Annotated in this window: 54 protein-coding genes (1 of these 54 cut by a window edge); 36 read left to right on the forward strand and 18 right to left on the reverse strand. The window is 64.1% G+C overall.

Annotated features, from left to right (window positions below):
• A protein-coding gene (locus tag AIOL_RS04815; RefSeq protein ID WP_082152412.1) for a phage tail-collar fiber domain-containing protein crosses the window boundary here: on the forward strand, positions 1-806 show its end. The gene continues 1,249 nt to the left of window position 1, outside the view; only the last 806 of its 2,055 coding nucleotides appear in the window; its start codon lies beyond the left edge, outside the window; its stop codon occupies positions 804-806.
• Between the two features lie 108 nt (positions 807-914).
• On the forward strand, positions 915-1,958 hold the full coding sequence (locus AIOL_RS04820) for an IS110 family transposase (RefSeq protein WP_049641827.1): 1,044 nt from the start codon (positions 915-917) through the stop codon (positions 1,956-1,958).
• A gap of 333 nt (positions 1,959-2,291) precedes the next feature.
• Here the strand turns inward: AIOL_RS04820 and AIOL_RS04825 are convergent, their stop codons facing one another.
• Complete coding sequence (locus AIOL_RS04825; protein ID WP_049641828.1) at positions 2,292-2,480, reverse strand: hypothetical protein; 189 nt, start codon at positions 2,478-2,480, stop codon at positions 2,292-2,294.
• A 22-nt stretch (positions 2,481-2,502) separates the two neighbouring features.
• On the opposite strand from AIOL_RS04825, the gene AIOL_RS04830 reads away from it, so the two are divergent.
• The 14 genes from AIOL_RS04830 (at position 2,503) to AIOL_RS04895 (ending at position 16,937) form a co-directional block, all read left to right on the forward strand.
• Complete coding sequence (locus AIOL_RS04830) at positions 2,503-3,294, forward strand: hypothetical protein (RefSeq protein WP_152912356.1); 792 nt, start codon at positions 2,503-2,505, stop codon at positions 3,292-3,294.
• Complete coding sequence (locus AIOL_RS04835) at positions 3,294-3,761, forward strand: hypothetical protein (protein ID WP_049641830.1); 468 nt, start codon at positions 3,294-3,296, stop codon at positions 3,759-3,761. The genes AIOL_RS04830 and AIOL_RS04835 overlap by 1 nt, the downstream gene beginning before the upstream one ends.
• Before the next feature lie 2 nt (positions 3,762-3,763).
• Positions 3,764-4,933 carry a phage tail sheath subtilisin-like domain-containing protein gene (locus tag AIOL_RS04840; protein WP_049641831.1) on the forward strand — a complete coding sequence of 390 codons (1,170 nt, stop codon included), beginning with the start codon at positions 3,764-3,766 and terminating at the stop codon, positions 4,931-4,933.
• A 15-nt stretch (positions 4,934-4,948) separates the two neighbouring features.
• Complete coding sequence (locus AIOL_RS04845) at positions 4,949-5,455, forward strand: phage major tail tube protein (protein ID WP_049641832.1); 507 nt, start codon at positions 4,949-4,951, stop codon at positions 5,453-5,455.
• A 13-nt stretch (positions 5,456-5,468) separates the two neighbouring features.
• Positions 5,469-5,762, forward strand: coding sequence for a phage tail assembly protein (locus AIOL_RS04850; RefSeq protein WP_049641833.1), 294 nt, complete (start codon positions 5,469-5,471; stop codon positions 5,760-5,762).
• A 220-nt stretch (positions 5,763-5,982) separates the two neighbouring features.
• Positions 5,983-9,081 (forward strand): phage tail tape measure protein, encoded by a 3,099-nt coding sequence (locus AIOL_RS04855; protein WP_160314407.1) that lies wholly within the window; start codon positions 5,983-5,985, stop codon positions 9,079-9,081.
• Positions 9,074-9,529, forward strand: a complete 456-nt coding sequence (locus AIOL_RS04860; RefSeq protein WP_049641835.1) for a phage tail protein — start codon at positions 9,074-9,076, stop codon at positions 9,527-9,529. Before AIOL_RS04855 ends, AIOL_RS04860 begins: the two co-directional genes overlap by 8 nt.
• Positions 9,526-9,732, forward strand: a complete 207-nt coding sequence (locus AIOL_RS04865; protein ID WP_049641836.1) for a tail protein X — start codon at positions 9,526-9,528, stop codon at positions 9,730-9,732. Before AIOL_RS04860 ends, AIOL_RS04865 begins: the two co-directional genes overlap by 4 nt.
• Positions 9,733-9,736: 4 nt before the next feature.
• Positions 9,737-10,708, forward strand: coding sequence for a contractile injection system protein, VgrG/Pvc8 family (locus tag AIOL_RS04870; RefSeq protein WP_049641837.1), 972 nt, complete (start codon positions 9,737-9,739; stop codon positions 10,706-10,708).
• 165 nt (positions 10,709-10,873) lie between these two features.
• Entirely contained in the window at positions 10,874-11,563 is a 690-nt protein-coding gene (locus AIOL_RS04875) for a type 1 glutamine amidotransferase (RefSeq protein ID WP_049641838.1), read from the forward strand.
• Entirely contained in the window at positions 11,560-12,915 is a 1,356-nt protein-coding gene (locus AIOL_RS04880; protein ID WP_049641839.1) for a glutamine synthetase family protein, read from the forward strand. The genes AIOL_RS04875 and AIOL_RS04880 overlap by 4 nt, the downstream gene beginning before the upstream one ends.
• 73 nt (positions 12,916-12,988) lie before the next feature.
• Positions 12,989-14,281 carry an NAD(P)/FAD-dependent oxidoreductase gene (locus AIOL_RS04885; protein WP_049641840.1) on the forward strand — a complete coding sequence of 431 codons (1,293 nt, stop codon included), beginning with the start codon at positions 12,989-12,991 and terminating at the stop codon, positions 14,279-14,281.
• A gap of 186 nt (positions 14,282-14,467) precedes the next feature.
• Positions 14,468-15,664 (forward strand): DegT/DnrJ/EryC1/StrS family aminotransferase, encoded by a 1,197-nt coding sequence (locus AIOL_RS04890; protein WP_049641841.1) that lies wholly within the window; start codon positions 14,468-14,470, stop codon positions 15,662-15,664.
• Between the two features lie 298 nt (positions 15,665-15,962).
• Complete coding sequence (locus AIOL_RS04895; protein ID WP_049641842.1) at positions 15,963-16,937, forward strand: alkaline phosphatase family protein; 975 nt, start codon at positions 15,963-15,965, stop codon at positions 16,935-16,937.
• Here the strand turns inward: AIOL_RS04895 and AIOL_RS04900 are convergent.
• Positions 16,927-17,895: a LysR family transcriptional regulator gene (locus AIOL_RS04900; RefSeq protein WP_049641843.1), complete on the reverse strand. Its 969-nt coding sequence runs from the start codon at positions 17,893-17,895 to the stop codon at positions 16,927-16,929. The genes AIOL_RS04895 and AIOL_RS04900 overlap by 11 nt on opposite strands.
• 85 nt (positions 17,896-17,980) lie before the next feature.
• Here AIOL_RS04900 and AIOL_RS24235 point away from each other — a divergent pair, with 85 nt between their 5' ends.
• Entirely contained in the window at positions 17,981-18,415 is a 435-nt protein-coding gene (locus AIOL_RS24235) for a GFA family protein (protein ID WP_160314408.1), read from the forward strand.
• Here the strand turns inward: AIOL_RS24235 and AIOL_RS04910 are convergent.
• From AIOL_RS04910 to AIOL_RS04925, 4 genes are all read right to left on the reverse strand, one after another.
• Positions 18,412-21,249, reverse strand: a complete 2,838-nt coding sequence (locus AIOL_RS04910) for an nSTAND1 domain-containing NTPase (protein ID WP_049641845.1) — start codon at positions 21,247-21,249, stop codon at positions 18,412-18,414. The two genes, AIOL_RS24235 and AIOL_RS04910, sit on opposite strands and share 4 nt — an antisense overlap.
• On the reverse strand, positions 21,246-22,715 hold the full coding sequence (locus AIOL_RS04915) for a toll/interleukin-1 receptor domain-containing protein (RefSeq protein ID WP_082152415.1): 1,470 nt from the start codon (positions 22,713-22,715) through the stop codon (positions 21,246-21,248). The genes AIOL_RS04910 and AIOL_RS04915 overlap by 4 nt, the downstream gene beginning before the upstream one ends.
• A 140-nt stretch (positions 22,716-22,855) precedes the next feature.
• Positions 22,856-23,245: a hypothetical protein gene (locus tag AIOL_RS04920; protein ID WP_049641984.1), complete on the reverse strand. Its 390-nt coding sequence runs from the start codon at positions 23,243-23,245 to the stop codon at positions 22,856-22,858.
• Positions 23,246-23,268: 23 nt separating this feature from the next.
• Positions 23,269-24,444, reverse strand: coding sequence for a patatin-like phospholipase family protein (locus AIOL_RS04925; protein ID WP_049641985.1), 1,176 nt, complete (start codon positions 24,442-24,444; stop codon positions 23,269-23,271).
• 118 nt (positions 24,445-24,562) lie between these two features.
• Here AIOL_RS04925 and AIOL_RS04930 point away from each other — a divergent pair, with 118 nt between their 5' ends.
• The 5 genes from AIOL_RS04930 to AIOL_RS04950 all read left to right on the forward strand — a co-directional run bounded on the left by AIOL_RS04930 (position 24,563) and on the right by AIOL_RS04950 (position 30,141).
• A complete protein-coding gene (locus AIOL_RS04930) occupies positions 24,563-25,267 on the forward strand; it encodes a GntR family transcriptional regulator (RefSeq protein ID WP_049641847.1) in 705 nt (234 codons plus the stop codon).
• A complete protein-coding gene (locus AIOL_RS04935) occupies positions 25,257-26,165 on the forward strand; it encodes a dihydrodipicolinate synthase family protein (protein ID WP_049641848.1) in 909 nt (302 codons plus the stop codon). The genes AIOL_RS04930 and AIOL_RS04935 overlap by 11 nt, the downstream gene beginning before the upstream one ends.
• Complete coding sequence (locus tag AIOL_RS04940) at positions 26,162-27,640, forward strand: aldehyde dehydrogenase (RefSeq protein ID WP_049641849.1); 1,479 nt, start codon at positions 26,162-26,164, stop codon at positions 27,638-27,640. The genes AIOL_RS04935 and AIOL_RS04940 overlap by 4 nt, the downstream gene beginning before the upstream one ends.
• A 99-nt stretch (positions 27,641-27,739) precedes the next feature.
• Positions 27,740-29,086, forward strand: a complete 1,347-nt coding sequence (locus AIOL_RS04945; RefSeq protein ID WP_049641850.1) for an NAD(P)/FAD-dependent oxidoreductase — start codon at positions 27,740-27,742, stop codon at positions 29,084-29,086.
• 56 nt (positions 29,087-29,142) lie between these two features.
• On the forward strand, positions 29,143-30,141 hold the full coding sequence (locus AIOL_RS04950) for a formylglycine-generating enzyme family protein (protein WP_235438878.1): 999 nt from the start codon (positions 29,143-29,145) through the stop codon (positions 30,139-30,141).
• A 259-nt stretch (positions 30,142-30,400) separates the two neighbouring features.
• Here AIOL_RS04950 and AIOL_RS04955 read toward each other — a convergent pair whose 3' ends face one another.
• The 4 genes from AIOL_RS04955 to AIOL_RS04970 are packed head-to-tail and all read right to left on the reverse strand — an operon-like array spanning position 30,401 to position 34,429.
• Complete coding sequence (locus AIOL_RS04955; RefSeq protein ID WP_049641987.1) at positions 30,401-31,372, reverse strand: Ldh family oxidoreductase; 972 nt, start codon at positions 31,370-31,372, stop codon at positions 30,401-30,403.
• Between the two features lie 14 nt (positions 31,373-31,386).
• On the reverse strand, positions 31,387-31,794 hold the full coding sequence (locus tag AIOL_RS04960; RefSeq protein WP_152912358.1) for a DUF3726 domain-containing protein: 408 nt from the start codon (positions 31,792-31,794) through the stop codon (positions 31,387-31,389).
• On the reverse strand, positions 31,788-33,455 hold the full coding sequence (locus AIOL_RS04965) for a hypothetical protein (RefSeq protein ID WP_049641852.1): 1,668 nt from the start codon (positions 33,453-33,455) through the stop codon (positions 31,788-31,790). Before AIOL_RS04965 ends, AIOL_RS04960 begins: the two co-directional genes overlap by 7 nt.
• Positions 33,452-34,429: a membrane dipeptidase gene (locus tag AIOL_RS04970; RefSeq protein WP_049641853.1), complete on the reverse strand. Its 978-nt coding sequence runs from the start codon at positions 34,427-34,429 to the stop codon at positions 33,452-33,454. Before AIOL_RS04970 ends, AIOL_RS04965 begins: the two co-directional genes overlap by 4 nt.
• 95 nt (positions 34,430-34,524) lie before the next feature.
• Between AIOL_RS04970 and AIOL_RS04975 the strand changes: the two genes are divergently transcribed.
• Positions 34,525-35,499, forward strand: coding sequence for a pyridoxal-phosphate dependent enzyme (locus tag AIOL_RS04975; protein WP_049641854.1), 975 nt, complete (start codon positions 34,525-34,527; stop codon positions 35,497-35,499).
• Positions 35,496-36,626 (forward strand): M24 family metallopeptidase, encoded by a 1,131-nt coding sequence (locus AIOL_RS04980; RefSeq protein ID WP_049641855.1) that lies wholly within the window; start codon positions 35,496-35,498, stop codon positions 36,624-36,626. The genes AIOL_RS04975 and AIOL_RS04980 overlap by 4 nt, the downstream gene beginning before the upstream one ends.
• 339 nt (positions 36,627-36,965) lie before the next feature.
• Here AIOL_RS04980 and AIOL_RS04985 read toward each other — a convergent pair whose 3' ends face one another.
• From AIOL_RS04985 to AIOL_RS05000, 4 genes are all read right to left on the reverse strand, one after another.
• A complete protein-coding gene (locus AIOL_RS04985; RefSeq protein ID WP_049641856.1) occupies positions 36,966-37,727 on the reverse strand; it encodes an ABC transporter permease in 762 nt (253 codons plus the stop codon).
• Entirely contained in the window at positions 37,724-38,644 is a 921-nt protein-coding gene (locus tag AIOL_RS04990; RefSeq protein WP_049641857.1) for an ABC transporter ATP-binding protein, read from the reverse strand. The genes AIOL_RS04985 and AIOL_RS04990 overlap by 4 nt, the downstream gene beginning before the upstream one ends.
• A gap of 240 nt (positions 38,645-38,884) precedes the next feature.
• Complete coding sequence (locus AIOL_RS04995) at positions 38,885-39,505, reverse strand: Hint domain-containing protein (RefSeq protein WP_049641858.1); 621 nt, start codon at positions 39,503-39,505, stop codon at positions 38,885-38,887.
• 225 nt (positions 39,506-39,730) lie between these two features.
• On the reverse strand, positions 39,731-40,354 hold the full coding sequence (locus AIOL_RS05000) for a hypothetical protein (protein ID WP_049641859.1): 624 nt from the start codon (positions 40,352-40,354) through the stop codon (positions 39,731-39,733).
• A 188-nt stretch (positions 40,355-40,542) separates the two neighbouring features.
• Between AIOL_RS05000 and AIOL_RS05005 the strand changes: the two genes are divergently transcribed.
• The 6 genes from AIOL_RS05005 to AIOL_RS05030 all read left to right on the forward strand — a co-directional run bounded on the left by AIOL_RS05005 (position 40,543) and on the right by AIOL_RS05030 (position 46,337).
• Positions 40,543-41,538, forward strand: a complete 996-nt coding sequence (locus AIOL_RS05005) for a BMP family lipoprotein (protein ID WP_049641860.1) — start codon at positions 40,543-40,545, stop codon at positions 41,536-41,538.
• Between the two features lie 67 nt (positions 41,539-41,605).
• Entirely contained in the window at positions 41,606-41,965 is a 360-nt protein-coding gene (locus AIOL_RS05010) for a hypothetical protein (protein WP_049641861.1), read from the forward strand.
• The gene (locus AIOL_RS05015; RefSeq protein WP_049641862.1) at positions 41,962-43,497 is read left to right on the forward strand and encodes an ABC transporter ATP-binding protein; all 1,536 of its coding nucleotides are present in this window, start codon (positions 41,962-41,964) and stop codon (positions 43,495-43,497) included. Before AIOL_RS05010 ends, AIOL_RS05015 begins: the two co-directional genes overlap by 4 nt.
• On the forward strand, positions 43,497-44,594 hold the full coding sequence (locus AIOL_RS05020; RefSeq protein ID WP_049641863.1) for an ABC transporter permease: 1,098 nt from the start codon (positions 43,497-43,499) through the stop codon (positions 44,592-44,594). The genes AIOL_RS05015 and AIOL_RS05020 overlap by 1 nt, the downstream gene beginning before the upstream one ends.
• On the forward strand, positions 44,594-45,550 hold the full coding sequence (locus AIOL_RS05025; RefSeq protein WP_049641864.1) for an ABC transporter permease: 957 nt from the start codon (positions 44,594-44,596) through the stop codon (positions 45,548-45,550). The genes AIOL_RS05020 and AIOL_RS05025 overlap by 1 nt, the downstream gene beginning before the upstream one ends.
• Positions 45,534-46,337 (forward strand): purine-nucleoside phosphorylase, encoded by an 804-nt coding sequence (locus AIOL_RS05030; protein WP_049641865.1) that lies wholly within the window; start codon positions 45,534-45,536, stop codon positions 46,335-46,337. Before AIOL_RS05025 ends, AIOL_RS05030 begins: the two co-directional genes overlap by 17 nt.
• Before the next feature lie 282 nt (positions 46,338-46,619).
• On the opposite strand, the gene AIOL_RS05035 is transcribed toward AIOL_RS05030, so the two are convergent.
• A complete protein-coding gene (locus tag AIOL_RS05035) occupies positions 46,620-47,924 on the reverse strand; it encodes a M16 family metallopeptidase (protein WP_082152417.1) in 1,305 nt (434 codons plus the stop codon).
• A 155-nt stretch (positions 47,925-48,079) separates the two neighbouring features.
• On the opposite strand from AIOL_RS05035, the gene AIOL_RS05040 reads away from it, so the two are divergent.
• Entirely contained in the window at positions 48,080-48,445 is a 366-nt protein-coding gene (locus AIOL_RS05040) for a hypothetical protein (protein ID WP_152912359.1), read from the forward strand.
• 229 nt (positions 48,446-48,674) lie between these two features.
• On the opposite strand, the gene AIOL_RS05045 is transcribed toward AIOL_RS05040, so the two are convergent.
• Both AIOL_RS05045 and AIOL_RS05050 read right to left on the reverse strand, forming a co-directional pair.
• Positions 48,675-49,502 carry a GNAT family N-acetyltransferase gene (locus tag AIOL_RS05045; RefSeq protein ID WP_049641868.1) on the reverse strand — a complete coding sequence of 276 codons (828 nt, stop codon included), beginning with the start codon at positions 49,500-49,502 and terminating at the stop codon, positions 48,675-48,677.
• Complete coding sequence (locus tag AIOL_RS05050; RefSeq protein ID WP_049641869.1) at positions 49,496-50,182, reverse strand: GntR family transcriptional regulator; 687 nt, start codon at positions 50,180-50,182, stop codon at positions 49,496-49,498. Before AIOL_RS05050 ends, AIOL_RS05045 begins: the two co-directional genes overlap by 7 nt.
• 236 nt (positions 50,183-50,418) lie before the next feature.
• Here AIOL_RS05050 and AIOL_RS05055 point away from each other — a divergent pair, with 236 nt between their 5' ends.
• From AIOL_RS05055 to AIOL_RS05075, 5 genes are all read left to right on the forward strand, one after another.
• Entirely contained in the window at positions 50,419-51,402 is a 984-nt protein-coding gene (locus AIOL_RS05055; RefSeq protein ID WP_049641870.1) for an ABC transporter ATP-binding protein, read from the forward strand.
• A gap of 31 nt (positions 51,403-51,433) precedes the next feature.
• On the forward strand, positions 51,434-52,720 hold the full coding sequence (locus AIOL_RS05060; RefSeq protein WP_049641871.1) for an ABC transporter substrate-binding protein: 1,287 nt from the start codon (positions 51,434-51,436) through the stop codon (positions 52,718-52,720).
• A gap of 141 nt (positions 52,721-52,861) precedes the next feature.
• Positions 52,862-53,683 (forward strand): ABC transporter permease, encoded by an 822-nt coding sequence (locus AIOL_RS05065; protein WP_152912373.1) that lies wholly within the window; start codon positions 52,862-52,864, stop codon positions 53,681-53,683.
• A gap of 2 nt (positions 53,684-53,685) precedes the next feature.
• Entirely contained in the window at positions 53,686-54,525 is an 840-nt protein-coding gene (locus tag AIOL_RS05070) for an ABC transporter permease (protein ID WP_049641873.1), read from the forward strand.
• Positions 54,526-55,170 carry an aspartate/glutamate racemase family protein gene (locus AIOL_RS05075; protein ID WP_053101190.1) on the forward strand — a complete coding sequence of 215 codons (645 nt, stop codon included), beginning with the start codon at positions 54,526-54,528 and terminating at the stop codon, positions 55,168-55,170. It abuts the gene before it with no gap.
• 73 nt (positions 55,171-55,243) lie between these two features.
• Here AIOL_RS05075 and AIOL_RS05080 read toward each other — a convergent pair.
• Positions 55,244-56,358: aldehyde dehydrogenase family protein (locus AIOL_RS05080; RefSeq protein ID WP_152912374.1), on the reverse strand; the 1,115-nt coding region annotated here is incomplete at its 5' end.
• Positions 56,359-56,942: the final 584 nt, after the last annotated feature.

Here is a 56,942-nt window from a genome sequence, read left to right on the forward strand (position 1 = left end):
ATCCGGCCACGCGGGTGCGTAAGAACACAACCGATGAGGCTATGGCTGCTAACCGGCTAGGCCGGTTCCGTGTAAACCACGCGATTGGCGATGCGGGGCTGGCCGAGCGTTGGGGACCTGGGCTTCTCGATGAAATTATGGGCAAGGTGCCCGGCCTTGATGGCTTGGGCGCAACCATCCACGAAGACTACATCGACACAGACACGAGCTATAACGAGTTCACTCAGCGGCTCATGGAGTTCAAGACCTCGGATCGGATGAATTCGGCCTTCTACCGCCGTTTCTATTCCTATGAGACATCGGGTGCGGCGGGGCGACGGGATTACCGCTTTGGCTACAACGATCCCTATCTATTCCGGGCCGCGACCACTCGGTCTGAGGTCACGGCGTTGCCCGGCATGGGCGGCAACCACCGTATCTCCTGGGCGATCCCGATGGAGCTGGTGGTGGCCACACCGCTCGGCTCATGGAACCCCTACAACGTGGCCGAGGGCGCGTGGCCGAGCGGCGATGGCAACACCGCAGGCACGGCCTATTCCAATGCCCACCGCAATGGCCGGTGGTACATGACGCCCTCGGCGCTCTTTGATGGCGATGGCGGGGCGCTCGATCCAGCGGATACCGACAATGCCGCCTGGATGATGTGTGGCGATGGACAGGCGCGGCTCATGCGCGGCTCTGGCGTCTATGTCCACATGCCAGAGATGCAGGGCATCCAGACCGCCCGCATCCGCTACCCCATCGCGCCGGTTCACCATGAAGATACCGTAATGGGCCTCGGCGCGAATCTCGGTCGTTACGCTTGAAGCGGTGTCGCAGAGAGGGTGTCGTTGCCCTTTGATACGCATGATGCGTGTCTACGAGGTCTTGCCAGATGGCGCGCCTCAATTCCAAAGAATAGAAAGGACAACGACATGGATATCTTTATCGGACTGGACGTCTCTCTGGCAAGCACGGCTGTTTGCGTGCTCGGTGATCGCGGCAAGATCCTGAAGGAAACTGACGTCGCCAGCGAGCCGGAAGTGTTGGTCAGCTTCCTCAAGGCCTTGCCCTGCGAGATTACCGGGATTGGCCTGGAAGCGGGTCCACTGTCCCAATGGCTTCACAAGGGGCTGACCGAGGCCGGGCTACCCGCGATCCTGATGGAAACGCGGCAAGTGAAGGCGGCGCTGAAAGCAAGCCCGATCAAGACGGATCGGCGGGATGCACAGGGGATCGCGCATCTCCTGCAGATGGGTTGGTTCAGCGCCGTGCACTGCAAGTCGGTTCCTGCTCAGGAAACACGCGTGTTGCTGACGGCGCGCAAGGCGATCCAGAAGGTACTGATCCAGTTGGAACTGTCGGTGCGGGGCGTGTTGCGCAACTTTGGCCTGAAGATGGGACCCGTCTCGAAAGGTCGCTATGACCAGCGGGTCAGGGACCTGGCGGCGGGCAATACTGTGCTGAAAGCGGCTATTGAGCCGATCCTGCGTGCCCGCGCAGAGCTGCGAAGGGAACTTGCGGGGTTCGAGAAGATGGTGCGCGATCAGGCGAAGATCGATCCGATCTGTCGCCTGCTGATGACCATGCCCGGTGTGGGTGCCGTCGTTGCGCTGACGGTGAAGGCCGCGATCGATGATCCCACACGCTTCAAACGATCTCGTGATGTTGGCCCCTGGGTCGGGCTGACGCCGGGGCGGGATGAATCCGGCGAGCGGTCCATTGTGGGCGCGATCACCAAGGTCGGAGACGCAGGTCTCCGGGCGGCGCTCTACCAGGCGGCCAACGTGATGCTGCATCATGGCGGCCCGAACTGGCTCAAGTCCTGGGCGCTGCGCCTTGCCGAGCGTCGTGGGAAGAGACGTGCCACCGTGGCGCTGGCCCGTCGCATCGGCGTGGTGCTGCACCGGATGTGGGTGGATGGAACCGGGTTCCGCTTCACCCGTGACGAGGCGATGGCGCTCCGGCAGAACGCCTGAGCGCCCCGCATCCATGATTGAAATGTTTTCAGCACAAGGAGCGTTCGGCCGCACCTGACGGTGCCGGCCCACCAGTGTCCCAGCCGGGACGCGGTCCCCGATGATGTACGCAAGCTGCCATCTGCCGACCCGTTCCAGGGTTGAGCGCGCCCTGAAGATCGACACTCGGGAGCCGAACCGGACAAGGTATGAAGTTGGCAGCCATTGCGCTGACCACGGACGGAAGCACGAGCCCGGCGCAGACACATCACGGTGAGCAGGCATGCCGACAGGCGAGGCCAACAACACTGGCATATTCCCCATCGCCACAGCACAATCACTCCGCTGTGAACCTCACTGCGCCTGGCAGGCACCCCGGAAACCTTCGTCGGTTCCCGGGTTTTTGAGGGTGAAAACGCTGTCCTTGACATCAACTGGCCCATTACGGAAGGCAGCTTTGAGTTCGGCCATATGGAGGCCGTCCGGCTGGAAACGCAACGGGCCATCGCGGCCATCGCAAACGAGGTTCACGAAATGAAGCATACCGCTCGCTATGGAGGCAACAATGGGGCTTGAGAACAGCATTTCCGAAATGATCGAGCGGCAGGATAGCCTCTCGGATAAGGCAGATGCCGCTGAAAACCGGCACGAAACCTACATGGGCCAAACCTCGCCGGGTTTGCAGCCGCTTTTGGGGCTGGCTCCCAATCAATGCGGCGTGGACACCAGCGGCGATGGCCTGCCCGATGGCTGGTATTTGCCCGCCAATGATGGCTTCACATCGTGGGCGCATGCGGGGCAGACAACCACTGGCGCGGCAGCTACGGAAATCCCATCCGGTGGCATTGAGGAGGAGTTCTACAACGGTATTCCCAACTCGCCCAATCCAAGTTTCCGCAACCATTCCATCCACTTTTGGCGCTTCTCTTGGGATTTAACCGCCGGAGGCGCACCCGCAACCATCGCGGTCCTATCCTATAGCAACGTGCCTTTCACGGGCATGATGGGCATGTGGGTAAAGGAGGAGGTGCCCGGCGTTTTGGATCACCGAGTGTGGGGGCTTTATGACAGCAACGTGGTTCGAGGGCAGAACGACTGGGCGGTTTGGGCATCCCGCCAAACGCCGCGCAGCGACCTGTCTTATCCCGGCAACTACCACCACGCGCGTCTCGATCTCGATACCGCGCAAATCCCGAATGCCGGGTCCATCATCGTGGCCGCGCCGCAAATCCTCTCGACCGTGTTCCCCGTGGATGTGGCGGGCTGGGGTGTGTTCCCAGGCCTCAACCGCATCAACGACAACGGCGATTTCCGGCACGGGCTGAGCTACGTCACCAACCAATGGGAGTTCAAATAATGAAGATCATTCACAAGGGTTCTCATGTCCTAACAGTGAGCGGCTACACCTCTGTAGCCGATGCGCAAGCCGGTGTTTTGGGTATGATCGGAGATGGCTTTGATGCCGACACGGTCGAGCGTATCCCCGAAACCGATGAGGAGGCCCGCGCGCTCATCCGCGAGGGCATCGGCGCGGCGGCGGGTGACACGCTTTCGCTATTGGGCACCGCCAGCGATGGCGCGCAGCTCCTCCTTTTTCACCTGGCCACTTTGGTCAAAGGGCTCTCGACCGCCAACTCTCTGGCCGAGGTGCGTGATGCCACCGACGCCTTCATGCCGCTGGCCGATGCTTTCCTTGGCAAGGTTGAAGCGGGCGAGGTCAAACTGCCCTTCCAGCTCAAGGGCGAAGAGGCCGTCATGCTTGAGATCGAAACCCGCGCCACCGCCGTGGCGGACGCGCTTATCCACGCTCAGAAAGGAGGCTGATCATGCCTGAGCAATTTCTCCACGGCGTCGAGGTTGTCGAGATCGACACCGGCACACGCCCAATCCGCACCGTGCGCTCCTCGGTCATTGGCTTGGTGGGCACCGCCCCCGATGCCGATGCTGACAAGTGGCCGCTGAACACCCCGGTTCTGGTGGCTGGTAAGCGCTCTGATGCTGCTGGCCTTGGTGCCACTGGCACCTTGGCTCCTGCCATCGATGACATCTTTGACCAGGCGGGCGCTGTCGTTGTCGTGATCCGCGTCGAGGAAGGCGCTGACGATGCCGCCACGCTGAGCAATATCATCGGCGGCACCGATGATCTCACGGGTGCGCCTGAGGGCCTTCAAGTGCTCCTCGCGGCAGAGAGCGTGGTCAAGGTTGCCCCGCGTCTCATTGTGGTGCCTGAGTTCTCCCAGGAGCAAGCGGTGGTCTCTGAGCTGGTCTCGATTGCGACCAAGCTGCGCGCCATCATCATCGCCGATGGCCCTAACTCCACCGATGCGGACGCCATCACATACCGTGAAAACTTTGGCTCTGATCGCATCTATCTGGTCGATCCTTGGGTTAAGGTCTGGGATACCGAGACTAGCACCGAAATCGTGCGCCCCGCATCCGCCCGCGTGGCCGGTGTGATCGCCAAATCGGATGCCGAGCGCGGTTTCTGGCACTCGCCATCCAACCGTCTCATCGATGGGATCACTGGCACCGCGCGCGCCATCGATTTCACCCTGGGCGATGCGACATCGCGGGCCAATATTCTCAATGAGAATGAGGTCACCACCATCATCCAGCGGGATGGCTACCGCCTTTGGGGCAACCGTGGTCTGGCCGCTGATCCCAAGTGGGCCTTTATCAAGCGCCGCCGCGTGGCTGACATGATCAATGAGAGCATCATGCAAGCCCATTTCTGGGCGGTGGATCGCAACGCGGATCGCACCTATTTCGAGGACGTGATCGAGGGCGTGAACGCTTACGGGCGGCGCATGATCACCGTGGGTGCTCTGGTGGGGTTCAAGTGCTGGGCCGATCCCGATCTCAACACACCTGAGGCGCTTGAGGCGGGCAAGGTCTACTTTGACTATGATTGGGTCGAGACGCCCACCGCCGAGCACATCACTTTCCGTTCCATGATCAACAATGGCTACCTGTCTGAGGTCCTGCCAACGGCCTAAGGAGGGCTTGTTCCAATGCGTGATCTTCTGAAATTTATGAATTGCTTTGTCGATGGCTACGGCTTCGCCGGTGTCGCCTCGGCGGTCGAGGTGCCCAAGATCGAGGTCGCAACGCGCGATTTCTCGGCGGCTGGCATGGCCGGGCCAATCGAGGTGCGCATGGCGCGCCTGGCCAATGCGCTGATGTGCAAAATGACCTTCGAGGGTTTCGATCCTCATCTCTATGAGGCGCTCGACATCACCGAGGGCTCGACAATCCCTTTCACCGTCAAGGGCTCGACCGAGGACGGTGATGGTGTGACCCATGCGCACTCAATCAAGATGCGCGGTTTCATCAAGGTGCTGGATGAGGGCGAGTGGAAGGATGGCGAGAATGTGCCCCTCAAGCTCGATATGAGCTTGCGCTATTACAAGCGCGAGCGTGATGGCGTCGAGCTCTTTGAAATCGACCAGGAAAACATGATCTTTGCCCGCAATGGCACTGACCTCTTGGCCGAACATCGCGCCAATATCGGCCGCTGAGGGGAGGTAGCACATGGCACATACTGAAACCTATGAGCTCCAGTACCCTTTCACCCACAAAGGTGAGGAGGTGACTGAGTTGACCATCCGCCGCCCCAAGATGCGCGATCTCAAGAAATTCGAGGGGATCAAGGACAAGATGAAAAAGAGCTTCACCATGCTCTCTGATCTTGCCGAGATCGGCCCCGATACCGTGGAGGAGCTGGACCCCGTTGATTTCAACGCGGCCTCGGTGATGATCGCGGGTTTTTTGGGCGTATCGGAGGAGGAAATCCAAAAGATTTCAGGGCAATTTCCCTCTTCATGAGCCGACACTTTCACTGGCAACCATCCGAGATTGATGCGTTGCCAGTGGATGAGCTTCTCGATGCCTTCGAGGATGCCAAAGACTATCTGAGAATTGAGGCGGAGGCGCGAAACTCATGATCCCTACAAGTGTTGGCGTCGATGTCCTTGTGAGCCTGGCAGACAGGCTCACAGCCCCCCTCAGAAATGCAGAGGATACTGTGGCCAAGGCGAGCGAGCGCATGCAAAAGCGCCTAGCCTTGTCCATGAAGCTGGCGGGCGGTGGTGCCGCCGCCGCTGGTATCGCCTACGGTGCGCAACGCTTGGTCACGGGCTTCACCGATAGCATCCGCGATGTGGAGCGCGCCAAGGGCGAGCTGGCCACCTTGGGTGTGCGCGATCTCGACGCCGTGGTGCGCCGTGGTCAGGAGATGCAAATGCAGCTCGCAGGTGTCACGGCTGATGCCTTTGTGCGCGCCTCCTATGACATCAAGTCTGGGATCAGCTCTCTCACCGATCAGGGCGTGGCCGATATGACCGCCTCGGCCATGCTGGTGGCCAAGGCTACCAAAGGTCAGGCCGAGCAAATGACCTCCCTTTTTGCGACCTCATACGGGATTTTCAAAAAGCAGATGGAGGACCTCACTGACGCGGAATTTGGCGAGCAATTTGGCGCGGCTCTTTCCGCCTCGGTGCAGCAATTCAAAACCGATGGCGCGGCGATGCAACAGGCCATCGAGAGCGCGGGCGCGGGCGCGGTCAATCTCGGCATGGATATGACCGAGCAACTCACCCTCCTGGGCATGATGCAACAACAGATGCAGGCCGGTGAGGCGGGCACTGCCCTGCGCGCCTTTGCGACCAATGCGGCCAAGGCGCATGAGGCCTTTGGCAAGATGCAAGTGAGCGCGGATCGCCCCGTGCGGGTGCGCATCCTCGATGAGGATGGCGGATTGCGGGACATGCCTGACATCCTGGCTGATCTCCAGGCGCGCTATGGTGAGACGCTTGATGCCTTTGAGGCGGCTGAGATCAAAGAGGCCTTTGGTACCGATGAGGCGATGAAAATGATCAACGCCCTCTATGGCCAGGAGGCAGCGGTGCGCGCCAACGCTGATGCGCTTGATCACGCCGCCGAGCAAGGCTCTGAGTTCACATCCGTGATGGCCGCTGCTGCTGACAACAACTGGGATGCCACGATGGTGCTGATGTCCCAAAAGATGGACGTGATCACCCAAAAGATCGGCGAGCGTCTCTTGCCCGTTGTGCAGCGCCTGGTGCCCTATATCGACGCTTTCATCGCCACTGCCTTTGACTGGATCGATGCCAACCCAGAGCTGATCACTGGGATCGGCGGGGTGGTCGTGGGCTTGGGTGCTCTGGCGGCGGTGATCGCGCCCATCCTGATCGGTGCGGGTGCGCTGGTGAGCGGCTGGGCCATGATGAGCTTTGGGGCCACCAAGCTGGTGCTGAGCCTGGCGGGGATGGCCAAGTGGGTGCTGGGCGCGGGCAAAGGCCTCTTGTGGCTCGGTCGCACTGTGCTCCCCTTGGTGGGCAAGGCCGTGCTCTTTCTCGGCCGTGCGCTGATCGCTAACCCCATCGGTCTCATCATCGCGGCCATCGCGGGCGCTGCCTACCTGATCTATCAGAATTGGGAGCCGATTGCCGGTTTCTTCTCTGATGTGTGGGGGCGTGTCACCGATGCCGTGAGTTCGGCCTGGAGTTACATGCAAGGGCTCTTTGATCGCTACAATCCACGCGACATGATCACCAACGCCTGGCAAGGTGTGGCGGGCTTCTTTGGGCGGCTCTGGGATCGCATCAAAGGCGGTGTGAGCGCGGGCTGGGACATGATCAAATCCACGTTTCTCAACTATCATCCCGTGGGTTTGATCATGTCGAATTGGGATAGCATCGCAGAGACCTTTGCGGGCTATTGGGATAACATAAAGACGGGCGTTTCGACGGGATGGGAGGCCATCAAGTCGCGCCTGGCTGGGTTCTCGCCCGCCACCACAATCACCAACGCCTGGTCTGGGATCAGCTCAACATTTTCGGGATACTGGGACGCCATCAAAACGGGCGTTTCCACTGGTTGGAATGCGATCAAGACGCTCTTTCTGGACTATCACCCGCTCGGCCTGATCATTTCCAACTGGAGCTCCATTGCTGACACCTTTGCGGGCTACTGGACCTCGATCAAAGACGGGATCGCAACGGGCTGGGAGGCCATCAAAACCAAGCTCGGCGAGTTCGGCCCCGCTGCTCTAATCGAGGCAACATGGGAGGGCGTAGTCGATTGGTTTGGATCGCTCTGGGATCGTGTCAAAGCCAACTTCACTGACATCACCTGGGCCGATGTGCTCCCCGATTGGGATTGGGGCTTTATTAGCGAGTTTGACCTCACAGACGTGATTAAGTGGCCTGAGCCGCCCGATTGGTGGAAGCGCTTGATGGGTCAGGAGGTCGTTGATGTGGCCGTGCCGAGTGTTTCAGAGGGGGCAGGCTTTGAGGCTTTGCCATACCACCAACAGGATGCGGCGCGCGTTGTTGAGAGTGTGGTGGCGGCTGGGCCACTGCCTACCCCGGCTCATATCGAGGAGTTGGAGCTGGGCATCGCCGACATCAATGCGCAGATCGCCGAGGCTGAGGCCGGGATCGCCAATCTGGGCGATGGGCCAATGACGGGCATTATGTCGGTGCCATACCATGATGAAATCCGCGCCCTCACCGCTGACCTGGAGGGGGCAGAGGCCGAGCTAAAGGATGCGCGGGCCAGGTCCGATGAGCTGGGCGTGGCGCTCCAAGTGCTCTCGGAAACCGAGGCTAAACCAGAGATCAACACCAGCTCGGTGGATGAGGCCTTGGCCAAAGTGGCGCGCCTATCTGCATCTTTGAGTAATCTGCCAGGCGGGGCGTCCGTTTCCAGCGTCAACGGCGCACCCGTCCAAGCTCGCGCGAAGGGCGGCAAATTCAACCCCGGATGGGTGCTCAAGGGTGAGGAAGGTCCAGAGCTCGAATACCACTCAGAAGGCGGATACATCGCCCACAACCGTGCTTTGCGCAACATGCTGGACATGGCCACGCGCACCCGAGACATGGTGAGCGGCATTGGCTTTGATGGGCTTATGGGTGCGCCAATGCCTGCCCTGGCGTCTGTTGCGGCGTCTGGCGGCACGGCCATGCAACGTGGCCCGATCACCTTCTCGCCTCAGTATAACATGCCCCTGAGCTTCGATGGTGGCGTCGATCTTGATGAGGTGCGCACCGCCGTCCGCGCTGAGCTGAGCGATGCCGAGGACCGGGCGCGCGCGGATATGAGGAGCCTCTTGCATGACTAAAGTGATGATGATGCTGGGCGCTTATCCCTTCATGCTCGACACCGCCGCCTATCAGCGGCTCAAGCGCGTTTCGACCTATCGCTGGAAACAGCAAGACCGGATCGGGCGCAAGCCTGGCCAGCAATTCGTGGGGCCTGGTGCCGATCAGATCACCCTCTCAGGTGAAATCCTGCCCCACTGGAAGGGAGGCTATGGTCAGCTCGACCTCATGCGCGCCCAAGCGGATCGCGGCAAGCCTCTGGTGCTTCTGGAGGGCTATGGTGGCTTTGTCCTAGGCGACTGGGTGATCCTCAAGATCGAGGAGACCAAGAGCGAGCTGGAGGCGGACGGTGCGCCTCGCGTGATCGCCTTCTCGATCACGCTCAAGGAATATGGCGGCGATGAGGGTGGCTTTGGCGGCTTTGGCCTTGCTCTCGCGGCACTTTCAACATTGGCGAGGCTGACATGATCTATCGCACTAAGGATGGCGATGTCCTGGACCAGGTGTGCGCCAAGCACTATGGGGATGCCCCTTATAGTGTCGAGGAGGTTCTTGCGGCCAACCCTGGGCTGGCGGCGCATGGGCCGGTACTGAGCTCTGGCATCCTCATCGAGCTCCCAGCGGTCGAGGAGACCGCCCAGGAGAAACCCACAATCCGGCTCTGGGATTGATCGCATGACCCCTGATTTCAAAGTGATCGCAGCGGGCATCAACATCACCAGCCAGATCGAGGATCGCCTCCTCAGTCTGGTGGTGAAAGATGAGGCGGGCTTTAAGTCTGACACGGTGGAGATCACCCTCGATGATCGCGACAACGCCATCGAGCTCCCCTTGCCTGGTGCGCCGCTCATTGTATTCATGGGGTATAAAGAGACATTTCTTGCGCCTATGGGCGTTTTCACGGCGGATGAGGTGGTGGCCAAAGGCCCGCCAGATCGGGTGACAATTCGCGGTAAGGCCGTGAACCTGGGCGGATCGATCAAAGAGCAAAAGACCCGCAACTGGGATGATAAGACCATCGATGACATCGTGGGCACCATCGCGGGCGAGCATGACCTAGAGCCAAAGGTGGCCGAGGAGCTCAAGCCCTTTCTATATGAGCACCTGGATCAGACCGATGAGAGCGACATCAACTTTCTCACCAGGATCGCCAAGGATCATGACGCCATCGCCACTGTCAAAGGCGAGGCGCTCCTCTTTATAGGTAAGGGTGAGGGCAAGACCGCCAGCGGCATCCCCATGATCCCGCGCCCAATCACCAAGAGCGGTGAGCTGCGCTGGTCCATGACCCTGGCCAGCCGTGGCAACTTCAAGGCGGTGGAGGCTCATTGGCACAATGAGGAAACCGGCCAGAAAGAGACCGTGACCGCTGGCGAGGGCTCGCCAGTGAAACGCTTGCGCCACGTCCACTCCACCAAGGCCGAAGCTGAGAAAGCCGCCAAGGCAAAACTCGATGAGTTCAAGCGCGGGGATGATACCCTCAGCATCACGATGCCAGGCGATCCAACGGTCGCAGCTGAGGGCCAGATCATTGCCTTGGGTTTCAGGATCGGGGTGAGTGGTCTATGGTCAGTGACAAGCGCCCGCCACCAGATCAGCGGCGGGGGCTTTACCACCTCAATCGAGACCGAAAAGCCGAAAAAATGAAACCGGATCGACAAGCGGATCATTCTAAATTAAAGCGATCCGCAGTCCAAAAAAATTTGGTCCGGTCCACCAGCCCCCCAACCCCCCCGGGATATTTCCAAACCGGAGAAGTATGGTTGAGGCAGCCCTCCGCAGGCGATAAAGGTAACAAAACACGAGGCATTCATGCATATCGGCATCCTGCAGACCGGCCATGTGGCCGAGGCGCTTGTTAAAGAGCACGGCGATTACGATCAGATCTTTATGGAGTTCCTCGCCGGGCGGGGGCTGAGATTTACCAACTTCGCGGTCGTGGACGGGGTCTTCCCCATAGGCGTTGACGCCTGCGACGGCTGGCTGATCACCGGCTCCAAGCATGGCGCCTATGAGGACCATCCCTGGATCCCACCTTTAGAGGAGTTCATCCGCGCGGCCCATGCGCGCCAGATCCCTTTGGTGGGCATTTGCTTTGGCCACCAGATCATCGCGCAGGCCCTGGGCGGGCGCGTCGAGAAGTTCAGCGGCGGCTGGGCCGTCGGGCGCACCGAGTATGACTTCGCCGGGCGCGGCGCCGTGGCGCTGAACGCCTGGCATCAGGACCAGGTCACCGCCCTGCCCGAGGGCGCCGAGGTCATTGCCAGCAACGAGTTTTGCGCCAACGCGGCCTTCACCCTCGGCCAGCACGTGCTGACCATGCAGCCCCACCCCGAGATCCGCGCGCCCTATCTGCGCGGCCTGCTAGAGGTGCGCGGCCGCGGCGTGGTGCCGGACGCGTTGCTCGCAGAGGGGCTCGCCCAGATCGACCAACCGGTGGACGAGGCCCCCATGGCCGCGATGATCGCCGACTTTTTTCTCTCCGCAAAGGTGACCGCATGAGCGACTGGATGAATGACCTGCCCGACAGCGCGCGCGCCTATCTGGAGGGGCGGCGCCTGGACGAGGTCGAGTGCCTGGTCGCCGATCTGGCGGGCGTGGCGCGGGGCAAGGCGATGCCGGCGGGGAAGTTCGCCCGCCAGAGCCAGTTCTACCTGCCGAACTCGATCTTTCTGCAGACCATCACCGGCGGCTGGGTGGACATGGAGGGCGAGAATTGGACCGAACCCGACCTGATCCTCAAGCCGGACCTCTCCACCGCCAGCGCCGCGCCCTGGACCGGCGACTGGACGCTGCAGGTGATCCACGACATCGAGGACCAGGCCGGTAACCCGGTGCAGGTGGCGCCGCGCAACGTGCTCAAGCGCGTGGTGGGGCTCTACGAGGCCCGCGGCTGGACCCCGATCGCCGCGCCCGAGATGGAGTTCTACCTGGTGGCGCGCAACACCGATCCCAACCAGCCGGTGAAGCCGCCCATCGGCCGCACCGGGCGCCCCGCCGCCGCGCGGCAGGCCTATTCCATGTCCGCCGTCGACGAATACGGCCCCGTGATCGACGACATCTACGACTTCGCCGAGGCGCAGGGCTTTGAGATCGACGGCATCCTGCAGGAGGGCGGCGCCGGGCAGATCGAGATCAACATGCGCCATGGCGACCCGGTGCGCCTGGCCGACGAGATCTTTTTCTTCAAGCGCCTGATCCGCGAGGCCGCCCTGCGCCACGACTGCTTCGCGACCTTCATGGCCAAGCCGATCCAGGACGAGCCGGGCTCGGCGATGCATATCCACCATTCGGTGGTGGACGCGGCCACGGGCGCGAACATCTTCTCTGGGGCGGACGACGAAGAGACCCCCGCCTTCCGGCACTTCATCGCCGGGCTGCAGAACCACCTGCCCAGCGTGATCGCCATGCTGGCGCCCTATGTGAACAGCTACCGCCGCTACGTGCCGGACAACGCCGCGCCGATTAACCTGGAATGGGGCAAGGACAACCGCACCACGGGCATCCGGGTGCCGGTCAGCGGGCCCGAAAGTCGCCGGGTCGAGAACCGCCTGGCGGGCATGGACTGCAACCCCTATCTGGGGATCGCGGCCTCGCTGGCCTGCGGCTATCTGGGGCTGGTGGAGGGCCGCGACCCGCGCCCCCAGTTCAGCGGCGACGCCTATGCCCAGGACGCCGACATCCCGCAGCACCTCAGCGAATCCATCGAGCTGTTCCGCAGCAACCAGGCCATGCAAGAGGTCCTCGGGCCCGAGTTCTGCAAGGTCTATGCCGCCGTGAAGGAGACCGAGTATCAGGCATTCCTAGAGGTCATCTCCCCCTGGGAGCGCGAGCATCTGCTGCTGAACGTGTGATGCGCTGGATCGTCCATGTTCTGGCGGTCCTCGCCCTCGCAGGCAACCGCATCCACGTGCAACTGGACCCACGATGAAGCTCCTCCACGCCAATGACCGCGCGGGGGAGTACCCCGCCAGCTGGTACGCCGCGAGCGCCCAGCCCTTGCCGCCCTTCGACCCGCTGGACGGCGACACCCAGGCCGATGTCTGCGTCATCGGCGGCGGTTTCACCGGGCTCTCCGCGGCGCTGCACCTGGCCCAGTCCGGCGTGGACGTGGTGCTGCTGGAGGCGCATCGCGCGGGCTTCGGCGCGTCCGGGCGCAACGGTGGGCAGGTCGGCTCTGGCATGCGCAAGGACCAGGACGAGATGGAGCGGCTCTTTGGCCGCGAGGACGCGCTGAAGTTCTGGCAGATCGCCGAGGGCGCGAAGGCCCTGGTCAAATCCCTGATCGCCGAGCATGGGATCAACGCCGCCTGGCGTGACGGGATCGCCCATGCGGATTGGTCCGCCAAGGGCGCCGCGGAGACCCAGGATTACGCGCGCTGGCTCCAGGACAGGTATGAATACCTCCAGGCCGAACCGCTGGACCGCGACCAGATCCGCGCGCTGATCCCGTCCCAGGCCTATCACGGCGGCATGGTGGACTGGGGCGCGGGGCATATCCACCCGCTGCGCTTCGCTCTGGGGCTGGCGCAGGCGGCGCAAGCGGCGGGGGCGCGGATCTATGAGCGGTCACAGGTGACCGCGATTACCGGCAGCACGGTGAGGACCGCGACCGGAACGGTCGCCGCCCGTCACATTGTGCTGGCCACGAACGGCTACCATGACGGGCTAGAGCCGCGCGTGGCGCGGCGCGTCCTGCCGATCAACAACTTCATCGTGGCGACGGAGCCGCTGGGCGAACGCGCCGCGACGGTGCTGACAAAGGACGTGGCGGTCGGAGACAGCAAGTTCGTGGTGAACTACTGGCGGCTGTCCGAGGACAAACGCCTGCTCTTTGGCGGCGGCGAGAGCTATGGCGACCGCTTCCCCGCCGACCTCACAGCCATCGCCCGCAAGCCGATGCTAGAGGTCTACCCGCATCTGCGGGACGTCAAGATCGACTACGCCTGGGGCGGCACGCTGGCGATCACGCCCACGCGTTTGCCGGATTTCTCGCGCCACGGGGCGCTTTGGTCGGCGGCGGGATACTCGGGCCACGGGGTGGCGCTGGCCACTTATGCGGGCAGGATGATGGCCGAGGCGATCCGCGGCGAGGCGAGCGAGTTCGACCTGATGGGCAAGCTGCGCCCGCCCGCTTTCCCGGGCATGGGGGCGCTGCGCCGCCCGATCCTGAATCTCGCGATGCGGTGGTTTGCACTGCGGGATCGGCTTGGGTTTTAACTCTTTCGGGCGCATTGCCGCGTTTTCGCCGGGCTCAACCCTCTGAGAAAACGCATGTTTTCCAGTGTGTTACGCGGCCCCGTGACAGATCCATCATATCTTTTCGGATTTTGCAAAACTGTCTTTCCAAAAATCGAAAATCAGTTTACGTAATGCCGCAAGTCAAAAACCAGTGCAGGTATTACGATGACACTCGCTCCTAACGTCTATGACGCCGAACCCATCCCCGAGGCCGCGCGCGCCGAGATCGACCGCATGCTGCAGAACGGCGACCTCTTCCGCTATACCGCCGAGGAAAGCCCCGTCGCGCTGCTCGAAAAGGAGTTCGCCGAGGTGCTGGGCACGAAATACGCGCTTGCGGTGGCTTCGTGCTCGGCGGCGCTGTTTTTGTCGCTGCGGGCGCTGGACTTGCCGCGTGGCGCCAAGGTGCTGATCCCGGCCTTTACCTTCGCGGCGGTGCCCTCTTCGGTGGTGCATGCCGATTGCGTGCCGGTGCTGGTGGATGTGAAGGACAATTACCGCATCGACATCGCGGATTTCGAGGCCAAGCTGGACGGCGCCGACGCGGTGCTGATCAGCCATATGCGCGGCCACACCAGCGATATGGACGCGATTATGGCGCTGGCGGAGGCGCGCGGCCTGCCGGTGATCGAGGACGCCGCGCATAGCCTGGGCACCAAGTGGAACGGGCGCAACATCGGCACGCTGGGAAGGATCGGCTGCTTCAGCTTCCAGTCCTACAAGCTTCTGAACGCGGGCGAGGGCGGCATCCTGGTCACCGACGACGCCAATCTGGTGGCCCGCGCGGTGATCATGTCCGGCGCCTACGAGCATAACTGGAAGAAGCATAAACACGACGCCGACCTGCTGGCCGCCTTCGCGCGCTGGCAGAACCAGCTGCCGCTTTACAACACGCGGCTCAACAACCTCAGCGCGGCGATCATCCGCCCGCAGCTGAACGAAATCCCCCGCCGGGTGCAAGACGGGCGCCGCAACCACGACTATGTGGCGGCGCAGCTGAACGCGAGCGCCTGGCTGACCGTGCCGGACCCGCTTGGCCCCGAAGAGCGCGCGCCGGACAGCATCCAGTTCAACCTGGTGGGCTTTGACGACGCCGAGACGCTGGCCTTCCAGGACGCCGCCGCGCGGCGTGGCGTGAAGGTGCAGGTCTTCGGCATGTCCGACGACAACGCGCGGGCGTTCTGGAACTGGCAGTTCCTGGGCGAGGTGCCAGAGCTGCCGCAGACCCGCGCGATGCTGTCGCGCGCCTGCGATGCGCGGCTGCCAGCGCGGCTGCGCCGGGCAGAGCTGGACTTCGTGGCTCAGGCGCTCACCAGTGCCGCCGAGGATGTGAAGGGCGAGGCGCTGGCCTACGGGACCTAACCGCCTCGGGCGGGCACAGCGCACCAAAACTACGCCGTGTTGTGTCGGAGATCATCGAAATCTTGGTGATTCGTCCGGATCTCAAGGGAACTCACTTCCGGTATGGAATGGGTTCCCTTTCTGGACCCGGGTGGGCGCCGCGGCGCTGGCCCGGGGGGCCCCCACCCAATTTCAGTTTCCAACCAATAGCTTAAGAAATCGTTGATTTTTTGGGGCCCCGCGCGGATGCGCCGCGCCCCGTTGACGAAAAGAGGCGGGCGGCGCAGTATGACGCCCCGCCCATTGCCCGGATCTCATCGTGCTGCCCGCGACGTTCTTCTTGGTGTCCTTCATCGCGAGCGCGGTCCGGCTGATGCGTTGGGCGGCAGTTCTTGGCGCGATCCTTGGTCTTTACCTCGCTGTGCCGCTCTTCGCGCCCCGCGCGGCGTTCGAGGGCCCGGTGGGGGTGCAGCACGTGGTGCTGGTGGGCGTGGATGGGCTAACGGCACGGGCGCTTGGCAAGGGCCATACGCCGACGCTCGACGTGCTGCTTGCAGACGGCGCCGGGACGCTGGCCGCCCGGGCGGTCATGCCCACCATGTCCAGCGCCAACTGGGCCAGCCACCTGATGGGCGCGGGGCCGGAACGGCACGGCATCCGTTTCAACGATTGGCGCCCGGATTGGTGGGACGACGTGGCGATGTGCGGGCGGGGCGTCGGCGCGGGCTGGCCGGGCATCTTCGAGGTGATCGACGCGGGCCATCCCTATGCGCGCTCTGGTGTTTTCTACGATTGGATCGGCATCGGGCGTTTCGCGCCGCGCGCGTATGTGGACCGCCGCGCGCCCGCCTTCTGGGCAGAGCGCGCGGCGCGGATGGGCATGCGCTACTACCGGCGCTGGCGGCCCGCGCTGACTTTCATCCATCTCGACAATGTGGACGCGGCGGGCCACGCGTTCGGCTTTGACAGCGCCGAGTACCTGCAAGAGGCCGCGCGGGCCGATGCGCTCATCGCGCAGATCAAGCGCCGGATCGACCGCGCCAGCCACGGCGGGCGCACGCTCTTGATGGTGGTCTCGGATCATGGTGGGATCGGCAAGATCCATGGCCGTGGCAGCGAGGAGGAGATCCTGGTGCCCTACATCTTATGGGGCGCGGGCGTGGCCTCGGGTGAGACTCTGGGCGGGGCGGTCTCGGTCACAGACACCGCGCCGACGATCGCCTGGGCGCTTGGGCTGGACGCGCCGGGATGCTGGACCGGCGCGCCGCTGACGTCAGGCTTTGCTACGAGGTGACGCGCAGCGTGTCCTCCAGCCAGGGCAGCTCGGTGACGCAGGGCCGCAGGATCAGCTCTTTCAGCAGCGGCCTGAGCCGCGCCGCGGTCTGCGCCGGGATGTCCTCCAGCACGCCCTTGCGCGCCGTCAGCGACACGGTGCGCCCGAGCGGCGCGAAGGGCAGGCGCAGCACGTCCGCCTGATCGCGGAAGCGCTCTGCATGCAGCAGCGCCAGCGGCGTCAGGATCGTCCAGCCCGCCCCGGCGGCCACCATCGCCATAATAGCGTGGTAGCTGTCCAGCTCGAAGCGGTAGTTCAGCGTCAGGTTCTGACGCGCCAGGTGCGAGGCGATCATCCGCCCCATATGGTGGCGCTCGGTGTACAGGATCAGCGGCATCTGCCGCAGCACCGCCAAGTGGTCGGTGTCGCGCGGCACAGAGCCCTTGGGCACCACGGCCACGAAGGGCTCCTCGAGAACCGGGTGCACTTCCATCCAGTCAGCCTCGGCGTCGATGTCAGCCACCACCACCATATCCAGCGCGCGCTGGTCAAGCTTGTCGATCAGGCGGTGGCTGGGCCCGGTCTCCAACAGGAACTGACACTTGGTGAGGTCGCGCGCCATGTCTCGCAGCAGCCGGGGCGTCACGTCGGAATCGAAATCCTCGATCATGCCAAGGCGCAGCCGGGTCAGCGTCGACAGATCCTGCATGGCCAGCTCGGCCCGGGCGCGGGCGGCCTCGTTCAGGACGGCCTGCGCGCGGCGCAGGAACAGGTTGCCGGCGGGTGTTAGGCTCATGGGGCGCTCGTTGCGGTTCAAAAGCGCCGTGCCCAGCGCGCCCTCCAGGTTGGTGAGCTGCTGGCTGACGGCGGAGGGGCTGGCGCCCAGCCGCCGGGCGGCCGCGGTGATAGAGCTCTCCTCGGCGGCGGCCACAAAGACCTCGATCCCCCAAAGCGTGATCCGTCCTGTCGAGCTCGCCATCCGTTCCCAAACCCTTACCCTGCCCCGCACTGGCGCCGAAACTATGCCTATTGCCGGGCGCGCGCAACGCGGCCATGCTGTTGGCATGACCAATGCATCACAGAAGGTGTGGACCGGGCGCTGCCTCTGCGGCGCGGTTACTTATCGCCTCAAAGCGAGCGCGCTGATCTGGCAGGGCCACTGCCATTGCGAGAGCTGCCGCAGAGCGACGGGCGCCCCAATGGTCAGCTGGTTCGGGCTGGACAAACACGGCTGGGAATGGACCGGCGCCGCGCCCTCGCGCTACGCCTCAAGCGCCTGGGCGGAGCGCTGGTTCTGCCCCACCTGCGGCAGCCCGATGGGCTATCGCTCTGACAAGCTGCCGAAAGAGATGCACGGGCTGGCCGCGACGCTGGACGAGCCAGAACTCTTCGCCCCCGGCGCGCATTTCTTCCACTCCAAGGCGCTGTCCTGGCTGCATGTGCGCGACCAGCTGCCGCGGTATCTGGATGGCGGGAAAACGCTGGACGAAAACGCCTAGGGCCGCAGCCTTGCCAGCCCCTCTTCGGCGCGCTTGCGGGCAATGGGGCTAAACTCGTCTTCCCAATCTGGGGTCTTGGGGTTCAGCGCCGTTTCGTAGTCCGCAATCGCTTGCTCGAAGTTTCCGAGCTTTTCATGCGCATAGCCCCGTGAGGATGCAGAATGCAGTGACGGACCGCGAATTTCGATATCAGCATCGAACTCCTCAATTGCCCGCTCCCATTCGCCCTGCACCACAAGGATCTGCCCGCGCGTGTCCAGATAGGCTGCCGTGCCGGGTTGCAACGCAAGTGCGGCGTCTACGAACTCGATGTTGTCTGGGCCCGTGCCAGACATGAAGGCGCGCCATGCAAATGAGTTTAGAGCGTCCGAGATAAAATAGGGGGCCGCGATCTCAACGATGTCAGGGACGGCCAATTCGATGGCGTTGTTCACGTCTTCAAGCGCATCGATATAAAGCTCTGCCACCAACAAGTCTTGGGCTCGGATCAGCAAGGCCTCCGTCCGGATTTGCTTCCCGACAATCTCCTGTTCGGCTTCGGTATCAAACAGGCTAATGAAGTTCTCTGCATTAGGCGGCAGGATATGCGGGGCGTCTGACAACTCCATGGCGACCTTGCGCTTAAACGCTGTGGCGTCTCTTCCATAAAGGTTGTCGATTGTAATTACCTCAAGTTCGTAGCCACCAAGGCCGTGGTTTCCGATTTGCAATGGAATGTACGCCTCACCATCAGCAACCACCAAAAGCCGTGATGAGGAGTGTTCGAAGCCATCGTTGTCGCTGACCTCTGTCACCTTTCCGCTTTCGTCCATCAACCCAATGAAGCTGTCCGCGCCGCTAAAAAGGCTATATGTCTCGACGGCCCAAAGGCCTTTGTCAGCCTCGACCACCGCTATCTTCGAGCCTTGTCCGACCACATAATAGTTTTGATGCACTTTAAGCCTTAGGTTCTCTTTTGTGATAGCGCGAGTTTGAGCTTGGTTGGAAAGTCCGATCAACTCCAACCGGATTGGGTTTTTGATGGCCTCAGCTTCATACTGGTTCAAGGGATCAAGCTCGACCGCGCGGTTTGCGTCGTCGCGTACAAGCTGAATGTCCTCGGGGTCAAAAAGATTGGTGCGGGCCCGTGCGAACAGCGCCCCGCTTAGCCGCGAAACGACATCGGGGTCGTCGTCTCCGATCTTCAGAATATCTTCGTAGCGCTCGATCGCCGTCGAAAAATCGTCTGCGCTTTCGGCCTCTCTGGCATCGCTACGAAGTCCCTCAATTACAGCGATTTCGTCGGCCGTCACTCGAGACAAGTTCGTTGTGTACAGAAACCAAATGAATGCTGAAAACATCAGCACCCCGGGCACTCCGACGATAAGCGCCAAACGGAATTTCTGCCACTTGGCCCGTTCCCGTGCGCTTGTTTCGCTCCCCTGGATCAGCTCGCGAACGGCCTTCGCCTGACGCAACCCTGTAGAAAACTGCCCATCCTGGACATAGAGCTGGATCCAATCTTTGTTGTTGCCGCGACGCGCCCAGAACTCCTGCGCCGAGCGCAGCACGTATCCGCGCAGGACGTTCTCATTGTCCTTGTCGAAATTTGCCGCCGAATGCACCAGGCCGCGCCAGGTGTCGGCCTCTTTCGCCTCTTGCGCGATCCAGCCGCTCCCCCCGGCCAGCTTGTCCCAGCTGCGCAGGATGGCCTCATGCGGGATGTCAAACGGGCGGCTCTTGCCCGAGCGGCGGATCAGAAAGTCGCGCCCCAGCCCCGAGAAGCCATCAAACACGCGCTCTATTTGGTGCCCAACCCCCTCGCCGCCGCCCATCAGGTTGACCAGCTTTTCCTTGGTCTGGGGGCGGCGCACGATCTGGCCATCCGGGCGCCGCACCGACAGCGCCTTGAACATCGTCTCGGCCACGGCCTGCGCTTCGGGTTTCAGCCCGTCGAAGATCTCGTTGGCCTGCTTTGACAGGGCCTTCTTAGCACCGCCGCATTCCTTGTAGTGCTGCAGGGTCAGCGTCTCATCCGCGCCCGCCTGGTCCCAGCTGCGCATCATCACATGCTGCATCACCGGCAGCTGGTCAGCGGCGTCGCCGATATCGTTCAGCACGCGCTCGACAAGGGTGTGGGACACCGTCTTGCCAAAGACCTTGGCGGGTTCGGTCACCGCAAGGCGGCGCTCTTCGCGGTGCATCGGCGGCACCAGGTATTGCCCGGTGTTGAGCGTCTCCGACAGGCGCGGGAACTGCGCGCAGGACCGCAAGAAGTCCAGCCGCATGGTCAGGATGATGTAGATCTCGGTCGACTTGGCGGCCACCGCGTTGACCAGCAGCTGCACAAAGGCCGCCGCCTCGTTGCGCTGCGCTGTGTTCTCGTTGCCGTATTGAAAGACCTCCTCGAACTGATCCACCAGCAGCATCAGGCGAGCGCCGTCGGGTCCGAAGCGGCGCAGCTGCATCTCGGCGTTCACCAAGCCGCGGCTGGAGTGGTTCAGGGTCAGCTCGAACTCGGCAGCGCTGGGATATGGCTTCTTTGGCGTCTCGCTTTCGACCTCGGCCAGGGCCTCGGCCAGCGCCGTGACGGGGCTGTCGCCGGGCTCCATGCGCGCGATGATCCACGGGTCCGACGAGCCGTCCAGCATGCCCGCATGCAGCGCCGGGATCACGCCCGCGCGCACCAGCGATGACTTGCCCGAGCCGCTCTCGCCGACCACGGCCACAAAGCGCTCGTCGCGCGCCAGCCGGTCGAGGATCTCCATCGTGTACGCGTCGCGCCCAAAGAAGATCTCGCGGTCGTCCTGCTGGAACGGGCGCAGCCCCGGATATGGGCGGGTGGGCTCGCTCACTGCGCGGCCTTAACGTCGCTGACGAAGCGTGACAGAGCCGCCCTAGGGTCGCTGTCCTCCTGGATCTTGTGCTGATAGGTAAAGCGGAAGTCCATCAGCAGCTTGTTGCGCTTGTCCTCGTCGAGCGGCGCGCCGATATAGCCGGCGCGCACCCCGGCCTCGGCGCTGCGTTTGATCTCGGCATCGAGATCCTTGGAGTGCTGGATGAACCAGCGGTCCGAGGCGTCGCCCCAAAACACCAGCACCCCGGCAGAGGATTGCAGCTTGTCCTTGTGGTCGGGGTTGCGCTCGCTGGGTCGGCCATCCAGCATCGGCGTGTGAAGCTGCACCGCGCTAAGCTCGTCCTGCATGTCCAAAAGGATGTCGCGCGCGCGCCCCGCGTCCTCGCGCGAGTAGATCACGTATATGCCGCTCTTTTCGGAATCCGCGGGCGGCTGTGCCAGCGACGCGATGATCGCTTGGATCGCTTCGGCCTCGGTGGCGTGTTCGAACAGGCGGTCGCCGCGCTCGCGCTCGGCGTCGCGCAAAAGCATCGCATTGCCGTGGTTCTTGGCCTCCTCGTCCATGGCGGCGGGCGCGATCCAGGTCATGCGCTTGCGCCCGTTCAGGTCGCCGGACAGCTCGAACTGCTCGCGGTCCAAAAGCACGCTGTTGTCGCGGAGCATCGGATCAGGATCGCCGCCGATCAGATGCACCGTGGCGTCGGCCTCTTGCAGAAGCTCGGCCCATTCATCGCGGAACTCGTCCGGCGCGCCCAGATGCTGGGGCGGCAGCAGCACCTCATAGCCGCTTTCGGCAAGCTCGCGGGAAAGCTTGTCCCAGGCCTCCAGAAGGTCCCGGGTTGGCCGCGCGAGCAGCACTTTCGTTCCGGCCCCGACAAGGGGCTCTGACGCCTCGGTGGCAACGGGCTCCGCCGCCTCTGCGGCCCGCGCCAAGGCCTCCGCCTCGGCATCCTCCCTAAGGCGGCGGGTGATCTTGACCGTAAGGTTGCGCAGCGCCCGCCGGAAGGGCGACAGCGGGTCACCGTCGATCTTCAGCTCCATCGCCAGCTCGGGATCGTCGTCATGGCTTTCGTGGAATACGTATGAGTTCCGCTTGTCAAAATGCTGCTTGAAAAGCTCTGACGGGAAATGGCGCTTGCGCGCGGGGAAGACCCGGCCGTCATGCCCGCCGCGCTTCTGCTCGAAGCCCGCAAGCTCGGCGGTGCAATGCTCCGAGCGGAACCAATTGGGGGTCAACACCGGCAGAAAAAGGCTCGACCGGGTCAGCTCGCTATCGATCTCGTCGTCAAAGGGGCGGTTCTCGGGAAGGTCGCGAACATCCATCCAGACCTCGCAAGCGAGCTCGCAGCTCTGCGCGAGATCCGTTTCCAGTTCCCGGCGGAATCTGGTCACCCATCCCTCTTGCTGATCACCGAATGGCTGATCGTCCCGACGTGAATAGCTTAAAAAAATTCTTTTTGTCATGGGGCCATTTCTCCCAGGCTACCTGGTTGTCCCAAGGTAAACCTTAGGTCAGAATCGTAGACCAGTCAATTTCCGGTATACCACCATATTGCGCACTCTCCCGAGAGTGCCGACTCACCCCAGGCGCGCCATCTATCCGGCTAGGCAGGCTCGTAGAGCGACTGGAATTTCTCAAGCGACATCGCGTAGCCGTCCTGCGCGTCGGGGTCGTTAAAGACCAGCATGTCGCCCGCCTTATAGGCGGTCGCGCCTTCCTTGGTGGGGGTCGCCCCGTCCTCAGAGGCCTGCCGCGCCCAGACGTCGCCGGTCTTGATGTATTGCCCCGGCGCGACCTCGGAATAGGTGGCGGCAAAGCTATCGGCGCTGACGGTGTAGCACTCGCCGTTGTTGTTCACGATCCAGTCGCCGGAATGGGCGCGCTGGGTGCCGCCCCATTTCTGATAGGTGAGCCCCTGGGTTTCCAGGTTCATCTGCACCGCGATAACGGGTGTGCCTGCGCGGCGTTTGTAGTGGCTTAGCCCTGTCTCCATGCGGCTCACCATAAGCCGCCTGCCTAGCGCAAATCAAACACGCGGGGGAAATGGTCCGCCGAAACTTTCCCCGGCGCGTCGCGCTCGGCCATCCCGCGCAGGGTCTTCATTGCGCCCGGCTGGTCCAGCGCCACCAGAGCCGCCTTATCGGCATAGGTCATGTCCGGGAACTCCGAATTGATCTCGTGCCTTTTTAGCGGCAGGTCATAGCGCAGATAGGTGCACTTTGCCGCGCCCATGCTGTCGCCGCTTAGGTCGCCAAGCTCGCTGTCGATCCTGCGATGGGTGTCACCGGTGCCGATCCACTGCATCAGCGTCTCCGTCAGGTCCACCGCGTCGTCCATCAGCCCAAACAGCGCGCCAATCGCGTCGCCCGCCGCCGCGCCGGTGGCCTTGGCGCCCGCATCGGCGCGCCCGGTGCCCACTGACACGACCAGCATCTGGTTCCTACCCGGCTTCCAATTCACCCGGTAGCCGTCGAGCGTCGCATACATGTAGGCCTGGAAGGCGGGGTTGTTGAACGGGCTCACCCCGCCATCCACGAAGCGCCCGATCACCGGCTCTTTGCCCTCCTCCTCGGTGATCACGATCTCCTCGGGGTCAAAGTAATAGGGCGCGGCGGTTGAGGCGCGGATCACCTTCCACAAGGGATAGTCCTTGTTGGCGGTGTATTTGCTGCCCTCCCGCTGGGTGAAGTACTTCCCGCACGGGTTGTTCCCAAGCGGCCAGGTGCTGCCGGTGTCCATGCGCTTGGAGACCGCCAAGAGCCCGGTCTTCAGCTTCTTGCTGCCCAGCAGCATGGGCGCGCCATTATCCTCCTTAAGGATGTCCTGCAGGATCTTGGCCAGCTCCTTGTGGTCGAAGCGCGCGCGCCAGAAACCCCAACGCGACAGGTTCCGGCGGAACACCCGATTGGCAAGGTCTTGGTAAAGCTTGATCAGGTCGTCGACCTGCATCTCCATCGCCAGCCCGGCGGCGATGATCGACCCGGTCGAAGTGCCCGCGATGAGGTCGAAGTAATGCGCCAGGCGGAAACCCGGGCTATTGTCATGACGCGCGCGCAAGATGTCCTCGATCCGTTTGAGGTAGCAAAGCGTGACAATGCCCCGCGTTCCGCCACCGTCCAGAGCCAGAATGCGCCTTGGCCCGCCCTTCGCCTTGTCAAAACGATCGTCGCGGTCACGAATAAAATACCCCATAAAAATCTCCGAATCTGAAACAATGGCACTGCCTTTGATCATACCGGGCTCGGGCCATATGGGAAGGCGGCAGGCGGATTGACCATCACGGTATACATAATGTATACGAACTGGCGACATGACCGACTCAGCCAAAGATACCTGCCTCTCTGACCTGCGCCACCGGATCCTCTCGCTGGACTTGGAACCTGGCGCCGCGCTGGAGGAGGCCACGCTGACCGCGCGCTACGGGATCAGCCGCACGCCCCTGCGTGAGGTGCTGCAGCGGCTGGCGGGGGCGGGGTTCATCACCCTGCAAGAGAACCGCGGCGCCAAGGTCTCGTCGATGGACGTGGCCACGATGCGCATCTTCTTCCAGACCGCCCCGATGGTCTATGCCAGCATCGGGCGTTTGGCGGCCGAGAACCGCGGCGCGGGGGCGCTGGACCGGCTGAAGGCGGCGCAGCGGGAGTTCACCAAGGCGAGTGCCGCGGGCGATGCCGGCCAGGCCGCCCTGGCCAACCACCGCTTTCACCTCTGCGTGGGCGAGATGGCGCAGAACCTCTACCTGATGGCCGCGCTGGAGCGGCTCTTGATCGACCACACGCGGCTCAGCCAAACCTTCTACCGTCCCACATCCAGGCAAGAGACTGATCTCGTAGCACAGGCCACGACGCATCATGACGCCATGATCGCGGCCATCGCGGCCGGCGAGCCCGCGCGCATGGTCGATCTGACGCTGGAGCATTGGGACCTCTCCCGCGACCGGGTGGAACGTTTCGTGCGCCCCGACCCGCTGCCCCTGGACCCGGCCTCTGCAAAGGACCAAGCCCATGCGATTTGAGGGCATCTACACCCCGCTGGTCACGCCCTACCACGCGGATTTCTCGGTCAACGACGCGGCGCTGGCCCAGGCGGTCGAGCTGCTGATCGGCGCGGGCGTGCATGGCATCATCGTGGCGGGCACGACGGGCGAGTACTACGCCCAGTCGATGGAGGAGCGCCTGGCAATGATGGCCCAGGTCAAGGGGCTGATCGCGGGGCGCGTGCCGATGATCGTGGGCACGGGTGCTATCCGCACCGAGGACAGCATCGCCTATGCCGAGGCGGCGCGCGACCTGGGCGCCGACGCGCTGCTGGTGGCGACGCCGCCATATGCCTATCCGACGGGGCGCGAGATCGCCCTGCACGCGCTGGCCATCGACCGCGCCGCGAACCTGCCGGTGATGCTCTATAACTACCCGGGCCGGATGTCGGTGAATATGGACGAGGAAACGCTGGACCGGCTGGGCCGCTCGCCGAATTTCTGCGCCATCAAGGAAAGCTCGGGCTCGCCGGACCGGCTGCACATGCTGGCGCGGGACTACCCGCATATCGCGCTGAGCTGCGGCATGGACGACCAGGCGCTGGAGTTCTTCGCCTGGGGCGCGCGGTCCTGGGTCTGCGCGGGGTCGAATTTCGCACCCGAATGCCACATCGCCTTGTTCGAGGCCTGCGCCATCGAAGGCGACTTCACCAAGGGCCGCGCGATCATGTCGGCGATGCTGCCCCTGATGCGCGTGCTCGAGCAGGGCGGCAAGTTCGTGCAGTGCATCAAGCACGGGCTAAGCTTTCGCGGCATCGACGCAGGCCCGCCGCGCCGCCCGCTGCAGCCCCTGAACAAGGACAACAAGCGCGAGCTGGCCGAGGTCGTGCGCACCATGACCACCACCGTCTCGCAGATCACGGGGAAAGCGATATGAGCGATCTTTTCACCCTCAAGGAATACCAAGCCATCGCCGCCGATCTGGACCTGCCGCGCGCCGCCTTCATCGACGGCAAGTACCGCCGCGGGGCGGGTGCTGTGCTGCCTACGGTGAACCCCGCCACCGGCGAGACCCTGGCCGAGATCGCCGCCTGTGATGCCTCGGACGTGGATCTTGCGGTGGGCAAGGCCCGCGAGGCCTTCGACCAGGGGCATTGGTCCAAGCTGCACCCAGCTGAGCGCAAGGACTTGCTGATCCGGCTCTGCAAGCTGATCACCCGCAACCGCCGCGAGCTGGCGGTGATGGAGAGCCTCGACAGCGGCAAGCCGATCCGCGACTGCGAAGAGATCGACATCCCCGAGAGCATCCATTGTATCAAGTGGCATGCCGAGCTGATCGACAAGGTCTATGACCAGGTCGGCCCCGCGGGGGACGACGCGGTCTCGATGATCGTGCGCGAGCCGATTGGCGTGGTGGCCGCGGTGCTGCCCTGGAACTTCCCGCTGCTGATGCTGGCCTGGAAGATCGGGCCGGCACTGGCCGCGGGCAACTCGGTGATCGTGAAGCCCGCCGAGCAGACCTCTCTGACCGCGCTGCGCGTGGCCGAGCTGGCCAGCGAGGCGGGCGTGCCGAACGGCGTCTTGCAGGTGCTGCCCGGCGACGGCCCGACCGTGGGCGCGCCGCTGGGCCTGCATATGGACGTGGACATGGTCAGCTTCACCGGCTCCACCGAGACCGGCAAGCGGTTCCTGCGTTACTCGGCGGATTCGAACATGAAGAGGGTCGTGCTGGAATGCGGTGGCAAGAACCCCGCCGTGGTGCTGGCCGATGCTGAGAACCTGGACCACGTGGCCGAGCATGTGGTGAACGCGGCGTTCTGGAACATGGGCGAGAACTGCTCTGCCGCGTCGCGCCTGATCGTGCATAAGGACGTCAAGGCGCCTCTGATGGAGCGCATCACCGCCCGCATGCGCGATTGGAAGACCGGCGACCCGCTGGACCCGGCCAATCATCTGGGCGCGCTGGTGGATGCCGAGCATCTGGCCAAGGTCGCGGGCTATCTGCGCGACGGCGACGGGCCCGACGGGCCCTATGTGGAGCCGCGGGTCTATGAGGTCGCGCCGGGCGATGCGCTGGCGCGCGAGGAGGTCTTTGGGCCCATCCTTAGCGTGATCGAGGTCGCCAGCACCGACGAGGCCATCGCCCTGGCCAATGACACCTCCTATGGGCTCGCCGCCAGCGTCTTTACCGCGAACACGCGCCAGGCGATCCGCGCGGCGCGCGAGATCAAGGCCGGGACCGTGACGGTGAACTGCTATGGCGAGGGCGACAGCGCCACGCCCTTTGGCGGCTACAAGCAGTCCGGCTTCGGTGGCCGCGACAACGGCGTGCATGCCCATGACCAGTTCACCGAAGTTAAGACGATCTGGATCGACCTGACCGACCCCAGCGAAGGCGACAATGTTGGCTAGGGTTTTCGAATTTCGCTTGCGCGAAATCCGATCCGCCGGGGGGACGCTGTCCCCCCGGACCCCCCTGGGATATTTCCAGCAAGAGGAAGGGCAGAAGCGGTGACAGACCAAGTGGGGATTGTCTCGCGTTTGCCAAAGGACCCGGGCGTATCGGGCTGGGCGGCGATCCTGCCCGACCCGCCCCCGCCGCGGGTTTTGGAGGACGAGATCACCGCCGAGTGGCTGGTGATCGGCGCGGGATTTGCCGGGCTGGCGGCGGCGCACCGGCTGACGCAGCTCTGCCCCGGGGATCGCATCGTGGTGCTGGACGCAACCCGGGTGGGCGGCGGTCCGGCGGGCCGCAATTCTGGCTTCATGATCGACCTGCCGCATGACCTGGCCTCCGACGATTACGGCGGCGCGGTTGAGGCGGACCAGGCGCAAACGCGCGGCAACCGCTGCGGCATCGCCTTCGCCGCCGAGATGGCCGCGGCCTATGGGCTCTCGCCCGAGGCCTTCTCGCAGTCGGGCAAGATCAACGGCGCGGCCAGCGCCAAGGGGCACAGGCACAACCTGGACTACGCGCGGCACCTCGGCGCCATGGGCGAGGCGCATGAGATGCTGGACGCGGCCCAGATGCGGGCCATGACGGGCACGGATTACTATGTCAGCGGCTTGCGCACGCCCGGCGCGGCGATGATCCAGCCCGCGATGTTCGTGCGCGGCGTGGCGGCGGGGCTGGCCTCGAACCGGGTGGCGATCCACGAGAACACGCCGGTGACATCGCTGACGCGGGACGGGGACTGGGTCGCGGTCACTCCAAGGGGCCGGGTGCGCGCGCCAAAGGTCATCCTGGCCGTGAACGGGCATCTGCAGAGCTTTGGGCATATGGCGGGGCGGCTGATCCATGTGCATACCTATGCCGCGATGACCCGCGCCCTTTCCGAAGGTGAGGCCGCCCGATTAGGCGGCGATCCTAGCTGGGGCCTGACGCCCGCGGATCCCGTAGGCACCACCGTGCGGCGCATCTCGGGCACCGGCGGCGACCGGATCGTGATCCGCAACCGCTTTACCTATGATCCCACGATGGAGCTGCCCCAGGGGCGCGTTGAGGCCGTGGGCCGCGACCAGGACCGCGCCTTCGCGGCGCGTTTCCCGATGCTGAAGGGCGTCGGGATGGAATACCGCTGGGGCGGGCGGCTCTGCCTGAGCCGCAACAACGTGCAGGTGATCGGCGCGCTGGAGCCGGGGCTTTTTAGCGCCTGCTGCCAGAACGGGCTGGGCACCGCCAAGGGCACGCTGGCGGGGCTGCTGGCGGCGGAATTGGCCAACGGCGTCGGCTCGCCCGAGCTTGACGCGGCGCTGGCCGCGCCCGCGCCCACGCGCCTGCCCCCCGCCCTGGTCACAAGGATCGGCGCCGCCGCGCGCCTGCGCTGGGACGCCTTCCGCGCGGGGCGGGAGTATTAGGGCTGGTGAATTGCCATCGGCCCCAGCCCGCTTGTGGGCGCCCATCTGGTGCCGCTATGGTCACGCAGAGCCTGAATTCTGAGGACCGGATGGACACGCAAGACAAGCCCGGCTGCTGCCCCTCGGCGGACAAAGACCCTGCCCTTAGCGCTGCGCCCTTAGAGGTTCCCGCCGGCGCCGGGCCGCGGCCCGAGACCGCGCAAATCCCCGGCGGTACGGCGCTGGTTGGTACCGACCGCCCGCAGATCGCCGTCGATGGCGAGGGGCCGCTGCGCCGCGCCAAGCTCGCCCCGTTCGAGATTGGCGTGACCGCCGTCACCAATGCCGAGTTCGCCGCCTTCATCGACGCCACCGGCTATGTCACCGAGGCCGAGCGGTTCGGCTGGTCCTTTGTGTTCTGGGATCAGGTGCCCGAGAGCGTTGGCGCCACGCAGGCCGTGGTCGAGGTGCAGTGGTGGCGGCGCGTGGACGGCGCGATCTGGTCGGCGCCGAACGGGCCGGGCACCGAGGCCGCCTGCCTGCCTGATCACCCGGTCGTGCATGTGTCCTGGAACGACGCCCGCGCCTATGCGCGCTGGGTCGGCGGGCGCCTGCCCTCCGAGGCCGAATGGGAGCACGCCGCCCGGGGCGGCCAGGCGGACGTGCGCTTTCCCTGGGGCGATTTGGAGCCCGATGACATCGACACCACCCCCTGTAACATCTGGCAGGGCGCCTTCCCCGACCACAACACGCAACGCGACGGTTATGCCGCCACCGCCCCGGCGCGGTCCTTCGAGCCCAACGCCTATGGGCTTTACAACATGGCCGGGAACGTCTGGGAGTGGACCGCCGACGCCTATAAGGTCCGGTCGCTGAAACGCGAGGTCAAGGAGCGCCTGAAGGGCATGCGCGGCTACAGGCTGTCGAAGGGCGGGTCGTTCCTGTGCCACCGCAGCTATTGCTACCGCTACCGGATCGCGGCGCGGTCGGGGAACTCTCCCGACAGCACGACGACGCATCAGGGCTTCCGGGTGGTCTGGCCTGCGGGGGCGAAGGGCCTGCGCGCGGTGAGTTAACAGAACCCTAACCGCGGCGGGGTAAGTTGAGCACCGAAGCGCTTCATCCGCGCAGGATTAGCACCCTGCGCAAAACCACATCTAGGCGGCGCCGCCGACCTTACCCCTCATCCATCGTTACAAACCCGAGACACTCCGCCCCCCCGGCCCCCGCAATTCCCGTAGGGCCCGGCGGAAGAGGCATGTCCCGTGGGCACGCGCCATCGCCTGAAACGCCCCTCAAGGCCGGAACCGGCCCGCGCCTCTTGCGCCGCAATGGCTAGGCTGCGCCAAGCTCTCTGACGCGGGCCCATAGCCTATCCTCCACCGGCACCGAGCTCAGAACCCGCCGCGCAGCGCCCGGAACCCGCACGCCGGGCTCCTCTGCGACCGCCTGCGCCACGCGGGCGAAGCGATCCGCCAGGGCCGTGCCCTGCGGGTCGATCAGCAAGTAGAACTGCCCTAAATCATGCGGCGGGCCGTCGGGCAGTTTCAGCCCCTTTACGTCAAGCGAGCTTACCGAGCCGGTCATCCCCGCGGCCAGAAGCTCGACCAAGAGCCCTAGCGCCCAGCCCTTGTAATCCGCCGCGCTGCGCAGCGAGCCGCCCAATGCGGCCTCGGGATCCGTCGTGGGCTGGCCATCGGCGTCGACGGCCCATCCCAGCGGGATGGGCTCGCCCGCGGCCTTGGCCATGGTGATCTTGCCCAGCGCCACCGCCGCGGTGGAGAAATCGGCATGCATCGCGGGCGCGCCGTCGCCTGGGACGGTGAAGGCGATCGGGTTGGTGCCCAGGATCGGGCGCTTGCCCCCCGGCCCGGACACGATGGCCGAGGCGTTGGTCATGCCAATCCCGATCAGCCCCGCGGCGGCGATCTGCTCGGTGAAGAAGCCAAGCGAGGTGCAGGTATGGCTGTGGCACACGGACAACGAGGCGACCCCGTTGGCCCGCGCGGCCTCGACGACACGGGGCAGCGCGCGGGCAAAGGCGGGCTGGGCAAAGCCCAGCTTGGCGTCGACCTGGATCGCGCCGGGGCGCGGGGCGGTGACCTCAGGCTCGACCGTGCCGTTCACGCGCCCGCTGGCGAGCTGCGTGCAGTAGCTCTCTAGGTAGTAGAGCCCGCAGATGATGTTGCCGGTCTCTTCGGCGCGGGCCACCGCGCGGGCGACTTCTGCGGCCTGAAACGCGCCGGCGCCATGGGCCAGAAGGGCGGCCTCGCTGGCCGCGCGGATCTCTTCGATGGTGACGTCCATGGTCATTCCCTAGCCTAGTCGTTGTCTGAGAGCCCGGCCCCGGCGCCCGCCAGGCGGCTGGCCTCGGTGGCGGGGGCATAGGTGCGGGACGCGTAGCGGTTCAGCACGCGCAGCGTGTCCTGGCTGATCTGCGCGCGGGTTTGCGTCGAGGGCGTGTCCTCAAGGAAGGGCCGCAGCAGCAGGTGCTGGGCCGCTTCGGCGGGCGGCTCTGGCGTGCTGCCATCGGCCAAGGCCGCGCCCAGGGCGATCTGTGGCGCGCCCTCTGGCAGGACCCCCGCCAGGGCCGCCGCACCGGCCAGGCCGCGCGCCTCCAGCCAGCGCACCGCCCAGCCCGCCTCCTCGGCCAGCCCCCAGGACAGCCCCGCCCCGCGGGCGGCCTTCGCCGCCAGGGCCTGCAGCTCGCCCAGGGACATGTCTACCATGACGGATAGACCCAATCGTCGCCGGTCTCGGCGATCTCATGCGGGAAGGGCGCGCCCTGGAACATGTTGATCCGCACCCAGCGGTCCGAGCGCGGGTCAAAATGCCCGGCGCCAAAGAACGACAGCTTGCAGCGCAGCAGGTCGATGGGCAGCATATCATGGGCGATGGTGTTGTCGCGCACCTCGCCATAGGGGCAGCGGTCGAGCAATTGCAGGCGGCGCACCATGTGGCGGTGCTCGGGGTGTTGCAGCAGGAATTCCGCGATGGGCGCCTCGGCGGGGAAGTTTGAGAGGATCTCGCCCAGCAGGGCCGCGTCCCGGGCCGGGGACAGAGGTTGCTCGTACTTGGCGATGGGCTCTTCGTGGCGTTCGCCCAGGCGCGGCTCCAGCTTTTCGGCCGAGACGTACCAAGCGCGGGCATCCGCCTGCGGCGCGTCCCAGTCGATGCCGTCAGCCCAGCCGTAGAACTCGCCCAAGAGCGATAGGATCGCACCGCATGTCGCGGCGCCGTCGATGCGGCGAAACTGCGCCTCGTCGGCGGACATGCAATCGGCCAGCCCGTCCACCAGGTCGGGATAGGCCTCCAACATCAGCGAGAGCAGCGCCTCTTGGCCCTCAAGGCTCAGCGCCGCCTCGGCCCACTGGTAAAGGTCGTCCCAGGGCCGGCGGGCGGCGAGGCTACGCCCCACGACCCTATCGAGATCTGGGCGCAAAGCGGCCAGTTTCTCGATCTGCAAAGGATGCGCGGAATTCCAATCGTCGGCGCTGCGGATCGCCCGGGCAAGGCGGTCTTGATAGACCGCGATTTCCTCTGCCGAGGCGGTCTCGACCGAGCGCACCCGCGCCAAGGCCTCTTCGCGCGCGGCCATCCAATTGTTGATCAGCGCCGGGTGGTGGATCAGGAAGGGCGCCATCCCAAGCCCGGTGGAGTTGCCGATGCCAAAGCGCCGCCGCAGGCTTGGCTCAAGGGGGACCGCGCTGGCAGAGCGCGCCCGCGCCATATGCTCTACCAGGTCCAGCACGAAGCAGCGGATCAGGTAGACCGTCAGCATCTCGGCCTGGAAGGGCGCGGCCATCTCGGGCCGGTCGGCGATAACCTCGCGATCGGCATTGCCGAACTTGCCAGAGCCGTAAACGGCGGTGGTGCGCATCAGATAGCCCACTTCGGCGACCTTCTGCGCCTCCGGCTGGTGGCCCGCCGCGAGGGCCTCGATCACATGGCCGAACAGGCGGACCGAGCGGTTCGCCCGGCTCAGCGTTAGCACGCGTTCGCTGGTGCGCCCGGCCTCTTGCAGCGGCACGTTGGCGCGCAGCTGCTCGACATCCGCGTCCGTGGGCGCGCCGTCGAACAGCGCGAATGTCGCGTCCCAGGCATCGGCGATCACCCGGTCAGAGCGTTTCTCATCCGGCAAGTCATGGCCGAAGGCGACGAGGGTATAGGATCGCGTGGGTGTCACGGCCCTATAAAGCGCCGTGCCCACGCCATGCGCGTCGATCTCAAAGCGCGGGCGCTCGATGCGCCAGCCCTCGGCCTTCATCCGGCGCAGCAGGATGCGCATGAAGGACAGCCGCGACTGATGCATGGAGCCCATGCGCGCCAGGCGCATCACCTGGGCGGGCGGGCGCAGGGGCACGTCGGCGGTGGAGGCGATCTCTCTCATTGCGGGCCGAAGCTTTCGGCGAAGAAGCGATACCAATTGCCGCCCATCACGCCCGCAACCTCGGCCTCCGCAAAGCCCACCGCGCGCAGCCCGGACTCGATGTTCCCAAAATCCCGGTTGTCCTGGAACCAGTCCGGCATCGGCGGGAAGCCCGCATTGCTGGCCGAGCCCTCGCCATAGTCGATCTCTTTCGTCCAGCGCCCCACGCGCATCCATTCCACCACGCTGTCGGGCTGGTCCTGGCAGAGGTCGGTGCCGACCCCGAGGCGCTCAACGCCCATCATCTCGGCGGTGTCCGCGATCATCCGGCAGAAGCTTTCCAGCGTGCAGTCGGTCTTGCCCCTCAAGTGGTGCGGGTAAAGCGAGAAGCCCAGCATGCCGCCCGTTTCGGCCAGCGCGCGCAGCACCGTGTCGGATTTGTTGCGCAGCGCCGGGTGCCAGAAACCCGGATTGGCATGGGTGATCGCAATGGGGCGGCTGGAATGCTCGATGGCCTCCAGCGTCGAGCGCTCGGCGGAGTGGCTCATATCCACCACCAGCCCCACCCGGTTCATCTCGGCCACCACCTGGCGGCCCATGCGGGTCAGCCCGGTGTCGTCCTCCTCGTAGCAGCCCGTCGCCAGCAGCGACTGGTTGTTATAGGTCAGCTGCATGAACCGCGCGCCCAGGTCGTGGCAGATCTCGACCAGGCCGATATCGTCCTCGATGGGCGAGGGGTTCTGGAAGCCAAAGAAGATCGCGGTGCGCCCCTCGGCCTTGGCGCGGTCGATGTCCGCGGCGGTGCGGGCCTTCATGATCAGCTCGGGGAAGCGCTCGAAATAGCGGTTCCAGCGTTCCACCTGCAGGACCATCTCGCGGAAGGTCTCGTGATAGGCGATGGTGACATGCACCGCGTCGACACCGCCGTCGCGCATCTGGCGAAAGATCTTCTCGGACCAGTTGGCGTATTGCAGGCAATCGATGCGGTATCCCATGCGCGCTCCTCCCGGCGCGGATAGGGGCACAGAAGGCGCTGGCAGGCAAACGATTTATGGGGGAATGTGCGGAGGATCTAGGGAGGTTGCCGCAGATGAGTGTTTTTGAGAACCCGCACCGGGGCCGGGGCCTGCCCGGCATGGAGGTCTACCCGTCCGTGGATGCCGCGGCGGTGGGGGCGCTGCTGGCGCGCTGCCCGCGCTTTGCCGAAACGCCGATGGTGCAGACCGATCTGATCCCGGGCGCGGAGCTGTGGGTGAAGGACGAGAGCGACCGCATGGGCCTGGGCTCGTTCAAGGCGCTGGGCGCGGCCTATGTGATCGCGCGGGACGCCGAGGCGGGCGCGGCGCGCGGGCGCACCTATGTCGCGGCCAGCGCGGGCAACCACGGGCTTTCGGTGGCGGCGGGGGCGGCGGCCTTCGGGGCTCAGGCCGCGATCCTTTTGTCAGAGACCGTGCCCGAAAGCTTCGCCGAGCGCCTGCGCGGCGCGGGCGCGGTCTATGAAGAGAGCATGGCCGCGGCGATGCGGATGGCCGACGAGAATAGCTGGGTGCTGCTCAGCGACAGCTCCTGGCCCGGCTACACCGAGATCCCCTATCGCGTCATGGAGGGCTACACCCAGATGGCCGCCGAATGCACTCGCCAGATAGAGGCGCCGACGCATATCTACCTGCAGGCGGGCGTCGGCGGGCTGGCCTGCGCGGTCGCCGCCTATGCCCGGCATGCCTGGGGCGATGGGCCAGAGATCACCGTGGTCGAGCCCGAGGCCGCGCCCGCATTGGTGGAGGCGATACGCGCCGGCGAGGTTGTTTTTGCCGACGGTCCGGTGAGCAATATGGGGCGGCTTGACTGCAAAGAGGCGTCCTTGGTGGCGCTCGCCGGTTTGGCGCGCGACGCGGACCGGTTCATGACCGTCAGCGACGGGCAGGCCGATGCGGCGGTAGCGATGCTCGCCAAGATCGGGCTTTCGTCCTCGCCCTCGGGTGCTGCGGGCCTGGCCGGGGCCTTGGCCGCGGACCTGCCCCAGGGCGCGCGGGCGCTGGTGATCAACTCCGAAGGCGCCGCGTGATCTTTCCCGCAGCGGAGTTTCAGGGACGGGTCGCGCGCCTTCAGGCGCGCATGGCCGATGCTGGTATCGACGCGCTGCTGCTGACGACCCCGCCGGATGTGTTCTATGTCACCGGTTTCCTGACGCGCTTCTGGGAGAGCCCCGCGCGGCCCTGGTTCGTGATCGTGCCCGCCAAGGGCGCCCCGGTCGCGGTCATCCCCTCGATCGGGGCGGGCCTGATGGGCAAGACCTGGCTCAGCGACATCCGCACCTGGGACGCGCCGGACCTGGTGGATGACGGGGTGTCTCTGCTGGCCTCGACGCTGGGCGATCTGGTGCCAGACACGGGCGCGGTTGGCCTGCACATGGGGCTTGAGACGCATCTGCGCATGCCCCTGGCGGATTACGAGCGCCTGCGCGCGGCGCTGGCCCCGCGCCACTTCGCGGACGCCACGGGTCTGGTGCAGCGCGTGCGCGAGGTGAAATCCGAGGCCGAAATCGACCGCATCCGCCAGACCTGCGCCATCGCCGGGCGCGCCTTTGATCGGGTGCCCGAGATCGCCGGCGCGGGGGCGCCGCTAGAGCGGGTCTTTCGGGACTTCCAGCGTCTGCTGCTGGAGGAGGGCGCCGAGTGGGTCAGCTATCTTGCGGGTGGCGCCGGGCCCGGCGGGTACGGCGATGTGATCTCGCCCGCCTCCGACCGCCCCCTGGCCCGGGGCGATGTGCTGATGCTGGACACCGGTGCGGTGCGGGAGGGCTATTTCTGCGACTTCGACCGGAACTGGGCGGTGGGCGGCGCAGATGACGCCAGCCGCCGCGCCTATGACAGGCTTTATGCGGCGACCGAGGCGGGGCTCGCCGCGGCGCGGCCCGGGATGACGGCGGGAGGTCTCTACCGCGCGATGGCCGCCGTGACGGGGGATGTCAGCGGAAGGATCGGGCATGGGCTGGGGCTGAGCTTGACCGAATGGCCCTCGCTGATCCCTTCTGATCGGACCGAGCTGCGCGCGGGCATGGTGCTGACGCTCGAGCCCTGGGTGGAGATCGCGCCGGGACGCATGATGGTCCATGAGGAGAACGTCGTGATCAGGGAAGGGGCCGCTGAGTTGCTGTCGCCAAGGGCCGCGGCGGAACTGCCGGTGATCTAACAGCATCGCACCGCGCGCCGCGGCGGCGTGCGGTGTATTTTCGGAAACTTAACCTTTTCTCAACCCGAATCGTGCCACCCTCCACGGGTGGTTGGCTCGGGGACTGTCCTTAGGTCAGGCCCCTACCACCACCCGAATATTATGAGGGGCGCCTGGGTTAAGATCGCGTGAATATTGCCCGAGGCCAAAGCGCGCAGCCCGCGACTACGGAGTGACACAGCGCCCTAGAGCGTTCCGCCTCTGACTTGGCGCATCAAGTTGAAGGCAAACGCGCGCTGCACCATAGGGTTCATCCGCGCTCCGCTTCGAAACTTGATCCGAGCGTCTTTGCGATGCGCTTTAGCTCTTGATGCGCCAGCCCGTCTTGAAGATCCGCCAGATCACCAGCAGGCAGCCCATCGTGAAGCCCAGGATCGCCAGCAGGCTCCAGCCCAGCGCCACGTCCGCCAGCCCGAAGAACGCCCAGCGGAAGCCGGAGATCAGGTAAACCACCGGGTTGAACAATGTGACCACCTGCCAGGCGTCGGGCAGCATCGACACTGAATAGAACGCCCCGCCTAGAAAGATCAGCGGCGTTACGATCAGCATGGGCACCAGGTTGAGCTGCTCAAAGTTCTTGGCCCAGATGCCGATGATGAACCCCATCAGCGAGAAGGAAACGCAGGTCAGCACCAGAAACAGCAGCATCACCAGCGGGTATTCTATCTGCATCGGCACGAAGAGGAAGGAGGTGCCCAAGATGATCATGCCGATCAGGAAGGCCTTGGTGGCGGCGGCGCCGACATAGCCCAGCACGATCTCCAGCACGTTGATCGGGGCCGAGAGCAGCTCGTAGATCGTGCCGATGAACTTGGGAAAGTAGATGCCCAAGGCGGCGTTGGTGATCGACTGGGTGATCACGCTCAGCATGATCAGGCCCGGCACGATGAAGGCGCCATAGCTGACGCCCTCGACCTCGCTGATGCGGCTGCCGATGGCGGTGCCGAAGACCACGAAGTAGAGCGACGTGGACAGCACCGGCGAGACGATGCTCTGCCAGATGGTGCGCCAGGTGCGGGCCATCTCGAACTTGTAGATCGCGGCGACGGCGTGCCAGTTCATGCGGGGCTCTCCTGGTGAACGAGGCTGACGAAGATGTCCTCTAGGCTCGACTGGCGGGTCTGCACGTCGCGCAGGACCAGCCCCGCGCCGGACAGATCAGACAGGAGCCGCGCGATGCCGGTGCGCTCGGCGGCGGTGTCATAGGCGTAGATCAGCGTGCATGCGCCGGTCTGGCGCAGGTTATAGCTGGCAAGGCTCTCTGGAACGGCCTCCAGCGGCGCCTGCAGCTCGATGGTCATCTCCTTGGAGCCCATGCGCCGCATCAGGGACGCGGTTTCCTCGACCAACAAGATCTCGCCGTTGTTGATAACCCCGATGCGATCCGCGATGGCCTCGGCCTCTTCAATGTAATGCGTGGTGAGGATGATGGTGACCCCGTCGGCTTGCAGCTGGCGGACCACGTCCCACATGTCCTTGCGCAGCTCCACGTCGACACCCGCGGTGGGCTCGTCCAGGAACAGCACGCGGGGCTCGTGGATCAGCGCCTTTGCGATCAGCACGCGGCGGCGCATCCCGCCCGAGAGCTCGCGGATCTGCGCGTCTTTCTTGTCCCACAATGACAGCTTGCGCAGCACATCCTCGACCTTGGCGTCGTCGCGCGACATGCCAAAGAGCCCGCGCGACAGGGCGACGGTGTTTTTGACGCGCTCGAAGGGCTCTAGGTTGATCTCCTGCGGCACCAGCCCGATCAGGCGGCGCGCCTCGCGGTAGTCCTCGATCACGTCATGCCCGCCTACGGTGACGGAGCCGCTGGTGATGTTGGCCAGACCACAGATGATCGAGATCAGCGTGGTCTTACCCGCGCCGTTCGGCCCTAAGAGGGCAAGGATCTCGCCTTCCGCGATCTCCAAGTTGGCGCCGCGCAGCGCCTCCATCCCGCCCTCATATGTCTTGCGCAGATCGCGCACCGAAATCATCGACACTCGTACGTCCCCTTTTGTCAGGCAGGATCGTAGCCCAAGCTCGCGCAGGGTGAAATGGGCAGAAACGCGAGACATGTCTCACTTCGCGCACCAACGCCGGAAAAGGGAACGCCCGGCCTTTGGGGGAAGGCCGGGCGCTTGAGGGCGGATCTCGCCAAATCGCGGATCCTTGGGGGGTTCGTGTGCCTAAGGGGGGCGTGGGTCTTTAGGGTTGGCCTGTTCTTAGCAGGACATTTAGCAGGACATCAGGACGTCGACCTCGAAGCCCTGCAATGTGGTGCGTGCGGTCTCGCCATAGGCCTCGGCGTCGATCGCAATCTCGGGGTGGAGCTTGTAGAGTTCCTCGCGCTTGGCGTCGTCCAGCGCCTCGACACCGGCGAAGGCCGGGTGGAAGCTCTCGGTCTCGACGCCGTTGGAATAGACGATCTCATGCTGGTCGAACATGAAGTGGTAGTAGGTGACCTCGGTCTGGCGGTGGTCGACGCGGATCGACTGGTCATTGACCAGCGCCATCGCCGGGGCAAGCACCTCGTCCTCGCCGAACAAAAGCTCGCAGCGCCAGTCGTCCAGAAGCAGGCAGTGCTGCTGGCTGACCACCAGATCGCGCGAGGGCTTGTCCGCGCCCAGCGCGCCGGCGGCGATGCGGACCGGGCGCAGCGCCGGGTCGGCGGCGAAATCGCTGGCGGCGAGCTGGCGGGATGCGACCCAGCGGACCGGCTGATAGCCGTTGTCCTTGGTGCGCACCATGTCACCGACCGCAAGCCGCTCCACAGGCTTTTGGCCGCCAAGGACGTCGATCAACGTGCCGGTGGCGTGGCTGTGGTTATCGAAAGCGGTGCTTGGGACGTAAGGCATATTGTCGGCTCGCTCTGCGGTATCGAATGACGCCGTTGTGCCGATAGAAGGTGGTCAAGCTTTGGCGAAAAGCGGCGGAAACCGGGCAAAGCAGAGATTTCTGGCCCCAAACCCCGCCCAATTCTCCGGCGCGTGGTCAATTAGGGCGAAAATCAGGCGGTTGTTGATGGAACGAGGCCGGGCGCGCCGGGCCGGTCCGGCAGCGGCTTTATCCGTGGCCGCGGGTCACAGCCCCGCATAGCGATTCGGCCTTGTGAGGTCCGGGTGATGATCGGCGGCCAAAGCCCAGGCGAGTTTCAGCTTGCGCCGCGAGAACTTGGCGCCCATGCGTTCGCGCGCGAGCTCGCGCGTCACCACCTCGCCGTTTTTGACCATCGTCAGGATGGTCTTGGCGGCGTTGACCACCTCGTCATCGCGCAGCGGCTGCGCGACCTGCTCTTCCAGGAAGGTCAGCGAGGAGTGAAAGCTGTTGGCGGGGATGCACACCGGCAGGCTGAGGAAGCCGCCATAGGTGAACTCCCGCTCCTCGCGGCTCATGGGCTTGCCGTCCTCGCCTGGCAGGTCAGAGGAGCCGACGCTGCCGATGCCCATATGCAGGTGTTCGTTGGACATCTCGCGCGGGTCGACCCAGGCCACGATGTCCTTGGAGGCCTCGATGAAGCTCGCGTTCGACGCGGTCACGCCGACCTTGATGGCGACCTCGCAGATGTCCCATATCGTCACGGTCAAATGCGGCTTCAGGCCCTTTGACAGATCCGCGATCTTGCCGTTGGCCTGAAGCGATTGAAGCCGTTTGAAGACCTCACCCGTCGCCTCGGACAGCGGAATATAGCCCTCCTCAAAAAACATCTTGCCTGCCTCATTTTTGGTTACACGCTGCCTACGGCCAAATCTCGGCGTGGATATGGCTAAGAATAGGTTAAAAAGCGGTTGACCCCTTGGGTCCGCTTGGGCCAACTTTGTCCATCACACGAGTATTCTGCTCGATGACGGGGCCGCCATGTTACCGGCGGCCGCATTACAACTGGGAGACAAGTATGACTCTGATGACCAAAATTCTCGGCGCCGGTGCCGCCGTAGCGATGTCGGCAATCGGTGCCCTCGCCGAACCCGGGCTGATCATCGACCTTGGCGGTAAGTTCGACAAGTCCTTCAACGAGAGCGCCTATAACGGCGCGCAGCGCTGGGCGGCCGAGACCGGCGGCACCTTCGTTGAGACCGAGCTGCAATCCGAGGCGCAGCGCGAGCAGAACATGCGCAAGATGGCCGAGCGCGGCGCCAACCCGATCGTGGTGATGGGCTTTGCCAACGCCTCGACCATCGACAAGGTCGCGCCGGACTACCCCGACACCAAGTTCGCGATCATCGACGTGAACTGGCTGGACCACCCCAACCTGCGCCAGATTGCGTTCAAAGAGCATGAGGGCAGCTATCTGGTGGGCATGATGGCGGCGATGGCCTCCAAGAGCGGCACCGTGAGCTTCGTGGGCGGCATGGATATCGGGCTGATCAACCGGTTCGCCTGCGGCTACGCCCAGGGCGCCAAGGCGGTGAACGCGGATATCAACGTGATCGTCAACATGACCGGCACCACCCCCGCGGCGTGGAACGACCCGGTGAAGGGCGGCGAGATCACCCGCGGCCAGATCAGCCAGGGCTCGGACGTGGTCTATGCCGCGGCGGGCGGCACCGGCGTGGGCGTGCTGCAGGCCGCCGCAGATGCCGACATCCTGTCGATCGGCGTGGACAGCAACCAGAACTACCTGCATTCGGGCAAGGTCCTGACCTCGATGCTCAAGCGCGTCGACAACGCGACCTATAACGTCTTCTCCGCAGGCGTAGAGGGCTTTGAGGCCGGCGTCGTGGACATGGACCTCGCGTCCGACGGCGTGGGCTATGCGCTGGACGAGCACAACGCCGAGCTGGTCAGCGACGAGATGAAGGCGGCCGTGGACGCCGCGCGCGCCGACATCATTGCGGGCAAAATCACGGTGCATAACTTCACCGACGACGACAGCTGCCCGTCGTTCTAAGCAACGCGTAGGATGGGGTTAAACCCCATCCTACCCTTCTCTCACCCATGCCGCGAGGGAGAGCTTAATGGTGAAATCCTTGAACGACTTCTTCACGGCCTGGACGATGACCGAGGAGCAGGGCCGCGACGCCCAGATCGCCTCGGCCACCGGCGACCGCATCTATTACTCCGATCCGCGCACTGAGGGCGTGATCACCGACCTGGACACGCTTTGCGGCTATGTCGCGCAGTTCCTGCCGATGTGCCCGCCCGGCGCCAAGGTGACCGTCGCGGACCCGGTGGACAGCAAGGACGGGCATGCCCGCGCCACCGTGCATTTCGTGATGAGCGAGGAGATGCAGCAGACCGGGCAGTACTTCGCCGAGCTCGACGGCTACGGCAAGATCACCCGGCTGGTGGGATTTGCGGGCAAGGGCGCCGAATGAGCACGGCCGCAATCGAGCTAAAGGGCATCTCCAAGGCCTTCGGGCCGGTGCAGGCCAACAAGGACATCGCGATCAAGGTGATGCCGGGCACGATCCACGGGATCATCGGCGAGAACGGCGCGGGCAAGTCCACGCTGATGTCCATCCTCTATGGCTTCTACCAGGCCGACTCGGGCGAGATCTGGATCGACGGCAAGCTGACCACCATCCGCGAGCCGCTGCAGGCCATCGGCGCGGGCATCGGCATGGTGTTCCAGCACTTCAAGCTGGTGCAGAACTTCACCGTGCTCGAGAACATCATCCTGGGCGCCGAGGACGGCGCCTTGCTGCGGCCCTCGCTGGCCAAGGCCCGCGGCGAGCTAAAGCGGCTGGCCGAGGAATACGAGCTGAACGTGGACCCCGATGCGCTGATCGAAGAGATCGGCGTGGGCATGCAGCAGCGCGTGGAGATCCTCAAGGCGCTCTACCGCCAGGCCGACATCCTGATCCTGGACGAGCCCACCGGCGTGCTGACCCCGCCCGAGGCGGACCACCTGTTCCGCATCCTCGAGGGGCTGAAGGCGCAGGGCAAGACCATCATCCTGATCACCCACAAGCTGCGCGAGATCATGGAGGTGACCGACGAGGTCTCGGTGATGCGCCGCGGCGAGATGGTGGCCACGGTGAACACCGCCGACACCAGCCCCGAGGAGCTGGCAGAGCTGATGGTGGGCCGCAAGGTACTGCTGCGGGTGGACAAAAAGCCCGCCGCGCCAAGCCGCACCGTGCTGAAGGTCGAGAACCTGAAGGTGCGGGACGAGGACGGGGTCGAGCGGCTCCGGGGCATCTCATTACATGTGCGCGCCGGCGAGATCCTGGGCATCGCGGGCGTGTCCGGCAACGGCCAGTCCGAGCTGCTGGAGGTGCTTGGCGGGATCAGCCCGGCCACCGGCATCATCCGGGTGAACGGCACGGATATCGACCTGACGGGACGCGAAAGCGATGGCCAGTCGCGCCGCAAACGCGGCATCGCGCATGTGCCGGAGGACCGCCACCACCTGGGCCTGATCCTGGAATTCTCCGCCTGGGAGAATATCATGTTCGGCTATCACCACGACGCGGATTACCAGAAGAACCGGCTGATCATGGACAACCGCAGCGCCCAAGAGATCGCCGCCGGAAAGATGGAGCGCTTTGACGTGCGCCCGCCGAACCCGATGCTGTCGGCCAAGAACTTCTCGGGCGGGAACCAGCAAAAGATCGTCCTGGCGCGCGAGATCGAGCGCAATCCAGAGCTGCTGGTGGTTGGCCAGCCGACGCGCGGCGTGGATATCGGCGCCATTGAGTTCATCCACCAGCAGATCATCGCCCTGCGCGACAAGGGCTGCGCGGTGCTGCTGGTCTCGGTCGAGCTGGACGAGATCCTGTCGCTCAGCGACCGCATCGCGGTGATGTTCGACGGCCAGATCATGGGCGAGCGCATGCCCGACCAGACCGACGAGCGCGAGCTGGGCCTGCTGATGGCCGGTGTCTCGAACGGGGAGGCCGCGTGATGGACAAGATGCCCCGCTGGGTCGACATCGCCCTGATCCCCTTCATCAACCTGATCCTGGCGCTGATCGTGTCGGGGCTTGTGGTGCTTTACATCGGCGAGAACCCGCTTGAGGCCATGGCCATCATGGTCAACGGCGCCGTGGGCTCGGCCTATGGCTGGGGCTACACGCTTTACTACGCCACGAACTTCATCTTCACGGGGCTGGCGGTCTCGGTGGCCTTCCAGGCGCGGCTGTTTAACATCGGCGGCGAGGGCCAGGCGATGGTCGGAGGGCTGGGCGTGGCGCTTGTGTGCCTTTTGATCCCGTTCCCGCATTGGTCGATGGCGCTTGTCGCGGCGATGATCGGCGGCGCGCTGTTTGGCGCGGCATGGGCGGCGATCCCGGCCTATCTGCAGGCCAAGCGCGGCAGCCATATCGTGATCACCACGATCATGTTCAACTATATCGCGGCCTCGCTGCTGGTCTATCTGACCGCCAACACCCTGCGCACCAGCCGGGGTATGTCGAACGAATCCGACCGCTTCGCGGACACTACGTTCCTGCCCAGCGCCTATGAGATGTTCTCGGGCCTTGGCATTCCGTTCTCGCGCTCCGCGCCGATGAACGTGACCTTCCTGATCGCCATTCTGTGCTGCGTGCTGGTCTACCTGCTGATCTGGCGCACCCGGCTTGGCTATGAGATCCGCTCCTTTGGTCAATCAGAATCCGCGGCGGTCTATGCCGGGATCAAACCGGTGCGGATTACCATGATCGTGATGCTCATTTCCGGCGGGCTTGCCGGTCTGATGGGCATCAACGCGGTCATGGGCGAGGCGGAGCGCCTGGTCGCTGACCCTGTGCAACAGGCGGGTTTCGTGGGCATCGCCGTGGCTCTGATGGGGCGCTCGCATCCCATAGGGGTCTTCGTCGCGGCGCTGCTGTTCGGGATGCTGGTACAGGGCGGCGGCGAGCTTGAATTTGAGATGCCGGAGGTCTCCAAGGAGCTGGTCCTGGTCATCCAGGCGCTGGTGATCATGTTCACCGGGGCGCTGGACAACATGATCCGAACGCCGGTCGCGCGCGCCTTTGCCAAGTTCAGCCGGGGGGATGCGTGATGGATATCCTCATCCAGCTCCTCGACTCGACGCTGCGCCTGTCGACCCCGCTTCTGTTTGCCTGCCTCGCGGGGCTGTTCTCCGAGCGCGCCGGGATCTTTGACATCGGCCTTGAGGGCAAGATGCTGATGGCGGCGTTTATGTCCGCCGCCGTGGCTGCCGTGACCGGGTCGGTCTGGCTGGGCCTTTTGGGCGGCATGGCCGCCTCGGTCGTCCTGTCGCTGATCCATGGCGTGGCGTCGATCACGTTTCGCGGCAACCAGCTGATCTCTGGCGTTGCGATCAACTTCCTCGCGGCGGGATTGACCGTTGTGGTGTCGAAGGACTGGTTCAAGCTGGGCGGCGACACGCCCGCATTGGGGGACGCGCGGTTCCCGGAGCTGGCCCTGCCCTTCAGCGAGGCGCTGGCCGACGTGCCCCTTATAGGGCGGTTTTACTCCGATGTTCTGTCCGGCCACGCCATCATTGTCTATCTCGGCCTCGCGACCGTGGCGCTCAGCTGGTGGGTCCTTTTTCGCACGCGCTTTGGGCTGCGGCTGCGGGCGGTGGGCGAGAACCCGGAATCGGTCGACACCTCTGGTGTCTCGGTGATCCGCATGCGCTTTACGGCGGTGGTCATCTGCGGCGTGCTCTGCGGCATCGCGGGCGCTTATCTGGCGACGGGCATGTCCGCCGGGTTCCGCCAGAACATGACGGCGGGGCGGGGCTTTATCGCGCTGGCCGCGCTGATCTTCGCCAAGTGGCGTCCCGGCATGGCGCTGCTGGCCTGCCTGCTCTTCGGCTTCTTGCAGGCGGTCTCGATCCGGTTCCAGACGATTGAGGTCGGCAACTTCCAGATCCCCAGCCAATTCGTCGAGGCGCTGCCCTACATCCTAACGGTGGTGATCCTGGCGGGATTCGTTGGCAAGGCGATCCCACCACGCGCGGGCGGCGAGCCTTATGTCAAAGAGCGCTGAGCTTGCGGCGCTGATCCAGGGCCGCGCGGGCGACGCGCCGGTCCGGATTGGCATGGTGCTTGGCTCTGGCCTTGGGCATCTGGCCGAGCAGGTCGACGGCACCGCGATCCCCTACGAGGACCTGCCGGGGTTCCCCCATGCGGGCGTCTCGGGGCACAACCCCAAGCTGGTGATCGGCGATCTGGAGGGCGTGCGGGTGGCGGTGTTCGGCGGGCGCGCGCATTACTACGAGAGCGGGCGTGGCGACGCGATGCGGCTGCCGCTGGAGGTGCTCAAGGCGCTGGGGGCCGAGCAGCTGATCCTGACCAACGCCGCGGGCAGCTTTCGCCCCGACATCCCGCCCGGCGATCTGATGCTGCTGAGCGATCACATCAACTTTTCCGGCCGCAACCCGCTGATCGGAGAGCCAACGGATGCGCGGTTCGTGCCGATGACCCAGGCCTATGACCCCGCGATGCGCGCCGCGCTGACGCAGGCGGCCCAGGCTGAGGGCATCGACCTGAAGGACGGGGTCTATGCCTGGTACTCGGGCCCCTCCTTCGAGACCCCCGCCGAGATCCGCGCGATCAAGATCCTGGGCGCCGACGCGGTGGGCATGTCCACCGTGCCAGAGGTGATCCTGGCGCGATTCCTGGGCCTGCGTGTGGCCGCGATATCCTCGATCACCAACATGGCCGCGGGGATGTCGGACGAGAACATCAGCCACGAACACACCAAGGCGATGGCCCCGCTGGGGGCGGCCAAGCTCGAAAAGATCCTGCGGCGGGCACTGCGACCAGGGCTTTAGGCCATCCTGGGCCGCACGCCCACGCTGGAGAAGTACAAGGTCGCGGTGGAGGGCATCGACCTCACCAAATTCGCGCCACCGATGGAAAAGCCAGGCATGACCCGCTCGGTGCATTTCTGAGCCGAACGCGTTGCAAGCGGGCCCGCTGCTGTGCGGGCCTTTTTTGTATGACCCTCCCGCGAATTTCTGCGCGGGTGTTAAATTTGGGCTTTTCGCCTATGCGGACAAGGACGAAGCGGGAGTCCGACTTTCAATATGAATGGCTGGTTTATGGAGGCTTGTTTACCCTGCGCGTTTGAACATCTGCAATAACCCACCGGCATTGTAATTCGGGCTTAGTTTCTCCCGAAGTTCCGAAATTTTGGGGGCGTTTCGAACAGGCGCAGACATGACGATGGTTGGCGGCTGCAACAGCAACTTGGTCCCTGCATCCGTAACGTCTTTCGCCGTTAATGCCATGTAACCTTGGTGGCGCTCCTCAGGGTCCGAAATCCTACCAATGTCGCTTACGTCTGTGATCATGTCCTCTACGCGCGCCTCCAATGCGTCCAAGGACATTGTTACGTTGATATGATGCCGCCGCAGCGCTTTGCGCATTTCATCCTCACTAAGGTTGGCTGCGCTGTCCCTAACGACCTCGGAGGCCAGATCACAAATCTCTCTAAATTTCGCCGAGGGGCCGTGCAAATATATGCGTAGAGCATCCCTGCGGACGTAAGTCTCTACCTCGGTTGAGACGTGATAGACCAATCCGCGTTTCTCGCGCAGTTCTTGCATTAGGCGCGATTGTCCATGACCACCTAAAATATCCGAGAAAATGTAAGCAGCACGCTTTTCATCATCGCTCAGATCGGTGAAATCGTATCCTATCCAAAGGTTGGACTCTTCTGAGCTTGTCGCCAGCTGCATGTCACCACCGTGGTAATCCAAGGCGGGCCACACGCTTTCAGTGCCCGTCGGCATTCCCGAAAAGGCCTCTCGGACCAACGCAACAATATCGTCATGTGCGATGTTCCCGCAGACGGCGACAGTGGTGTTTCGGCCAGTGTAATAGGCCCTGTGAAACGCAACGAGGTCGGCGCGTGTCAGCGCATTAACCGTGTCCTCATACCCGATGACCGGCTGCGACATGTGTTGTTCCGGATAAGCGGCCTCAAAGAAGGACTCATTCATAGTGCAACCGAAGCATCCACGGCAGTTCTCGTCGTCAACGATCTGCTTTTCCAGATCGATATCGTCTTCCAACAGGGTCGGATTCATCACCATATCAGCAAGCAACGAGACGGTATCCGGTAGGTTTTCAAGTATCACGGTGCCAGTATAAGCTGTCCTGTCTTGAAAGGTCTGCCCGTTGATATGGCCGCCCAAATGCTCAATTGTTGCTCTTAGTTTGGGGCCCGGCAGAGAAGTGGTTCCTCGAAACAAAACATGTTCCAACAAATGGGCTAAGCCCGCCTTGTCTGCGGGTTCATGGATCCCGCCTGCCATGACGTTGACGCCAATCGCAATGCGGTGTGCGTGAAGCGCTTGTTCAGAGATCACGGTGATTCCGTTTTCAAGAATTGTCGAATGTCGAGTATTTTTCATCGCTGCTCAGCTCCATCGGTTGATTTACCAAGGTGTTCCGCTCTCTTTGGGCGAATCTAAGGCGTTGGAATTTTGATTGTGTGGCAGTATCTTTGTGTAAATTGAACGTGTTGCAGGCATTTGTCATTCCCGCAGCATTGGCCCCTACTGGGCTCGTGCCAGACATTCGCCGCCCCTTGACGAATGTGCATAATTGGGCCGTAGAACGCAAAAGGCGCCGCCATCGGGGGGGCAGCGCCATTGTATTCCAGGCCACTTGGCCCGGCTTATCCGCCGAAATCGTCCAGCATGATGTCCTCGCGGTCCACGAAGCCGTTTGCCAAGAGGCGAGCAATCTGGACGCGGAGATCCAAGCCTTCGCCGAGTTCAGCCCTCTCAAGGCCTGGGCGATGCGGCTGGTGCAGCGCAAGGGGTTGAAGAAGGCAATGGCGGCCACCTCCCGGAAACTTGCCGTGATCCTGAAGCGCCAGTGGCGGGACGGCACCGAGTTCGGCTGGACCACGGAGTCGCTGCCCGCATGATCTGAAACACCGCGATCCGCAAGGTCGCGCAGGCAGGTCCCACCGGGACGGAGGCCGGCTGACCTCGCGGCGGACCATAGGCATGCATCCCGTCACCGACGCCATTGTGGGGCGGTCAGGCCGACCCCGGAGAGAACCGAGAGCCCGATGAGACCATATTCCGCCCTTGAATCCGAGAACGCGGATAGAGAGTTTTTATTAAACGCCGCGGGATACACAGCCCCGCCACTCAGCCCAGCTCGAGAGACGCCACCGCGAAACAGGCGGATGCGCCGCGTGGGGGATGGCCGCGATACATTCGGGCGGTCTCAAACCCTGCGCTCATGCCAAAGGCCTTGCAGAGCGCCACAAGGTCCCGCGAGGCGGCTGGCACGTCGATCACGACATCGCCCGGCCAAAGGGAGGCCGCGTGTTGGATCAACGTTTCCGCGTCTTGGGCAGTATTGCACCAAAGCGGGCCGATCTTTGCGCCCTCGCGGCACCGCCGAGTGGTGCAAAAGCCCTGGATCTCGGCGTTCCTTCGCAGAACGAGTGTCTTGCGGTGGGTGGTCTCGGTGAACCACTCGGTCAGGTACCGTGGCTTTTGCTGACCGGATGCCGTGGCCTCTTGTTGGATCAGCTCCGGCAGATCGGGCGAACCCGCCAGTCCGATCGCCGCGCTTTCCGTGGCAGGAACGTGACCGCTAAAGCGCGTCGTGCCGCCGGCCATAACGAAACCTGACGCGGCGTAGTTCTGCTGCTGCGCGGGCACGCCGTCGAGCCCGACCGTGCGCTCGCCCGCATGCGCGAGGGCGTGCTGCCACAGGGCAAAGCCTATGCCGCGCCCGCGATGGCTGGGGCGCACCATGTAGAGCCCCAAAAACGCGAAACCCGGATTGTGGTTGACCACGGAAATCGCGGCAACCGGCGCGCCCCCATCTGTTGCCAGAAAGAAGCCGCCTGGATCGGCCGCGAAAAAGGCACCGGCGTCGTCGAGCCCAGGGTTCCAGCCCTCTTCGGCGGCCCAATCCAACACGGTCTGTAGCTCTGTCAGCGTTGCGTTGCGGTAGTTCAACATCGCCCTAGCGCCTCCCGAAGCGAAACGGTCTCTTCTGGTATTTCCCGCAGATCCAGCTGCGAGACCAGATCCACCAGGTGCCCCTTCATCAGCTCTTCGGCTTGGTCGGGATTATTGCGGCGGAACGCATCAAGCAAAGCGTGATGCGCGTGGCTCTCGCAGAGGGCCGTGCGGCGGCGCCAGTATAGCGCGATCACCAGGGACGAGCGCGACACAAGCTGGCGGATGAAGCTTTCGATCGTGGCCTGGTCGGCAATGCGCGCGATCTCAACATGGAACAGACCGGAGAGTTTCAACGCGCGCCCCGCTTCGCCGGCGTCCAGGGCGGCATGTTCCTCGTGGATATGCGCCTCTAGGGCCGCGGCATGCGCGGCGGTTGTGCGCTCGGCGGCGGCGCGGGCGGTCTGGGGTTCGAGCAAGGCGCGGGCCTCGAAGACCTCGCGGGCCTCTTTGACGGAGGGTTTGGTCACAAAGGCGCCGCGGTTGCGCTCGATGGTGACCAGGCCGGAATGCGCCATCGTTTGCAGGGCCTTGCGCACGACAGTGCGCCCGGCGCCGTAGATCTCGCCGACCTCGTCCTCGCTGAGCTTCATGCCGGGGAGCACGCGGTGCTCGTGCACAGCCTCTGTCAGCTGCACCACAATCGAGTCCGCCGCTTCACCGACCGTGCCGTCAATCACGTGCTTTCTCCTTTAGGCCCGCTTTGCCAGAGCTTTCGGGTTTGGGCAAGATCTTCGCCAAGGCGGCCCCAGATCGTATACAATCTTCGCCCATTTCTTGGACAAACCCGCCGCACGGCGCTCGGCAATCCGGCAGGACCCGGATTAAACGCGCCGCCCGGCACGAAATGAGTCCCGCCCACCCCCTTTGCCTCGCCAAGCTCCAATCAGAAATTTGGACTGCCTGGGAGACCCAATTGCGAAGCGAGCTGGACCTGGAACTGGTCGGCCTGACCAAGCGCTACGGCGACGTAACAGCGGTGGACGCGATCAGCTACCTTTTCAAGGCGGGCACCTATGCCTGTTTGCTGGGGCCATCGGGCTGCGGGAAATCGTCGACCCTGCGCATGATTGCGGGGCATGAAAGCGTGAGCGACGGCGCGGTCCGCCTAAGCCGCCGCGACATCTCGGCCCTGCCGCCGGCGGCGCGGGGCACCGCGATGATGTTCCAGAACTACGCGCTGTTCCCGCATCTGAGCGTCGCCGACAACGTGGCGTTCAGCCTGCGCATGAAGGGCGTCGGCGCGCCCACCCGCAAGGCGCGCGCCGCCGAGATGCTGGCCCTGGTGGACATGGCCGAGTTCGGCGACCGCGTGCCCGCGCAGCTCTCGGGCGGGCAGCAGCAGCGCGTCGCCCTCGCCCGCGCGCTGATCACCGAACCGCAGGTGCTGCTGCTGGACGAGCCGCTCTCGGCGCTGGACCCGTTCCTGCGCATCCGCATGCGCGCCGAGCTAAAGCGGCTGCAGCGCGAGCTGGGCATCACCTTCATCCACGTCACCCACAGCCAGGACGAGGCGCTTGCCCTGGCCGACGAGATCGTGGTGATGAACAACGCGGTGATCGAGCAGGCCGGGCCGACCCGCGCGGTGTTCGAGGCGCCCAAGACGGCCTTTGTGGCGCGGTTTTTGGGCTCGCATAACGTCATCGCCCTGCCAGAGGGCAAGATCGCCGTGCGCGCCGACGCGCTGCAGCTGAACCCGCCCGAGGGCGCCAAGCTGCAGGGCAAGATCACCAATATCGAATACCAGGGCACCCATGTCTCGCTGACCGCCGCAATCGCGGGTGATCAAGAGGTCACGGCGATCCTATCGGACAGAGATTTCTTCGGGGCTCCGAAGGATTTGGGCGAGGCGGTGGGCCTCGATTGGGACAAGCAGGCGGCCCATGCCCTAACCGCCTGACAAGACAAGCTTTATCACAGGGAGAAAGCTCATGACGACGATACCCAAGATACGCTATTCGCGGCCGATTTCGCGTAGGTCCATGCTGAAGGCGGGTGGCGCGGCGGTGGCGGCCGCCGCGCTTCCGGCTCCAATGGTATGGGGACAGGCCATCAAGGATGTGACACTGCGCCAATTTGGCACCGGGGTTTCCAACCTCAATGAAGTGGCCAACAAGGTCAAGGAGGATCTGGGCTTTACGCTAGAGATGACCGCACTCGACAGCGACAGCGTCACCCAGCGCGCGGCCACCCAGCCCGACAGCTTTGACATCGCCGATATCGAGTACTGGATCTGCAAGAAGGTCTGGCCCACGGGCAACCTGCAGGCGATGGACACCTCTAAGATCGAGAATTACGACAAGATCGTCGGCACCTTCCGCTCTGGCAAGCTGACGCCCGAGAGCGTGATCGCCCAGGGCACCGCGCCGCATACGGTCGGCTTCACCAGCGGCCCCAACGGCAAGGACTTCGTTGCCGAGGAAAGCGGCTGGATGACGCTGATCCCCACGATCTACAACGCCGACACGCTGGGCATCCGCCCCGACCTGATCGGCCGCCCGATCAGCAACTGGTCCGAGCTGCTGAACCCCGAGTTCAAGGGCAAGGCATCGATCCTGGACATCTCGTCGATCGGCATCATGGACATGGCCATGGTCGTCGAGTCGATGGGCGAGTACAAATACCCCGACAAGGGCAACATGACCAAGGAAGAGATCGACCTGACCCTTGGCATCTTCACCGAAGCCAAGAAGAACGGCCAGTTCCGCGCCTTCTGGAAGAGCTTTGACGAGAGCGTGAACCTGATGGCCTCGGGCGAGGTGGTGATCCAGTCCATGTGGTCACCGGCGATCACCGCGGTGCGCAGCCAGGGCATTCCTTGCGTCTACCAGCCGCTGGAAGAGGGCTATCGCTCCTGGGGCGGCGGCATCGGGCTTTCCGCGTCTTTGAGCGGCATCGAGCTGGACGCGGCCTATGAGTATATCAACTGGTACCTCAGCGGCTGGGTCGGCGGATTCTTGATGCGCCAAGGCTATTACTCGGCCGTGCCGGAGACCTCAAAGAACTTCATGACCGCAGACGAATGGGGATTCTGGTTCGAGGGCAAGGCCGCCGAGGGCGACATCACCAACCCGTTCGGCGACGTGATGGAGAAGGCCGGCGCGGTGCGCGACGGCGGCAGCTTCTACGACCGGATGGGCGCCGTGGCCTGCTGGAACGCCGTGATGGACGAGAACCAGTACATGGTGCGCAAGTGGAACGAGTTCATCGCCGCCTAGAGCGATGCCGCAAACTTGGTTTCGCCGCCTGACGGCGTCGACCAACTGGGGGGCATTCTGCCCCCCAGACCCCCCTGAGGATATTTTCGAACCGAAGAAGGAACGGACGTGCTGAAGAACAGGCATGTATCGGGATGGTTGATGGCCTCGCCCTTGGCGTTGGTGCTGGTGGTGTTTCTCATCGCGCCGATCCTGATGATCGTTGTGGTCAGCTTTTGGGGCGCAACGGAGTGGTCGATCTATCCGGCCTTCTTATGGGACAATTACGAGTTCCTTCTGACCTCGGAGGTGACCTATCGGGTCTTCCTGAACACATTCAAATACGCCTTCATCACCTGGGTCTTCGCGCTAGGGATCGGCTTCACCGTGGCCTATTTCCTGGCCTTCCATGTGCGGTCTCTGACCTGGCAGGTGGCGCTGTTTTTGCTTTGCACGATCCCGTTTTGGACCTCCAACATCATCCGCATGATCTCTTGGATCCCGTTTTTGGGGCGCAACGGTCTGGCGAACTCTGCCCTGATCTCTTGGGGCGTCATCGATGAGCCCTTGGAGTGGCTCCTGTTCAGCGACTTCAGCGTTATCCTGGCCTTCGTGCATCTCTACACGCTGTTCATGGTGGTGCCGATCTTCAACACGATGATGCGGATCGACAAGAGCCTGATCGAGGCCGCCGCGGATGCCGGCGCCAGCGGCTGGCAGACCCTGTGGCATGTGATCGTGCCGCTAACCAAGCCGGGCATCATGATCGGCACCATATTCGTCGTCACCCTGGTGATGGGCGACTTCATCACCGTGCGCTTCATGAGCGGCAGCCAAAGCGCCAACGTAGGAAGGATGATCCAGAACGACATCGGGTTGCTGCAATACCCGTCCGCCAGTGCGACGGCGGTGATCCTACTGATCACGGTGCTGATGGTGATCGGCATCCTGCTGCGCTTTGTCGACATCCGAAGGGAGCTTTGAGCATGGAGCCGCGCCCCAGATCCTTCTACGTGCTGGCCGCGTTCTTCGCACTGTTCCTGGCGTTCCTCTACGGGCCGACGCTGACCATCGCGATCCTCAGCTTTCAGGGGCCGGGCGGCGGGCTGACCTTCCCGATGCGGGGCGTCTCGCTGCACTGGTTCGCGGATCTCTTTGAGCAGCAGGCGGTGGGCGACATCTGGGGCAGCTTCCGCCGGTCCTTCGTTTTAGGGCTGATGGTCATGGTCACGACCGTGGTGGTTTCGGTGATGGGCGGGCTGGCCTTCCGCAAGCGGTTCGCGGGCTCGGCGGTGCTGTTCTACCTGATCATCACCTCGCTGGTGATCCCCTCGATCCTGGTCTCGCTGGGCGTGGGGCTGATCTGGTCGCAATCGGGCCTGCCTGTGCATTGGTCGACCAGCGGCTTTGGCGCGCAGCTGACCTGGACGCTGCCCTTTGGCCTTCTGATCATGTTCGCGGTCTTCAACCGGTTCGACAAGAGCTATGAGGAGGCCGCGCGCGACCTGGGCGCCAGCAACTGGCAGGTGGTGCGGCACGTGGTGCTGCCGATCATCGCGCCCTCGCTGATTGGGGTGGCTCTGTTCGGCTTCACGCTCAGCTATGACGAGTTCGCGCGCACGCTTCTGACGTCGGGCAGCTACAACACCCTGCCGCTTGAGATCTTCGGCATGACCACGAACGTCACCACGCCGGTGCTGTTCGCCCTGGGCACGCTGACCACCGTATTCTCGCTGCTGGTGATCGCGGGATTCCTGGGCATCGCCTGGCTAATGCGCCGGCGGCAGGCGACCAAGGGGTCCGACGCCGGAAAGGGGCTGGTTTAGGTGGCGGTCGTCATCATCAACCCCAACAGCACTGCCTCGATGACCGAGGCGATGCTGGCCCAGGCGCGGGAAGCGGCACCCGGATTGGCGTTCGAGGCTTGGACGTCCACCGAGGCCCCCCCCGCCATCCAGGGCGCCGAGGACGGGGCCGTTGCGACGCCGCCGCTCTTGGAGCTGGTCCAAAGGGCCGCCGATCAGGGCGCGGATGGCATCATGATCGGGTGCTTCGACGACACCGCGCTTTCCGAGGCCGCGGCGCTTGCCAGCTGCCCGGTCATCGGGATTGGTCAGGCGGCCTATCACTACGCGGTCATGCGGCACTGGCGGTTCAGCGTCGTCACGACGCTCGCCGTGTCCGTGCCGGTGATCGAGCAGAACATCGCCGCCTACGGCCTGGGCGCCTTCGCCAGCCGCGTGCGCGCTTCCGAAATCCCCGTGCTGGATTTGGAGAGCGATCCCGCCGGGTCAGCCAAATCCGTGCTGGAAGAGGCAAGGACCGCCGCGGCCGAGGATGACATCCACGCGGTGATCTTGGGCTGCGCGGGCATGCTCAGCGTCGCGCAAGACGTCCAGGCTTCCTTGCGCATACCGGTTGTCGATCCCGTTTGGTGCGCGGCCCGGTGGTTCAACTGGCACCAAGCCTAGGCGGAGGTCCCGGGTCAAGCCTGGGACGGGTGGGGACGGGTGGGCCCGGTCTTAGTCCGGGCTTGGTCCGGGCTCAGTCCAGTGCGCCCAGCTTGCTGATCTTGTGCTGCCCGGTGGCGAAGCCGATATGCTTTTGCTCCATGTAGAACTCGAAGGACCAGTCGCCGCCGTCGCGCCCGATGCCGCTGGACTTCACCCCGCCGAAGGGCGTCGGCAGGTGGCGCACGTTCTCGGAGTTCACCCAGATCATGCCCGCCTCCAGCCGCTCGGTGAAGCGCAGCGCGCGGGTCAGGTCATTGGTCCAGACATAGCCGGTCAGGCCGTAGGGGCTGTCGTTGGCCAGGGCCAGCGCCTCGTCCTCGGTCGCAAACGGGATCGAGGTCAGCACCGGGCCAAAGATCTCCTCCTGCGCGATGCGCATGTCGTTGGTGGCGCCGGTGAAGAGCGTCGGCTGCACGTAGTAGCCATCGCCGGGCGCCGCCTGGCCGCCCGCGGCGATCTCGGCCCCGTCCTGGCGCGCGATCTCGAAATAGCCCGTGACCTTGTCGAAATGCTCCCGCGCGATCAGCGGGCCGATCTCGGTGGCCGGGTCCAGCGGGTGGCCCACCTTGATGGCGTTCACGCGCTCCACCAGCCGGGCCTCGAAATCGGCGCGGATGCTGTCCTGCACCAGCAGGCGCGAGGACGAGGTGCAGCGCTCGCCGTTGATCGAGTAGATCATGAAGATCACCGCGTCCAGCGCCCGCTCCAGGTCGGCGTCCTCGAACACCACCACCGGGTTCTTGCCGCCCAGCTCCAGGTGGTTGCGCTTGAGCGTGGGCGCGCCCTGCTGCACGATCATGCTGCCGGTCTTGCTCTCGCCGACAAAGGCGATGGCGCGGATGGCGGGGTGCTCGCAGAGCGCGCGCCCGGCCTCCTCGCCGAACCCGTTCACCGTGTTGAGCACCCCCGGCGGCAGCCCGGCCGCCTCGGCGATCTCCACCAGCAGGCGCGCGGTCAGGGGCGACAGCTCGGCGGGCTTGTGCACCACGGTGCAGCCCGCGGCCAGCGCCGGCGCGATCTTCCAGGTCGACAGCATGAAGGGCGTGTTCCAGGGCGTGATCACGCCCACCGGGCCGATCGGCGCGCGGGTGGTGACGTTCATCAGGGTGGGCGAGGGCAGGTGCTGGCCGTCGCGGGCGCCGGAGANGCGGGTTCAATTTGTACTGTGGTGTCTTGTCTTGTACCTGTCTCTTATACACATCTGAAGGATTAAATAACCGCTACACTAGATAATGATGGCCTTTCGTGAGCCATCATGGGATCCCCGAACACCCCCAGCACATTCTTATTACTCTAATTTTTTGTAAAGCCTTTTTGCATAATTTGCATCGCACTGCCTAACCACGTGAGTTGGCATGCTTTATTTTCCGTAAAAGCCTACAATTTGGCCTCTTACGTAAGCGTGACACAGAGCTATACCTCTCCTAACCCTAACCTCTGCCCCTTTGGGTGATCGTGTCACGAGGCCCATTATCAGCTCGCAGTTGGGTTTGCGTGCTGCGAGCTGCGCTCGCAGCACGACAAACCCAACGTGCTCCTTTACAGCGTTCCCTTTATGAACGTTACTGATAAAGCTCATTGCCATGTGCCCGTTATGTTTAATAGTATTTATCCTCAATGATGTAGCCTGTATAACAATCCGGGGTTCCTATCTACTGTGACGTCACCTTTTTATGTACACATTTTCTTCAAAATACGGGAGAGCATGACATCACAATGAATGTGATGTC

Source organism: Candidatus Rhodobacter oscarellae, from assembly GCF_001078595.1.
GTDB classification, from domain to species: domain Bacteria; phylum Pseudomonadota; class Alphaproteobacteria; order Rhodobacterales; family Rhodobacteraceae; genus Rhodobacter_B; species Rhodobacter_B oscarellae.

Excerpts from the sequence above, each read along its gene's own strand:
- AIOL_RS05030 (WP_049641865.1), top strand. The coding sequence starts at position 45,534 with ATGTCAAAGAGCGCTGAGCTTGCGGCGCTGATCCAGGGCCGCGCGGGC.
- AIOL_RS04995 (WP_049641858.1), bottom strand. The coding sequence starts at position 39,505 with ATGCCTTACGTCCCAAGCACCGCTTTCGATAACCACAGCCACGCCACC.
- AIOL_RS04840 (WP_049641831.1), top strand. The coding sequence starts at position 3,764 with ATGCCTGAGCAATTTCTCCACGGCGTCGAGGTTGTCGAGATCGACACC.
- AIOL_RS04930 (WP_049641847.1), top strand. The coding sequence starts at position 24,563 with ATGACCGACTCAGCCAAAGATACCTGCCTCTCTGACCTGCGCCACCGG.
- AIOL_RS04900 (WP_049641843.1), bottom strand. The coding sequence starts at position 17,895 with ATGGCGAGCTCGACAGGACGGATCACGCTTTGGGGGATCGAGGTCTTT.
- AIOL_RS04835 (WP_049641830.1), top strand. The coding sequence starts at position 3,294 with ATGAAGATCATTCACAAGGGTTCTCATGTCCTAACAGTGAGCGGCTAC.
- AIOL_RS04950 (WP_235438878.1), top strand. The coding sequence starts at position 29,143 with ATGGTCACGCAGAGCCTGAATTCTGAGGACCGGATGGACACGCAAGAC.
- AIOL_RS04830 (WP_152912356.1), top strand. The coding sequence starts at position 2,503 with ATGGGGCTTGAGAACAGCATTTCCGAAATGATCGAGCGGCAGGATAGC.
- AIOL_RS05015 (WP_049641862.1), top strand. The coding sequence starts at position 41,962 with ATGAGCACGGCCGCAATCGAGCTAAAGGGCATCTCCAAGGCCTTCGGG.
- AIOL_RS04990 (WP_049641857.1), bottom strand. The coding sequence starts at position 38,644 with ATGATTTCGGTGCGCGATCTGCGCAAGACATATGAGGGCGGGATGGAG.
- AIOL_RS05000 (WP_049641859.1), bottom strand. The coding sequence starts at position 40,354 with ATGTTTTTTGAGGAGGGCTATATTCCGCTGTCCGAGGCGACGGGTGAG.
- AIOL_RS04875 (WP_049641838.1), top strand. The coding sequence starts at position 10,874 with ATGCATATCGGCATCCTGCAGACCGGCCATGTGGCCGAGGCGCTTGTT.
- AIOL_RS05035 (WP_082152417.1), bottom strand. The coding sequence starts at position 47,924 with ATGAAAAATACTCGACATTCGACAATTCTTGAAAACGGAATCACCGTG.
- AIOL_RS04880 (WP_049641839.1), top strand. The coding sequence starts at position 11,560 with ATGAGCGACTGGATGAATGACCTGCCCGACAGCGCGCGCGCCTATCTG.
- AIOL_RS24235 (WP_160314408.1), top strand. The coding sequence starts at position 17,981 with ATGACCAATGCATCACAGAAGGTGTGGACCGGGCGCTGCCTCTGCGGC.
- AIOL_RS04975 (WP_049641854.1), top strand. The coding sequence starts at position 34,525 with ATGAGTGTTTTTGAGAACCCGCACCGGGGCCGGGGCCTGCCCGGCATG.
- AIOL_RS04820 (WP_049641827.1), top strand. The coding sequence starts at position 915 with ATGGATATCTTTATCGGACTGGACGTCTCTCTGGCAAGCACGGCTGTT.
- AIOL_RS04860 (WP_049641835.1), top strand. The coding sequence starts at position 9,074 with ATGACTAAAGTGATGATGATGCTGGGCGCTTATCCCTTCATGCTCGAC.
- AIOL_RS04850 (WP_049641833.1), top strand. The coding sequence starts at position 5,469 with ATGGCACATACTGAAACCTATGAGCTCCAGTACCCTTTCACCCACAAA.
- AIOL_RS04965 (WP_049641852.1), bottom strand. The coding sequence starts at position 33,455 with ATGAGAGAGATCGCCTCCACCGCCGACGTGCCCCTGCGCCCGCCCGCC.
- AIOL_RS04960 (WP_152912358.1), bottom strand. The coding sequence starts at position 31,794 with ATGGTAGACATGTCCCTGGGCGAGCTGCAGGCCCTGGCGGCGAAGGCC.
- AIOL_RS05010 (WP_049641861.1), top strand. The coding sequence starts at position 41,606 with ATGGTGAAATCCTTGAACGACTTCTTCACGGCCTGGACGATGACCGAG.
- AIOL_RS04985 (WP_049641856.1), bottom strand. The coding sequence starts at position 37,727 with ATGAACTGGCACGCCGTCGCCGCGATCTACAAGTTCGAGATGGCCCGC.
- AIOL_RS04970 (WP_049641853.1), bottom strand. The coding sequence starts at position 34,429 with ATGGGATACCGCATCGATTGCCTGCAATACGCCAACTGGTCCGAGAAG.
- AIOL_RS04870 (WP_049641837.1), top strand. The coding sequence starts at position 9,737 with ATGACCCCTGATTTCAAAGTGATCGCAGCGGGCATCAACATCACCAGC.
- AIOL_RS05070 (WP_049641873.1), top strand. The coding sequence starts at position 53,686 with ATGGAGCCGCGCCCCAGATCCTTCTACGTGCTGGCCGCGTTCTTCGCA.
- AIOL_RS05060 (WP_049641871.1), top strand. The coding sequence starts at position 51,434 with ATGACGACGATACCCAAGATACGCTATTCGCGGCCGATTTCGCGTAGG.
- AIOL_RS04865 (WP_049641836.1), top strand. The coding sequence starts at position 9,526 with ATGATCTATCGCACTAAGGATGGCGATGTCCTGGACCAGGTGTGCGCC.
- AIOL_RS05065 (WP_152912373.1), top strand. The coding sequence starts at position 52,862 with ATGGCCTCGCCCTTGGCGTTGGTGCTGGTGGTGTTTCTCATCGCGCCG.
- AIOL_RS04955 (WP_049641987.1), bottom strand. The coding sequence starts at position 31,372 with ATGGACGTCACCATCGAAGAGATCCGCGCGGCCAGCGAGGCCGCCCTT.
- AIOL_RS05045 (WP_049641868.1), bottom strand. The coding sequence starts at position 49,502 with ATGTTGAACTACCGCAACGCAACGCTGACAGAGCTACAGACCGTGTTG.
- AIOL_RS04940 (WP_049641849.1), top strand. The coding sequence starts at position 26,162 with ATGAGCGATCTTTTCACCCTCAAGGAATACCAAGCCATCGCCGCCGAT.
- AIOL_RS04825 (WP_049641828.1), bottom strand. The coding sequence starts at position 2,480 with ATGCTTCATTTCGTGAACCTCGTTTGCGATGGCCGCGATGGCCCGTTG.
- AIOL_RS04915 (WP_082152415.1), bottom strand. The coding sequence starts at position 22,715 with ATGACAAAAAGAATTTTTTTAAGCTATTCACGTCGGGACGATCAGCCA.
- AIOL_RS04885 (WP_049641840.1), top strand. The coding sequence starts at position 12,989 with ATGAAGCTCCTCCACGCCAATGACCGCGCGGGGGAGTACCCCGCCAGC.
- AIOL_RS05020 (WP_049641863.1), top strand. The coding sequence starts at position 43,497 with ATGGACAAGATGCCCCGCTGGGTCGACATCGCCCTGATCCCCTTCATC.
- AIOL_RS05005 (WP_049641860.1), top strand. The coding sequence starts at position 40,543 with ATGACTCTGATGACCAAAATTCTCGGCGCCGGTGCCGCCGTAGCGATG.
- AIOL_RS04845 (WP_049641832.1), top strand. The coding sequence starts at position 4,949 with ATGCGTGATCTTCTGAAATTTATGAATTGCTTTGTCGATGGCTACGGC.
- AIOL_RS04935 (WP_049641848.1), top strand. The coding sequence starts at position 25,257 with ATGCGATTTGAGGGCATCTACACCCCGCTGGTCACGCCCTACCACGCG.
- AIOL_RS04890 (WP_049641841.1), top strand. The coding sequence starts at position 14,468 with ATGACACTCGCTCCTAACGTCTATGACGCCGAACCCATCCCCGAGGCC.
- AIOL_RS05025 (WP_049641864.1), top strand. The coding sequence starts at position 44,594 with ATGGATATCCTCATCCAGCTCCTCGACTCGACGCTGCGCCTGTCGACC.
- AIOL_RS04920 (WP_049641984.1), bottom strand. The coding sequence starts at position 23,245 with ATGGAGACAGGGCTAAGCCACTACAAACGCCGCGCAGGCACACCCGTT.
- AIOL_RS04925 (WP_049641985.1), bottom strand. The coding sequence starts at position 24,444 with ATGGGGTATTTTATTCGTGACCGCGACGATCGTTTTGACAAGGCGAAG.
- AIOL_RS04855 (WP_160314407.1), top strand. The coding sequence starts at position 5,983 with ATGCAAAAGCGCCTAGCCTTGTCCATGAAGCTGGCGGGCGGTGGTGCC.